Source organism: Streptomyces sp. NPDC104307 (assembly GCF_055584045.1).
On the sequence record NZ_JBVJMU010000018.1, the window covers coordinates 55370 to 110524 of the forward strand.

A 55155-nucleotide genomic window follows, 5' to 3' on the forward strand; every position below is an offset into this window, starting at 1 on the left:
CGGCGGAGGACCGGCCGTGGATCTGGCGGCTGCACCGGGAAGCGGATTCCTTCGCGGTGCTGGGACTTCTCGGAATCTTCTACCGACGCGGCGTCGCCTCGTCGCTCACCCAGATCGGTGACATGCGCCAGCTCGATTTCATTCGCTCGTTCGACCAGGTCATAAGGGAAACAGCGGCGGACCGGGATGCGGCGGAACTCCTGCCGAAAGCGGTCCGCAACTATTGCGCGATCATTTCCCATCACATGGGTTCGATCGAAAGGTTCGAGCCGGCCGTGGCGCGCGCCCTGAAAACGATGAGCGCCGGCGCACTGGGGCGAATGCCGCAGGATGTGCTGGACGCGGCCATCGACTCGATGGACGTCAAGCGGGCGACGCTGCTGCGCCGGCTGCGGCGGCGGTCCGCCGCGAAGGAGGTGGCGGCCGCGTGAGCAGCAGCCGGGAACGTACGACGCAGATCTTCTTCGCCTCCACCCTCTACGGCACGGCCACGCTCGCCGCCGCCCTGGACGCGGGGCTCTTCGAGGACGCCGGTCGCCGCGTCCTGCTCGTCTCAAACAACGCGGCGATCCCGGAGACGGCGACCGCCCTCGACGCGATGCCCGGGTTCGACGTGCTGCGCGGCCGGTTCGACGACGTCGTGTCGTGGAACGCGACGATCGCCCCGCACCACCCGGGCGCCTGGTCCCCGCGCCCGGACGACGTACCGCTGTGGGAACGGCATCTGCGGCTCGCCTGGGGACTGGGCGACGACGCCGTCGAGCTCGCCGTGGAGTCGATCCAGGTCGACCCGGCCATGGCGGTCGCCCAGATCTTCACCGGCGTACCGGTCGATGTGTACGCGGACGGGCTGATGAGCTACGGGCCGACCCGGAACAAGATCGACCCGCTGGTCGGCACCCGGGTGCGGCGGCTGCTCCACCTCGACCTGGTGCCGGGGCTGCGGCCGCTGCTGCTCACGGAGTTCGGCGTGGAGCCGGAGACCGTGCCGACCGACGCGTTCCTCAAGGTGCTCGGCGAACTGGGCGACGCGCCGGACGTCGCGGCGGGGGTGCCGTCCATCGAGGCGCCCGCGCTGCTGCTCGGCCAGTACCTCTCCGCGCTCGGCCTGATCAGCGCGGCCGAGGAGGAGGAGCTGCACCTGCGGATGATGCGCGGCGCGGTCCGGCTGGGCCACTCCCGGCTGGTCTTCAAACCGCACCCGACGGCCCCTGCGCAGTGGTCGCGCGGCATGGCGGCGGAGGCGGCGAGGCTCGGCGCGGAGCTGACCGTGCTGGACGCGGGGGTGCTCACCGCCCCGGTCCTGGCCGAGGTGCTGTACCGGCGGATGCGGCCCGCGCTGGTCGTCGGCTGCTTCTCGACGGCGCTGCTCACGGCGTCCGCGTTCTACGGGCTGCCGGTGGCCCGGGTCGGTACGGACACCCTGCTGGAGCGGCTGACGCCGTACGAGAACAGCAACCGGGTCCCGGTCACGCTGGTGGACGCGCTGGTGCCGGACCTGGAGGACCCCGACCCGGCCCCGGCTCCGGCAGTCCCCGCCGTGACGCCGGACGGGCTGAACGACCTGGCGGCGGACGGGCTGAACGACCTGGTGCGGGCGGTCGGCTTCGCCATGCAGCCGAAGATCTATCCGGGGCTCCGGCCGGTCGCGGAGCGGTATCTCGCCGCCCGTCCGGCGGCCGCGACCCGGCGCTACTTCAAGCGCAGGCGGCTGACCGCGCTCGCGCTGCCGGGCGGGGTGCCGCAGCAGTTCGGGTTCCTGCCGCGCAGTGCGGCGGTGCGCCGGGTGGCGCGGCGAGCGAAGGCGCTGCGGCCGGGCGCCAGGCGGTGAGGTCGCTTTAGGTACGGGTGAGGGGGCGGGGTGCCGGTCGGCGCCCCGCCCCCTCACCCGTACCGCCCGTCGTGGTGTCAGACGCGCACGCCCGCCTGGATCAGCCGGAGGTCCGCGGCGTTCGCCTCCGTGACCTTCCACAGTTCCTGCTGGCGTCCGTGCACATCGGCCACCGCCGCCGCGTGGTCGTCCAGCAGCCCGGCCGCCCGCTCCACCAGCCGCGCCCCGAGGTGCCGGTCGTGGACGGAGATGCCCCACTCGGGCCGCTCGATGTCGGCCAGGAAGTACGCCATCTTCGGGTGCGAGATCAGGCTGATGACCGGGGTGCCGCAGCCGAACGGGATCATGCCCGCGTGCCCGCGCATCCCGATGACCAGCTTCGTCCGGGCGTAGGTGTCCCGGATCGCGTCGTTGCCGAAGTCGTACATCGGGATCACCGGCAGCGCGATGCCGTGCTCGCGCCGCAGGTCGAACGCGATCCGCTCGTCGTCCAGCGAGTGGGCGACGCACTTCACCTCTGCGTACTTGCCGAGCCCCTGCACGGCGGTGGCCATCTCGGCGAGGAAGTGCCCGTAGTCGTGGCCGAAGCGGAGCCCGGCGCGGTCGTACGCGGCGTTGACGAGCACGGTGTTCTCGCGCTCCGCCGGATCGGTCCAGCCGTCCACCAGCTGCCGGGTGACGGTGGTCGGGCAGGGCTGGAAGCGGACCTTGTCGTGCAGCGAGGCGGGCAGCAGCTCGCGGACCTTCGCGATCGAGCCGTGGTTGCGGAGCCCGAAGAACGCGGAGCGCTCCACCAGCTTGCGCAGTGAGGAGAGGAACCGCTCCCGGCCGTGCCCGTACGCCTGGCCGTCGAAGGCGTTGAAGCCGACCGCGTACACCATGACGGGGACGTCGATCCGCTCCAGCAACGCGTCGGGGACGTTCCACTGCCAGCCGCTGTTGCCGTTCGGCGCGGTGTCCGGAATGAACAGGCCGCCACCGCCGATGACGAGACCGCGCCTCGCGTTGACCCGTTCCAGCGCGGCCTCGTCGAACAGCCGGTGGGCGTGGACGGAGTGCCAGCGGGCCGGCCCGGTGTCGCGGCCGAAGGCGAGGCGGACGCTTTCCGGGAGGAGCTTGTCCCCGGCGTTGCCCTGCCGGTCCATGTAGAAGGCGACATGCGCCAGTTGGTCTTCGGGCGCTCCCTCCGCGGGCGCCTCGGCGTCCCGGGTGCGCTGGTACATCAGCCGGTTTCCCCGGTGGGTGGGGTCGACGCCGAGCCCGTCGAGCGCGTACCGCGCCGCGCTCGTGTCGTCGCCGTGGATCCAGGCGATCTGGGCGAGCCGCGAGAAGGCGGTGGCGGCCCGGTTGGGGGCGGCGGCGGCCAGCAGGAGCTGGGCGCGGGCCTCCTCGTAGCGGGAGACGCTCATCAGCGCGTGGCCGAGCACCTCGTGCGGCCAGGCCTCGTCCACCGGGATCCGGACGGAGCCGAGGAGTTCGGCCGCCTCCTGGTACTCACCGGCGACGATGTGCGCGGTGGCGACCCGGCGGGCACTGTCGGGATCGGCGGTGCGGCGGACGTGCGGGGTGCCGTAGTGCACCAGCAGGTCGTGGTGCTTGGTGCCGGGCCGGGCCAGGTAGGCGGCGTGGAACTCGGCGTCGGACAGCTCGAACTCGCGCCAGCGGTCCTCGGCCTGTCCGTATCCCGCCTCGCCGCCCTGCCAGGGCTTGTGCCGGCCGGTGAAGTGCAGGATCGCGGTGGTGTCCGGCACCGGGAGGTCGCCGGAGAGCCGCCGCTTGACGAAGTTGTAGCGGGAGTCGAGCTGTACGAAGTCGCCGTCGAGCACGGCGTTCAGGATGCCCTGGTCGTGCTTGTCCAGCTCGTACGCGCCCGAGCGGCCGGTCTCGTCGATCCGGGCACAGAACGCGTCGCTCAGGTACTCGCGCTGGATGACCAACAGCCCGCTGTTGAGCTTGTGCTGACCGTAGAAGAACTGAGGTACGGCGGCGAGTCCCTCGCGCAGCCGAAGCAGTTCGTCCAGCGCGCCGAGGACCACCATGTCGGTGTCCAGCGTGATCACGGTGTCGTAGTCGCGCACCCGGAACACGTCCAGGATGAAGTAGGCCTTGCGCACGAGGTAGTTGTCCTGGTCGCCCTTGGCGTACGAGTCGTAGTGCGCGGCGTCGACCCGGCGGAACTCGACGCGCGGGTGCAGCTCCCGGATGCGGGCGACGGAGGCGGGGCGCAGCCCGTCGTGCAGCACGATGAAGTCCTCGCAGACGCCCGGGTTGGACAGGGCGAGGCTGCGCAGCAGGGTGAGGAAGCCGGGCAGGTAGTTCTCGTCCACGAAGCTCGCGAAGGCGACCCGGCGCTTGCCGGTGAGCGCGTTGGCGGGCGCGGGCACGTGGGGCACGGGCGCGGGGGGCGTGGTCGTCATCGCAGTGAGATCCTCGTATCGGTGACGCTCTGGGCGCGTTCCATGACCCACGCCTTTTCGCTGGTGTACTCGTGCACGGAGGTGATGGGCATCTTCATCGCGGCGGGCAGCCGGTAGGCCCCGCTCTCGTAGAAGTCGAAGCCGATCAGGTCCAGTCGCGGGCTGACGTCCAGGTGGTCCAGCAGCCAGAGCATGTTGAAGCCGCTGGTGGGGATGGACGGCCAGACGTCCGTACCGACCTTGCCGATGTCGCGCAGCGGCCAGCGCAGCGACTCGTCTCCCAGGTACCGCTGGGCGCCCGGCACCAGCCGGGTGCGCAGCGAGTACTTCCAGTCGCCCGCGAGCCCGCCGAACACCAGCCGGGTGTGCACCTGTTGGTCCCAGTTGAAGCCGTGTTTGTGGATGCTGGCGTGGATGTCGGTGCGGCTGCCGGTGGCGGCCGGGTCTATCCGGTACGAGTTGAAGCGGACGACCAGTTCGTACGCGTCGATCTCGGCGCCCAGCGAACCGGTGCCGACTCGCTGGGAGTTGGCGATCAGGCAGATCGACTTCCCCGCGATGTGGTTGCGGAACTCGCCGAGCGTGACCCACTCGACCCCGCCGAAGGTGGGGTCCGCCACCGGTCCGCGCATCCGGCTCCGGCGCTGTCCGGCGTAGAGCGCGATCAGCTCGGTGAGGTGGGCGGCGTCGCCGTTGGCGTTGCCGTCGCGGTTGCCGTTGGCGTCGCGGTTGCCGTTGGCGTCGCGCGGGGCGGTGCGCGCGGTGGCGCCGCTGCCCGGTGCGCCGCCGGCCTCCAGGGCGAGGCCCAGGTAGTGCGCCAGGGCCTCCTGGATCTCCGGTACCGGGGCGCCGGACCGGTCCTGGGCGAGCAGTGCGCCGATCAGCCGGGACCGCGCCCGGTTCCAGTTGCCGCCCGCGTGCAGGGCGAGGCCCTCGGCCCAGGTGTCGGTGACCGGTGCCCCGGCGAAGCCCGCCGCCTCCGGGCAGTCCCGTTCCAGCATCCGCAGCAGTTCACCCTGGCGCTCCGCCCCGGCGCGCAGCCCGGCCGTCCTCGCGGCGATCCCGAAGCCGTCGTCGTCGGTGAGCGCGAGGTAGCGCCCGTACGCCTCGACGGCGTCGGCCTCCGCGCCCATGGCCTCCAGGACCCGGGCCCGCAGCCGCCAGGCCGCGCGGGAGCGGGTGCGCTGGGTCAGCACGGTGTCCGCGACGAGGGCCGCGAGCTTCAGCTCGTCCTCGTAGCCGCAGTCCAGCGCCTTGTTGCCGACCGCGAGCAGCGGGTCCATCAGCCGGTCGCCGATGATCAGCGCGGAGGCGGGGCCGGTCCTGGCGGTGCGGCGCAGCAGGGGGGCCGGGGCGGCCTGGGCGGGTGTCTGCTCCATGGCGGCGTGGGTGGCCAGCAGGTTGCGCAGGGCCTCCGCGAGCGCCGTGCGCCGCCGGTCGAGACCGGCGACCAGCTTCCCGCTGTGCGCGGCGCAGGCGCGCAGACAGGTCTCCAGTTCCGTCGGACGGACGGCGGCGAGGGAGGACGTGCCGCCGTCGGTCGGTGCCGGTTCCTCCGCGTCACGCTGCCGTGGCCAACGGGTGCGGGCTTTCGTCATGGCGCTCCAAGCGTCTGCTGCCCGTGGGGGGAAGGGGCGTAGGGGGGAGGTACGGATGTTCCTCAACCGTTCGTGGTTCCGTGGCACGCTAGGAAACCTGAACGGCCGCCGGGTGAACTCACCCTGTCGGCGCGGAGAACGGCTTCCCTTGTCGTCCGGCCCCGGTGACCCGGCGGGGACCGGCACGTGAAGGGCGGCGGTCCATCAGGTGAACCGCCTTTTCCCGCAAGGGATTTCACGATGTTCGATGACATATTCGAGCCACCATGAGGACTCCGCCGCTTCTCCGATCGCCTCGCGCCGCGGCCGCCGCCCTGGCCGCCGTGCTCACCGTCGTCACCGTCTGCGTGGGCGACGCGGTGGCCGGCGGCTACCCGTTCGGCCCGCGCACGCGCAGCGTGAACGACCTGGGCAACCAGTTCGTACCGTTCCACGCCCATCTCTGGGACCTGCTGCACGGCAGCGGGGACGGCGGGCTGCTGCTGAACTGGCAGTCCGGCTTCGGCACCAGCTTCCTGCCCGATTTCGGTACGTATCTGAGCAGCCCGTTCGCCCTGCTCGTCGGGGTGTTCCCGAGGGACCGCGTCGACCTGGCCGTCTACGTGGTCACGCTGGTGAAGACGGGGGTGGCGGCGGCGGCGATGACGTGGCTGCTCACCGCGTTGCGCCGGGGGCGCGGCCGGGAGTGGGCGGCGGCCGTGCTCGGCGCCTCGTACGCGCTGTGCGGCTGGTCGGTCGCGGAGGCGGTGTACAACCCGATGTGGCTGGACGGGCTGATCGCCTTCCCGCTGCTGTGCCTGGCCGGTGAGTGGGCGCGGACCGCGCGGCGGCCGGTGCTGGGGACGCTCCTGGTGACGCTCGCCTGGGTGTCCAACTTCTACACCGCGTACATGGCCACGCTCGGGGCCGCGCTGGTTCTGGTGGTGCGGCTGCTGCTGGAGGACGGGGAGTCGCGGGAACGGGTGCGGGGGCTGGTGCGCGCGGCACGGACGGTGGTGCTCGGCATCGGTCTGGCCGCGCCGGTCCTGCTGCCGGTCTTCCTCGGCACCGAGCACGCCTACCCGGGCTGGACGCGGGAGTTCGCCCCGGCCGCCTGGCCCGATGTCGCGGCCCGGCTGCTGCCCGCCACGTACGGATTCTTCAGCCCGGCGGTCTTCCTGGGCACGGGCGCCCTGCTGCTCGCCTGCGTGCTCGCGTTCCACCGGGGCGTGCCGCGCGCCGAGCGGTGGGTGTGGCCGGGGCTGGTGGCGGCGGTCGCGCTGTCCATGCAGTGGGGGCCGACCCATCTGCTCTGGCACGCCTTCGCGACGCCGAACGGCAGCCCGTTCCGGCAGACGTTCGTCTTCTCCGGCATCGTGGTGATCGCCGCCTGGACGTCGGTCGCCCGGAGCTGGCCGGACCGGCGGGCGCTGCTGGCCGGCGGCGGGGTGCTGGTGCTGATCGCGGCGGCGGCCGCGCCCAGCGCGCTGGTCACCCGGTGGACGTATCCGCTGTTCGCGGCGGGCCTGGTGGCGGCGGTCTGCGCGCTCGCGCTGGTGCGCGGCGGCAGGTTCCTCGCGCTCGCGGCGCTGCTGCTGGTGGGGGCACAGGCCGGGCAGGCCGCCGCCACCACGGCGTACGCCGACCGGCAGCGGCTGAAGCAGCTCGACGACTACGCGCCCTGGGGCGAGCGCCAGCGCCTCCAGGCCGACGCGGTGGCGGGCGTCGACGGCTGGCCGCGCTACCGCACGGACCCGGGTCTGGAACAGAGCACCGCCAACGACCCGTTGACGGTCGGCGGCCAGGGCGGGGCGTACTACAGCAGCCATACGCCGGACGTGACGACCCGCACCTTCCTCGCGCTCGGCGGCGGTTTCACCTCACGCGGCCGGGCCCTGCAGAGCCTGGACAACCCGGTGACCGACGCGGTGTTCTCGGTCGGCGCCCGGGTGCACATGCCGCGCGACCCGCACCAGGTCTGGAACCGCCCCGACGACCGGCCGGTGACGGTGACCCGGCGGGACGTCCCGCCGCTGGTGACGGTACGGCCGTCCGCCGGGCCTGCCGCGCCTTTCGGGCGTTCGCCGTTCCGGAACCAGGAGGAGCTGCTCGGCGCGCCGGTGTACACGCTGCCGAAGACCGTGCTGCGAAGCGCGGACGGGGCGGCCGTCACGGACCGGAACGCCTACGCGTACGAGGTGCGGTCCGGCACGTACACCCTGAGCGCGAGCTGCCCGGCCGGCAGCGAGGTGTTCCTGTGGGCCCCCGATCTGTTCGGCACCGCGCGGCTGGGCGGTGCCGGTGAACCGGCCGATCTGCGGGGCGACCTGCCCGCCCGCCGGGCCGGGATGCTGCCGCTGGGGCCCGGTGCGGGCCGGATCGCAGTGACGTTGCGGGCGGAGCGGGACGGGACCGTGCCGCACGAGGCCGTCGGCTGCCTGGATCCGGGGCGCCTCGCCGCAACGGTGGCGGGGCTGCAGCGCACGGGGGCGACGCGGGTCACGGTCTCCGGCAGCGGGGTGCACGCCGAACTCCCGGCGGGCACCGAGGGGGTCGCCGTGCTGGCCGCGCCCCGGATCGCGGGCTGGAGCTGCGACGGGCGCCCGGCCGGCTCGTACCTCGGTCTCGTCGCGGTGCCGGTGGGCGGGGGCCGGACGACGGTGGACTGCTCGTTCCGGCCGCCGGGGCTCCGCGCCGGGACGCTCACCGGGGCGGCCGCGCTGGTGGCGCTGCTGGCCACGGCGTTCGGTCCGGCGGCGCTGACCCGGATACGGCGGCGGCACGCCCGCCGGTAGCCCCGGGGCCTCAGCGCCCCCCGTACCGCGCCTCGATGCCCGCGATGATGAGCCGAAGGCCGTCCTCGAAGCGTTCGTCGTAGTTGGCGAAGATCTCGGAGCCGGCCGCCGCGGCGAGCGGGTAGCGGGCCAGCCGCTCGGCGCGTTCGGCGACGTCGAAGCCCTCCCGCCGCTGGTCCGGCATCGGGCGCACGCCCTGTTCCTCGCTGACGAAGCCCATCGTGTAGGAGTACGCGGTGGTGCCCGCTCGGACCGCCTGCCACAGCTCGAAGCCCGCGTCGACCATGGTCCGCAGATGCCCTTCGAGCCCGTCGGCGTGGTCGGTGCCGGTGAACTGCGCGCCCCCGTAGACCTTCGCCCCGTCGCGGTAGCGCAGCAGGCCTCGGCGCAGTCCGCTGTTGTAGGCGACGAGCTGCTCCTGCCAGCCCTGCGGCGTCGGGCCCGGCAGGTCCTCCTCAAGCATCCGGCGGTACATCACGGTGGCCATCTCGTCGAGCAGTGCCTGCTTGTCCTTGAAGTGCCAGTAGAGCGCGGGCGCCTTGACGTCCAGCTCCCTGGCGATGGCGCGCAGGGTGAGCCCGTCCAGGCCCACCTCGTTCAGCAGCCGCAGCGCCGTGTCGGCCACCCGGGACCGGTCGATCTTCGTCGTACCCACCCGGTCAAGTTAACAGCCCCGCCTTGACAACTTAACAACGTTAAGCGCAGACTCCCGACATGGAACTTAACAGCGTTAAGGAAACTGAGGTGCTGATCGTCGGCGCCGGTCCGTGCGGTCTCGCCCTCGCCTGCGACCTGGCCCGCCGGGGCGTGCCCGCCCTCCTCGTGGAGCAGGCCCCCGCGCTCTTCCCCGGCTCGCGCGGCAAGGGAATCCAGCCCCGCACCCGGGAGGTCCTGGACGACCTCGGGGTGGGCGACGCGGTCCGCGAGCACGGCGGTCCGGCCCCGGTCGGGATGGTCTGGCAGAACGGCGAGCGGACGGACGAGCACCGGATGTTCCGGGTGGCGGCGCCGACGGAAGCCGAGCCGTACGGGGAACCGTGGCTGATGCCGCAGTGGCGGACCCAGGAGATCCTGCTGGCCCGGCTGCGGGAGCTGGGCGGCGACGTGGTGTTCGACACCGCGCTGACCGGCCTCGACCAGGACCCGGACGGGGTCACCGCCCAGTTGTCCACCGGCCCGGTCCGCGCCTCCTACCTGGTCGCGGCGGACGGCGGGCGCTCCACGGTGCGGCGGGCGCTGGGCATCGCGATGACCGGGGAGACGGTGGACCCGGCACCGATGCTGGTGGCCGACGTACGGGTCGCCGGGGACGCGCTCGACCGCCTCAACTGGCACATGATGAACACCGGCTCCGGGTTCATCGCGCTGTGCCCGCTGCCCGGCACCGAGGACTTCCAGCTGGCCGCCCAGTTCAAGGAGGGCGAGCCCGACACCTCTGCGGAGGGGGTGCGCGCGCTGGTCGCCGCACGCACACACCTGGAGGCGGCGGACGTCACCGAGGTGCGCTGGTCCTCCGACTTCCGGCCGCGCGCCGCCCTGGCCGACCGCTTCCGCGAGGGCCGGGTCTTCCTGGCGGGGGACGCGGCCCACGTCCACTCCCCGGCGGGCGGACAGGGGCTGAACACCAGCGTCCAGGACGCGTACAACCTCGGCTGGAAGCTCGGCCAGGTGCTCGGCCACGGCGCGTCCCCGGCCCTGCTGGACACGTACGAGCAGGAGCGCCGGCCGGTCGCCGCCGAGGTGCTCGGCCTGTCCACCCGGATCCACCGGGGCGAGCAGGAGCGCGGCGCGGCCGCCCAGCAACTCGGCGTCGGCTACCGGGGCGGCCCGCTCTCCTCGGGCCGCGCGGGCGTGCTGGAGGCCGGTGACCGCGCCCCGGACGGGCCCTGCGGCGACCGGCGGCTGTTCGACGTCTACCGGGGACCGCACTTCACGCTGCTGGCGGTCGGCACCGACGCGGAGCCGGACGGGTCCGCCGTTCCGGAAAGGGTCCTGGTACACCGTGTCGACGCGTACGAAGCGTACGGCGAAGGACTGTTCCTGGTCCGGCCGGACGGCTACATCGGCTGGGCGGGCGAGGACGTCACCGGGCTCGCCGGGTACCTGGCACCGCTGGGCCTTGACCTCAAGCGCGGTTGAGTTCCTACCTTCGGCGTCATGGACTACTCACATGACGACGAAGGTCTCGCCAGGCAGCCGATCGGCTACTGGAGCTGGGCCGCACACACCGCGACCGTGGGCCACATCCGGTCCGCCCTCGCCGAACACGGCCTGACGCAGCCCCGCTGGTGGGTGCTGAACCAACTGGCCGACGCGGACGAATCGGGCCGCCCCCGGGCGGAGGTGGTCACCCTGCTGCGCGGCTACCTCGACGTCGGGGACGGCATGGAACCCGAGGTCGACGCCCTGATCGAGCAGGCCCTGATCACCCAGGACGACGCCACCCGGCTGCGGCTGACCCCCGAGGGCGGCGAGCTGCGCACCCGGGCCCACGCACGCGTCGCGCGGGCGAGCGCGGAAATCCACGACGGCATCCCGCCCGAGGAGTTCGTCCGCACCATGAAGGTGCTCCAGCGCATGATCCACAACGTCGGCGGCAAGGCCTGGCACCACTGACGGCACCGAGCCGGTCCGGGCCGGACCCGCGCGTCCGGTCAGACGCTGCTGAGCGACAGCTTCGCGGCGAAGCCCAGGAACAGCACGCCCGCCGCCGAAGTGGCTCCCGCCGAGAGCCGCTTGCGGCGGCGGAACGCGGCCGACAGCCGGGTACCGCCGAAGATCAGCGCGGAGAGGTACAGGAAGCTGGCGACCTGGAGCAGCGTGCCCAGCAGCAGGAAGGAGAGCGCCGGATAGGCGTATCCCGGATCGACGAACTGCACGAAGAACGAGATCAGGAACAGGATGGCCTTCGGGTTGAACAGGCTGACCACCAGCGCCCGCCGGTACGGCCGCTCCATGGTGCCGATCGCCTCGGCCCCGTCCGCGGACTCGCCCGTCAGCTCGGCCACCCGCCGGTGCCGCTCACGCCACATGGACACCGCGGCCCGCAGCATCCCGAAGGCCAGCCAGGTCAGATAGCCCGCCCCGGCGAACTTCACCACGGCGAACAGCACGGGCGTCGTCTGCAGCAGCGACGACGCCCCCAGCGCGGACAGGGTCATCAGCACGGTGTCCCCGGTCCACACCCCGGCCGCGGCCACATAGCCGGTCCGCACCCCGCGCCGGGCGGCGACGGACAGCACGTAGAGCGAGTTCGGGCCCGGCAGCAGAACGATCAGCACGAGGCCGGCGAGATAGGTCGGAAGGTCAGTGACACCCAGCATGAAACGGAGTGTCGCACGCGGGTACGACACTCCGGATACGGGGTTCAGGTCCTGGGACGGAGCGCCCCGTCAATCCTCGTCGCCGTTGAGCAGACGGTCCACGGAGAGCTCCATCTCGAGCTTATCCAGGGCCACGGACAATCGGCGAGAGATCACCCTTGCGAGTGCTGTCGCGCCCAACGCTCCGGCCACTGACCGGTAACGATCAATCTCGATAACGCTTTCGCCGTCATGCACAGGATTCGGCAACCGGGCAGGGCGGGAATCCGTCCCATGAGATAACGGAGACCCAGGGGGCCGAGATGATACGCACCAGAAGGACCGTGCACGGCCGCGCGCACCGTCACAGCCGTGCCGCGGCGACGGCCGGCGCCGCCGTCGCCGTCCTCGCGCTGACCGCCGTGACCGCGGGGTGCGAACCGCAGGCCGCGGGCAGCACGCCGTCCGCCCCGTCACCCGCGCCGACGAGCGGCAGCCCCACCGACGACGCCAAGCCCGGCGCGGACGAGCCGGGGACGCCGACGCCGTCCGCGAGCACGGCGCCCGGCAAACCGGCGAGCACACCGCCGAAGCCCACGGCGACGCGCGCACCCGCACCCGACCCGCAGGGCAAGGTGCTGATGGCGAGCGGCGCGCAGGGCAAGCAGGTGCGCGAGCTCCAGGCCCGGCTGCGCCAGATCGGCCACTTCAACCGCACCCCCACCGGCTACTACGGAACCGTCACGGTCACCGCGGTGCAGTCGTTCCAGGGCAAGCGCGGACTGTCCCGCACCGGCAAGGCGGACACGCTCACCTGGCAGAAGCTGCTCGGCATGACCCACGAGCCGACGGCGGCGGAGCTGAACCCGCCGACCACCCGGCCGGTCGCGAAGCCGGACAAGCGGTGCATGAAGGGCCGGGTGATCTGCATCAGCAAGAACAGCCGGTCGCTGTCCTGGATGATCGACGGCAAGGTCATCTCGTCGATGGACGTGCGGTTCGGCTCGCAGTACACACCGACCCGCGAGGGCACCTTCTCCGTCTACTGGAAGTCCCGGCACCATGTGTCGACGCTCTACGACTCCCCGATGCCGTACGCGATGTTCTTCAGCGGCGGGCAGGCGGTGCACTACTCCTCGGACTTCGCGGCCCGCGGCTACAACGGCGCCTCGCACGGCTGCGTCAACGTCCGGGACGAGGGGAAGATCGCCTCGCTGTACGCCCAGGTCCGCAAGGGCGACAAGGTCGTCGTCTACAACTGAACGGCCTGAACGGTCTGAACGGGTGAGGGGCGCGGGCGGGACCGGGGGAACGTGTCCCGCCCGCGCCGTTGCGCCGAGCCGAAGGTACGGGGGGAACCCCGGCTCAGGACGCTGCCGATGACCAGTCGGCTCACTCTGTACTGCGTCCGCGTGCCGAAAAACGTCACACCCGGTGGCGGACGGGGTCAGCGGGCCTCGGCGGGCACCAACGGCGGCGAGGCACCGGCGTCCGTTCCGGGGTCCGCCGCGAGTTCCGCACCGGGGTCCGTCGCGGGTTCCGGTCCGGCGAACGCGGCCGACGGCTGCGGGGCCACGGGGGAGAAGCCGATCGACGGGAGGGAGCCGAAGCCGCCGGAGGTCGACCGGCCGTCGCCGTCCGAACCACCGCCGCTGCCGCTGTCGCCGCCGTCGTCGCCGTCCTGGCCGCTGCCACCGCTGCCACCACTGCCGCTGTTGTCGCCGTCGCCACCCTTGCCGTCGGCCGCGTCGAGCATCCGCTCGCAGAACCGGTCCAGGTTGCGGGCGCCCTTGGCCAGCGCTTCGAGGCGGCCTCTGCGGTCGTCGTCGAGCTTGCCGTCGCGGTAGTCGCGGCAGGCCTTCAGCGTCTTGGCGTACCAGGCGCCCGAGGTGTCGGGCGGCGAGGTACCGGGCTGCCCGGAGCCGTCGTGGTCACCGCCCGTGCCCTTGGTGCTGTCCGGGACGCCGCCGGCCGGGTCCTCGTGCGTTCCGGCGCCGGTCCCGCCGTCGGTGGCGGTTCCGGTGGGTCCTGGCCCCTCCGTGCCGCTGCCGCCGGGGCGGGCGGAGTCCCGGGCCTCCGGGGGCGAACTCTTCGGGCTCGGCGTGCCGGACGGCGACTCCGGCGTCCCGTCGTCGGTCGTGAGACCCGAGCCGAGCTCCTCGGGCGAGGCGGCGGCCGACACCGACGTCGCCGGACCGGGGGCATGCCGGCCGAAGGGTCCGGGCAGCACCCCGGTCCCGGCGGCCACCGCCACCCCGCCGATCGCGCAGCAGGCGAGGGAGGCGACCAGACCGAAGCGGACGGGCCGGCTCCAGCTCGGCGGCCGGGCGCCGGCACCGGCGCCCGACCCGTTGCCGGAACCGGCCCTGCCTATGTGCACGGGTGCGAGCATGCCGCCGCCCCCGTCCGGACCGGCGGCGGACCCGCGGCCGGAACGCGCGGACCCGGAGCGGGCACGGGCCGCGGAGCGCGGGGCGGCGCGGAAGGCGGCCAGGGCGGCGGCCTCACCGGGGAGTTCACCGGCGGCCGGGCGGGCGGACCGGGCCGCGGCATCCAGCGCGGCCGCGAGCCTGTCGGCATCCTGTCCCTGCTGGCCGTCGACGGGATCGACCGGTTCACGGCGGAGAAGTTTCTCCGCCGCTTCCTTGTCAAGCCATTCGTACTGCTCGTCGGCCATCACATGTCCTTCTGCGTCCAAAGACGCGAATGCGTCACACCGGCGGGCGCCACCAGGCCGGTGCGGGAGGGGCGCTGCGCGGGTACGGCGCCCAGTTCCGCCGTCCGTCCGGCCGCACTCCCGTGCGGTGCCTGTACGGGGGCCGGCCCGTCGGCCTGCCTGGGGACGCCGCCGTCCGTCCGGCCCTCCTCCGCGTGGCCCGGACCGCCGCCGTCCCCGTCCCTTTCCCCGTCCCCGGGATGCGCGGTGCCGTCCGGCACGTCCGCGCTGTCCGCCCGCAGCAGCTCGGCGAGCCGCTTCAGCCCGCGATGCGCGGCGGTCCGTACCGCACCCGGCCGCTTGCCCAGCGTCTGCGCCGCGCTCTTCGCGTCCAGCCCGACCACCACACGCAACACGACGGCCTCGGCCTGGTCCTGCGGCAGCTGGGCGATGAGCGACATGGTGCGCCCGGTGGACAGGGCCTCGATCGCCTCGGCCGCGGTGTCGGACTCGGCGGGCTTCTCGGACAGTTCGGCCTCGTCGCCGCCGGCCGAGGGGCGCCTGCCGCGCATCCGCAGATGGTCCAGGGCACGGTTACGCGCTATGCGCGCCGCCCATCCCCGGAACCGGTCCGCGTCCCCGCTGAACCGGTCGAGGTCGCGCGCTATCTGGAGCCAGGACTCGGACGCCACGTCCTCGGCGTCCGGCTCCCCCACCAGCGTCCTTATGTAGCCCAGCAACCGCGGCTGCACAGCGCGGTACACAGTCCGGAAGGCGTCCTCGTCCCCGTCCTGCGCCGCGAGCACCGCGGCGGTAAGCCCCGCGTCGTCCCCCAGCACTCCCTCAACCTGCCCTGCTGTCCTGAATCGCAGCTGGTCACCACTGCCGCGCCACCCTGCGCGAATCAGCACGCTACGTCCTTCGCGGGCATCACGTCCATGACTTGTACAACCCGCAACATTGTGCGGACGCGAAGCGGTGTGACAGAAATCGCGGTCCCGACGCTGAGATGAGTACGGGGTCGTTCCGCGGCCCCGCGGAAGACGACCGGGGCCTCTCCTGTGGGGGGTGGCGGCCCCGGTCGTCGTTCCGACACGTGGTCGCTTGACCAGGCGCTTTGTGGGCCGCCTACCTCCTTTGTGACCAACGGCGTGACCAACGCGCCGGCGAATCCTCTCGGGCGAGCGCGTTCTCGGACGCCAGGTCCCCCGGTGACCAGCACTTTCCAACGCTCACCCGACCCAGCGGCGTTCAGTCGTTGCGGGAGCCCAGGACAAACTCCTGACACCTTCCCTACGGCGCCGGAGGGAGTCCACGCGAAGATCGCGCCCGAAAGGGCAACCCGGGCGCCTCCGTCGCCGAGACGATCGCGAACGATCACCGGACAGCAGCCATTAGAGTGCTCAGCGTGAACACCGCGCCTCAGCAAACGGCCGTTTTCCGCCTGATCGTGACGGGCGGTGGCACCGGCGGTCACACGTACCCCGCTCTCACCGCGATCCGCACCTTGCAGGCACGCCTGGCGGCTTTCGGCCGCACCCTCGACGTCCTGTGGATCGGAACGGCCGAGGGCCTGGAGGCCCGGGTCGCCGGCGCGGAGGGCATCCCGTTCACCACCGTCGCCACGGGCAAGATCCGGCGTCACGCGAACCCTCTGAAGATGGTGTCTCCTGCCAACGTCCGGGACATGGCGCGCGTGCCGCTCGGGGTCGCCCAAGCACGCAGCGCTGTCTCCGCCTTCGGGCCGGACGTCGTGCTCGCCACGGGCGGTTACGTAGCCGTGCCGGCCGGGCTCGCCGCCAAGATGTGTCGGGTCCCTCTGGTCCTGCACGAGCAGACAGTCCGCCTCGGCCTCGCCAACCGGAAGCTCGCCGGCTCCGCCGCGCGGATCGCCGTGTCCTCGGAGTCGACCCTGCCGCTCCTGCCGGAGAGCGTCCGGTCGGCGGCGGTGGTCACCGGCAACCCCGTACGTCCGGAGGTCCTGACCGGCCACCCGGACAAGGCCGTGACCGCGCTCGGCCTCCACAGCTTCGACCGGCGGCTCCCGACGGTGTACGTCACCGGGGGCGCGCAGGGCTCGCAGCAGATCAACGACGTGGTCGGCGGCGAACTGCCGTGGCTGCTGGAGCGCGCCAACGTGGTGCACCAGTGCGGCCCGGCCCACCAGGAGGCGCTGTCCGCGCGCGCCGCAGGGCTTCCCGCCTCCCTCGCCGCCCGGTACCACCTCACGGCCTTCGTCGGACCGGAGTTGCCGGACGTCCTGGCCCTGGCCGATCTCGTGATCTCCCGCAGCGGCGCGGGCACCCTGGCCGAGCTGACCGCCCTGGGCAAGCCCGCCGTCTTCGTCCCGCTCGCCACGGCAGCCGGGAACGAACAGTCCCACAACGCCCGCCACCTGGAGGAGTCCGGGGCGGCGGTAGCGCTCCTCGGAGACGTCAATGGCCGGCACCTGCGCGAGGCGGTCGGACCGCTCCTCGACGAACCGGAGCTCCGGGCCACGATGGCCGCAGCGGCCAGGGCCCACGGTCGTCCGGACGCTGCGGAAAGGCTCGTGGACGTGATCCTTTCCGCAGCGTCCCGGTAACAGCGCGGCCCGCAGTGGGCTACGTGATCCGTCCACCGGTATGGAGCATGGTGCCGACTTCAATGAGCACAGCGCAGTCATGGAACGCGGCGTCGTCCTGGCCCATCGGGTCGGGCACGTCCCGGTCGGCCAGGTAGAGGCGCAGTTTGTTCTCGTTCTCCGGACCGCAGACGGCCCGGAGGGTGGCGAGAACGGAGGCGTCCATGGCGAGTACCGTGTCCGCCCACTCCAGCATGTCCAGGCTGATCTGCTGGGCGCGGTGGGCAGTAAGGTCGTAGCCCAGCCGCCGCGCGGCGTTGATCATGGCGGAATGGGCTGGCTGATCCTGCCATTTGCCGATCAGTCCGGCCGAGCGGACGGTCATATGTGGTCCGCCCCGTCGAGCGAGAGCAAGCTGGGCGAAGGGGCTACGGCAGTAGTTCCCCAGACACACGACGAGCAGATTCGACATTATGAGCCGCCTGTGGCCTTGAGTGCTTGTCCGAGGGTGGTCACCACTCGGTGGACGTCTGCCTCGGTGAGGTGCTGGTGGAAGGGCAGGCTCAGGACTTCCCGGCTGACCCGTTCGGTGGCGGGCAGGTCACGCGTCCAGCGTGCGAAGGCGGGCTGAAGGTGGTTGGGCGGGTAGTGAACGCCGACGCCGATGTTCCTTGCCCGTAGGTGGGCGAATACGCGGTCCCGGTGCGGTACGCGTACCTGACACAGGTGCGGCACCGTGTGGTCGAGGTCGACATCGACGAGCGTCACCCCCTCCAGCGCCTCCAGGGCATCGCTGTAGGTGCGCCACAAATGCCGCCGGGAGCGCACGGTGGCGTCAAAATGGTCGAACTGTGCGAGCCCGATGGCGGCGTTGATGGACGAGAGCTGATACCGCAGGCCGAAGCCTTCCACCCGGTAGCTGGTGGTCTCAGCGCGTTCACTCTGGGACTGCGTGACGCCCAGCATGCGAAGTCGGCGGACAGTGGCGGCCTCCTCGGGCGTACGGGGGACGACGGCCCCGCCCTGGCCACACGTCAGATTCTTGACCGGTCCGAAGGAAAGGCACGTCAAGGCCGTGTCGTCGGCGCCGACGTGTTGGGACCCGCAGTGAGAGCCGAAGGCATGGGCGGCATCCTCGATGACCACGATGCCCCGCTCCGCCAACTCCTCGTGAGTGGAACTGAGGTCGACGGCCCGGCCACCGAAGAGCACCGGCAGTACGGCGGCCGTGTCATCAGTGACTGCGCCCATGACGAGTCGCGGGGTGACGCACAACGTCGCCGGGTCTACGTCGATGAACCGCGGGGCAGCTCCTACAGCCCGGATGGCCTGCACAGTGGCGCAGAACGTCATGGACGGCACGATCACCTCGTCGCCAAGGCCGATGCCTGTGGCCAGCAGGGCACTGTGCAGGGCAGCGGTACCGGAACTGACGGCCACCACGTCGGGTACGCCGAGGTACACGGCGACCCGCCTCTCGAATTCGGCGGTGAGGTCAGTGTGTCCGTACTGGCCGGCCTCCAGGACTCGGGCGACAGACGCCGCTTCTCTTCCGTAGAGGTACGGGGATGCGTTGCGCCGGGCGTCGGGGATGGTCAGGCTCATGTGGTTACCCCGTTCATGGCGATGCGCTTCAGGTCGGCCGTCTCACCGACGGCCAACGTCTCGACGTAGTTGGTCAGGAACACCCCTGTCCGGTAGGCCAGGCGGTCATGGTCGACCGGGAGGCCGAACAGTCCGTTGACCATTTGGCCGACCAGGTCGGCTCCGGCCGCCTCGGTCAGCGGGAACCCGCCGGCGATCCGGACGTTCAGTTCGGTGATGGTGACCTGCCCGTCCGCCTGGACGAAACCTTGTACACAGCACAGGCCCTCGGCGCGTACAGCACGTAGGGCGGCCAGTACGAGATCGAGCACGATGGTGTCGCGGAAGGTGGTGGAGACTGCGGCGAGTCCGGCCTTCACCAGGTCCCGGCGGCGCAGGATCGCCGACGCTCGGCCGGTGCGGTCCACCAGGCAGTCTGCCGTGAACTCGGTTCCGTACAACCGCTCCTGCACCATGGCGTCAGGGATCACCTCGCTCAGCAGCAGGGCGTGCTCCTTCCTCTCGACGAAGTGGACGTGCTGGGCGCCGTGGCCGCGCCGGGGCTTTACCACCAACTGTGTGTTCCCGGGGACCCGGTCGAGGGTGTCGCCCCACCATGACCGAGGGGTTGGCACCCCCTGCTCGGTGAGCACACGATGAAAGGCTGCCTTGTCGATGCATGTGTGTACCGATGAAGGTTCGGGCAGCCACATACGCACACCGATCTCCTCCAGCCGAGAACTCATGCGCAGCAGCGGCGGAAGATCGTTCTCGATGGCGGGTACCACCGCGTCTACCGCCAGCGCCCGGCACAGCCCGGTCATGCGGGCCCGGTAGTCCTGGTCGTCAGCTGCCGGAATGACCTGAGGCACGACTTGTGGGAGCAGGAAGCCTGGGGCAAGAGGGTTGGCGTCGGCGGCGATGACTCGGTGGCCGAGGCGGGTAAGGCTCCGGGCCAGCCCAAAGCCGGGGTTGGCTCCCGTACCGGTGACCAGGATCCGGCGCGGTGCGATCGGGTCAGCAGGCACGGTCGCCCTCCAGAGGTGCGAGCGCGGGGCGGAAGGCCGGAGCGGTGCGCCGCAGACCGCCGCTCGCGAGCGGGGCCCACCGGTCGGGGTTGCGGCGGTACCACTCGGCGGTTTCAGCCAGCCCATCCTCCAGGCCGCGAGTCGGCCGGTATCCGAGTTGGTTGCGAGCCTTGGACCAGTCGATCGAGTAGCGGACGTCGTTCGAGGGTCGGTCGGGGATGTACGTGACCGCGTCCCACGTCGCGCCGCAGATGTTCAGCAGGTGGCCGGTCAGCTCCTTGCTGGACAGGTCAGTGCCTCCACCGAGGTTGTAGATCTCCCCCGGCTCCCCACCACGCAGCACCGCTTCGATCCCGGCACAGTGGTCTTCTACGTGCAGCCAGTTACGTACGTGCTGTCCCCGGTCGTGGAGAGTGACGGGCGCTCCTCGCAAGAGCCGGGTCACGAAGAGCGGGATGATCTTTTCCGGGTACTGGTAGGGCCCGTAGTTGTTGCTGCTGCGAGTTACACACAGCGGGAGCCCAAGGGTCTGGTGAGCACCCAGGGCTACCAGGTCGGCGGCCGCCTTCGACACCGCGTACGGGACCGAGGGGCGCATGGGTGAAGCCTCGGTCGCTGCTCCCTTCGGCAGCGGGCCGTAGACCTCGTCGGTCGAGACGTGGACGAATTTGGCAATGCCGTGTCGGTGAGCCGCGTCGACAAGCACCCGGGTACCGAGAACATTCGTGGAGAGAAAGCCGTCGGCCGCGTCATAGGAGCGATCGACGTGGGACTCGGCCGCGAAATGCACCACTGCTGTGGGACCGGACCCCATCAAGTTGTCGACGGCAGTCGCGTCTCGGATGTCACCGTGGACGAACCGGAGCTTGTCTGACAAGAACGCCATGCCCAGGTTCTCGATGTGACCGGCGTAGGTGAGGGCGTCGAGGACGGTCACACGGGCGACGTCCTCAGTCTGGATGATCCGCTTGACGAAGTGCGAGCCGATGAAGCCCGCACCTCCTGTGACGAGTACGTGTTTCATGCACGCCTCCCGGAAGAGTGGCGGCCCGGCACATCACGCAGGGAGCCGATGTCAGCAGGCCGTCGAGAGATGCCCGGAACGTCGCCGAGCTGCCCCCACGGTGGGCCGCACACCCCATCGAAGTCTGTATCCCCGATGTGGGCCCGATCTGTGCATCGGGTAGCTACGGTGCCGTACAGACACCAGAGTCGGGGGGTGTGCATGACGACTGAAGCGGTACGCCATCCCCTGACCTACGTGCGCCTGCAACGCGGGTGGAGCATGGAAAAGCTTGCCTATCACCTGAACCTGGCCGCGCAACGCCGCGGTCTTCGCATCGCTGCCGACCGCAGTCGCATCTACCGGTGGGAGCACAGGCGGGTAGGCGCCCCCAGCGACCTCTATCAAGAGCTGCTGGCCGACGTCCTGGGCATCGATCCCGCACGGTGGCGCGCCATGGCATGGCCATGGTGGCTCCCCGCCTACGATCGTCCATTCCCCTTCAGCCCAGCCGGCGTCCGCGCCGCCCACACGGAGTTATTGGTGGATCTCGACCAGCCTGACCGCCGTACCTTCCTCGCCCTCGCCGCCGGATCCTTAGTCGGAATGGCAACCGAATGGGCCCGCGTCGAACCCGAACGTCTGGCCGGGGCTCTGGCCGGGCGCCGCGTCGACGGAAGCTTGCTCACCTGGCTGGAGAGCAGCGTCGAACGTCTCCCCGGACTGGCGAACACATCCCCTCAGGAGTGTGCTGACCTCCTCGGCGCGGCGATGCGCGTCACCATCAACCTGCTCGACTCAGCCCGCTACGACGAACCCACCGGCCGCCGACTGCGTACCGTTCTGGCTCAGGCAGCCCAGAGCGCCGCCTGGCTCCACTTCGACCAAGGCCGCCACGCCTCGGCGCAACGCCACTGGCGCACCGCCCTGCACTCAGCCCACAGCGCGGACGACCGCGACCTCGGAGCCGGAGTCCTCTCCGACCTCGCCTACTCCGCCACCTGGCTCGGCCATCCCGGTGAGGCAGTCGAGATCCTCGCCCTGGCCCGTACCCGGACCCGCCACGCGACCGCCCGCTCCCTGCTGGACGTACGCCGAGCCCGCGCCCTCGCCGTCCTTAAGGACGACGTGGGCACCGCCCGCGCCCTCAACGACGCCGAACACCAACTGGAGCGCGGGCGGGCGCAATCCGCGCCCGCATGGGTGTCCTGGATGTCATCCGCCGACCTCACCGTTGACGCCGGGCGCTGCTGGCTGGACTTGGACGATCCGCGGCGAGCCACAGCCGCGTTGGAGGAGGGCCTGAGCATGCTGGTCCCCGAACGGGAGAGAACCCGCGCCATCATGCTCACCTACCGTGCCCACGCTGCGCTCGCCGCCCACGACGTCGAAGCCGCCGTGTCGGATACCAGAACAGCGCTGGACACCGCCCTGGGGACAGGCGCATCACGGTGCCTCGACCTGGTGCGCAGCACCCTGCGGGAGTCACTCGAACCCCACAAGGGCGAGATCGTCGTTCGCGACCTGCGCTCGTACGCACACCAGCGGCTGACGTCCGTACATGCGTGAACAGCCGGCCCGGACAACGGACAAGCTGGATTCATCGCATGACCAACGCGTGACCAACAGCGCTCAGGAACAGACAGGGACACCTGTGAACAGGCCGAGGCTTCCGGAAGCCACGAACCAGAACCTGGGCCGCAAACTTGCAGGTCATAGGCTCTTGGCGCGCCTGACCGGCCAGGGGTGGCGGCCCCGGTCGTCCTCTTTTCTGCTCAACGCTTGACCTGCCGTTATGTCATGCGTAGGTCACTCACACGGGCGGTGGCCGACCGCGGCCGGCAGTGCCGAGCCGGCAGCGCACGTCTCTTGCCCCCCGACGCGTGCGCGCCGCGAGGCCGCCGCGCGCAGCACGCGCTGTCCCTCGGCCGACACGTCCAGGACCTGACGGAGCCCGGCGCCCGCCGGGGCCGTGTCGGCGATCTCCGCCAGCATCTCCAGGATCCGGGCCTGGCGCGCGGTCTCCCCGGCCAGCAGCGGTCCCGCCCCTCGCGGGTCGCCCGCACGGCAGCGGGCCACCAGCTCCGCGGGGCCGGTGCGTTCGGCGTCGTGGCCGAGGTGGATCTCCAGGGCCAGCACCGAGCAGTCGTCGGCCCAGTCGCGCAGCCCGGCGCCCGCCCGGACCGAGGGGGCCTCGCCGAGCAGTTCGCGGATTCGCCGTACGGTCGCGTCCCCGCCCGGCAGGGCGTCCAGCGCCGCGCGTGCCTCGGCCAGCCGGTCCGGCCAGGCCGCCCCGTCCGCGCAGCCGGCCCAGAGGGGGCGGAGCGGATCGGGGTCCGCGCCGTCGGCGGTCTGCGGCAGGCAGCGGTCGAGGCAGGCGGCCCCGCTCGCGGTCAGGCCCCGCTCGTCGGCGGCGGCGATCAGTTCCAGCAGGCTCATCGGCAGTCTCCCGTCGGCCCTCCCCACGCCGGGACGCATGGGGACGCAGTGCTTCCTGTTACCGCGTTCAGCGCCGAATGGCCGAAAATCGTCACTGCGGGCGGCCGAAACCGCTTGCTGTCCGTAGGGCGTTGCTAAAGCCGGGCGTTGAGCGGAACCGGCCAATGACGGCCCGCTCCCCCTGCATCCTGGTCAGCTTGCGCACGAACAGGATCGCGAAGACCGCGGCCACGATGTCGAGCAGATCGGACACCATCACCATCGAGACGGCGTGCACGATGTCCTGCGGCAGCTCGGCCCGGTCGTAGCGCTGGGTGGCGATTCGGCCGAACACCATCGCGGCCACCCACGCGCCCCACCACAGGTTGACCGGGGCGTGGGAGACCTGGCGCCAGGTGCCGTCGGTGTTGGTCTGCGCGCTCGCGGTCCAGATGCCGCCCGCGATCCGGCGCGGCAGCCACAGCCCGGCGACCGGAACGAACCAGCCACCGATGGCCCAGCCGGGCCTCATCGGCTGAGCGCTCGCGTCGAAGATCTCGGCGTTCGCCCGGACCCGCCAGAACCACAGGAGGAAGCCGACGGCGGTGGCGACGGTGGCGAGGCCCTGAAGGACTCCGGCGGCCCCGTAGAGCGTGTCGGCGCGTTCGGCCTCCGCCTGGTCGATCGCCAGGAAGCCGCCGTAGGAGTCGCCGTCAAGACCGTTGTCGAGCAGCGAGCGGATGTTGAGGTCTGCGGCCACCGCCAGCAGGTCCGCCACGGCGGCCACCACCAGCAGGACAACAACGGCCTTCGCGAGCCCCTCGGGCGACCGCAACCCCTGCTGCGGAGCGGTGAAGGCCGGTGCGGACGAGCCCTGGGCCCTGGCCCGTCCGGCGGTCGGCTGGACGACGGGTGCGGCGGCCCGTCCGGCGGTCGGCTGGACGACGGGTGCGGCGGCCCGTCCGGCGGTCGGCGCGCAGAGCGCGCAGCGTCCGTCGGAGTCGGCCGACGGTCTGGTGCCACAGGTGGAGCACAGCATGGAGAAACCCCCCAGGGTTGTGGGCGCACGGAGATCCCGGGCGCTGACGAGAGCGGATGGCAGAGGCCGCGCGCTCCTCCCCAAGTGCGCGCGGCCTCCGGAACCTAGCTCCCGGCCACTTTCCTGTCCACACGGAATCCACAGGTGCTTCACCAGTTCGGCACTTCTGCCCCGGTTCGGTGCTCAGCCCTTGTCGATCTCCCCGGCCAGCTTCCGGAACCCGTCCCAGCTCAGCTTCGGCATCCCCGGGTCCCACAGCTTCTGGGAGGTCGCCCGCAAGGGCATCCGGATGCCCTTCGCGACCTGCGCCGCGGTCTGGGCGTTCGGCAGATCGCCCCAGACGGCGAACCGGCCGCCGAGGATCTGGCGGGAGTAGCGCGCCGGGACCGGGGTGGTGCCGCGCATGACGAGGGGGGTCCACTGCTCGTAGATCCGCTTGCCGGTGGGGTAGACGAAGTCGTTGGGCTGGCCGAGCACGTAGTAGAGGAACTCGTCGTTGAGATTCAGCATCTGGCGGCCCTCGCGCAGGTACTCGTCCGGCTGCCGGGCGCCGTACTCCTTGCCCGTCCAGTACTCGATCTCGATGTTCTTCTCCGCCTTGACGACGCTGTCGCGGAAGAGGCCGTCGTTCCATGCCTTGGGCTGCTTGCCGTGCGGGCGGACCACCGCCGCGCGGTCGTTGAGCCAGCCGGTGGCGAGGTCCGCGATCCCGGCCTTGGCCCCGTATTTCTTTACGGCCGCCGCCTGGAGCTGCGGGTAGGAGGCGGCCGGGTCCCGCGCCATCAGCGCGAGGTACTCGTCGGCGCCCAGGTGCCAGTACGTGCCGGGGAAGAGCTCCGTGTACTCACCGAGCAGTTCGTCGACGAGTTTCGCCGCGCCCGGCTTGGAGATGTCGAGCGACCCCTGCGAGGCCACGCCGGAGACATTGCGCAGCTGGAGATCGGGGTGGGCGCGCAGGACCGCGCCGAGGTGGCCCGGGGAGTCGATCTCCGGCACCACCTGGATGTGCAGCCGGCCGGCCAGGGCGACGATCTGCCGCACCTGCGCCTTGGTCAGATGCTCGGGCGACACGATCTCGGGGTGAGTGTCGGACTCGACGCGGAAGGCCTGGTCGTCGGAGAAGTGCAGGCCGAGCTGGTTGAGCTTGAGGTCGGCCATGTCGCGCAGCCGGTCCTCGATCCAGCCGACGCTGTAGAACTTGCGTGCGATGTCGAGGTTGAGCCCGCGCTGCGGGCGGTCGGGGCGGTCGCGTACCTCGCCCTCCGGCATGACGCCGTCGGCCCGCACCGACTGCTTGAGGGTGCGGGTCCCGTAGAAGACACCCGCCTGGCCGGGTCCGCTGATCGTGACGCGGCCGTCGTGGGTCTTGAGGGTGTACGACTCGGGCCCACCCTCGGCCGTCGGGGTGAGGGCCAGTTCCACATCGCCGGCCCGCGCCGCCGCCGCGCCCCGGTAGCCGATCTTGAGCTCGCCCGCGAGCAGCCGCCCCTCGTCGGCCAGCCCCTTGCTGCCGTCCGCGATCACCACCGCACTGCCCTTGCCCGGCCGCCAGCCGGGACCGTGGGCGGCGGTGTGCTCACGTACGGCGGGGATGGCGCGGGGCGTCTTGGACAGCGGGTAGCTGCGGGTCCGGGAGGGGGTGGGGGCGGCGGACGTGGCCCCGGGCGCGGTCTGGGAGCCGGACCCGCGTGCGGGGTCGGAGCTGTCGGGCCACAGGACGACGGTGAGCGTCACCGCAGCGGCCGCGGTGACGGCCGCTCCGGCCGCGAGGGCGCCGCGTGAGAGCGACATCGGTCAGAAACCTCCGTTTTTAGCGGGAAAAGGAGCAGAAGTAAGGAGATAGCCGGGCGTTCTCCTCACTATTTCGTACAGCAGCCATTCCGAAACTCTCCGGCCCGCTCTCCCGTCCGGGTGAAATTCGCACATCCGCCGGACGGCCGTTGCCCGGCCTCGATACCTTTGAGGCACATTCGTCTCTCCCTTCACCCTGCATCCACCTGGTCACTCCGATTCCTCTCCACTCCAGGTTCACAGATGCCGCTGATTCGAGGAGCCCACGCTGTCCAGGTCCAGCGAGTCCCACGCCGGCCTGCCGGAGCAACCGCACCGGCCCGTCCGGCGGACCGCCGTGCCCGTACAGAGCTGCGGGCAGGCCCCCGCCCGGCCCGGCCCGTACGCCTTCGGCCTGGGGCATTTCAACACCGCGCCCGCCGCCGACGTCGAGTCCGCCCTGCTGGACTGCTTCGGCAGCCACCGCTGGGCGCAGCGGCTGGCCGCCCACCGCCCCTACCCGGACCTGGACGCCCTGCTGGCCGCCGCTGACGAGGCGGGCTACGACCTCTCCCTCACCGAACGCGCCGAGGCGCTCGCCGCCGAGGTCTCCCCGGCGCTGGCGCCCGACGCGGCCCCCTCCGCGCACCTCGCGCTGGCCGCCGCGCACGCCGCGTACGAGTCGAAGTTCGGGCATGTCTTCGTCATCTGCCTCGACGGGGTCCTCCCGGCCGAGCACCCCGACCAGGTACTGGCGGGCATCCGGGCCAGGCTGGGCCACGATCCAGACCAGGAGCGGGTGGTGACGGCGGACGAAATGCGGCGACTCGCCCGGGGCCGCATCATCGGTCTGGTATCGAGTCAGTAACGGGTTATGGGCGGGTCCGGATGGCCCCTGCCCTGCGGACAGGCCTCGGCCCAGGGCCTTTCGTTTGGATCAGGCCGGATCAGGGAGCGGGGTGTGGTGCGTGTAGCTGCAAGGCGGAGGATTGAGGCAACGCGGAGCGTTGGTGATTGACGACAACGCCGCAGATGCGCGTGCCACACCCCGCGAGCCCGGCCTGATCCAAACGAAAGGCCCTAGCCCGTCCGTGCCTGATTGGTTGCCACTTTGATCACACCAGAGGCCCCGCCGCGAACGAACCGACAAACCGTCGCTACGATGGCCGGGGCCGGTGGACCGTACCCGGCCGGGTCAGACCGACAGTCAAGCCGGCCGACCCCAATCCCCGCTCCCGGAGGGTTCTTCCGTGCCGGCTGGAACGCTGTACCGCGGCCGGGAAGGCATGTGGTCCTGGGTGGCTCATCGAGTCACCGGTGTCCTCATTTTCTTCTTCCTGTTCGTACACGTCCTGGACACCGCTCTCGTCCGTGTCTCCCCCGAGGCCTACGACGAGGTCGTGGCCACGTACAAGACATGGCCCGTCGCGCTCCTCGAATACGGCCTCGTGGCCGCGATTCTCTTCCACGCGCTGAACGGTCTCCGCATCATCGCTGTGGACTTCTGGGCCAAGGGCCCGCGACTCCAGAAGCAGATGCTCTGGACCGTGCTGGGCATCTGGATCGTGCTCATGGTCGGGGCCCTGTACCCCGTCCTCGGCCACGCCGTCCGTTCCATCTTCGGGAGCTGAGGCCCATGTCCACCGAGACTTCCGCGATCGGCGCAGTCGAAGGCGTCAGCCTCTACGATGTCGACAATCCGGCCCCCGTGATCGAGCCCCCGCGTACGCGGACCGGCAAGACGCCCAAGGGGTCGCGCACCAATTTCGAGATGTACGCCTGGCTCTTCATGCGCCTGTCGGGCATCGTCCTGGTCGTCCTGGTCATCGGCCACCTGCTGATCCAGCTGGTGCTGGACGGCGGCGTGTCCAAGGTCGGCTTCGCCTTCGTGGCCGGCCGCTGGGCCTCGCCGTTCTGGCAGATGTGGGACCTGACGATGCTGTGGCTCGCCATGCTGCACGGCGCCAACGGTCTCCGTACGGTCATCAACGACTACGCCGAACGGGACAACACCCGCTTCTGGCTGAAGATGCTGCTGTACACCGCCACGGTGTTCACCGTCCTGCTGGGCACGCTGGTGATCTTCACCTTCGACCCGAACATCCGCTAGGCGCCGGGCCCGAAGGACCAGAGGTAAACCATGCAGATCCACAAGTACGACACCGTCATCGTCGGCGCCGGCGGCGCCGGCATGCGCGCGGCCATCGAGTCGACCAAGCGCAGCCGCACCGCCGTGCTGACCAAGCTCTATCCCACCCGCTCCCACACGGGCGCCGCGCAGGGCGGTATGGCCGCCGCGCTCGCCAACGTGGAGGAGGACAACTGGGAGTGGCACACCTTCGACACGATCAAGGGCGGCGACTACCTGGTCGACCAGGACGCCGCCGAGATCCTGGCGAAGGAGGCCATCGACGCCGTTCTCGACCTGGAGAAGATGGGCCTGCCGTTCGGCCGTACGCCCAAGGGCGAGATCGACCAGCGCCGGTTCGGCGGTCACACCCGCAACCACGGTGAGGCCCCGGTCCGCCGCGCCTGCTACTCGGGCGACCGCACCGGCCACATGATCCTCCAGACGCTGTACCAGAACTGCGTCAAGGAGGGCGTGGAGTTCTTCAACGAGTTCTACGTCCTGGACCAGCTGGTCGTCGAGGAGGACGGCGTCAAGAAGTCCGCCGGAGTCGTCGCCTACGAGCTGGCCACCGGCGAGATCCACGTCTTCCAGGCGAAGTCGGTCATCTACGCCTCGGGCGGCACCGGCAAGTTCTTCAAGGTGACGTCGAACGCGCACACCCTGACCGGTGACGGCCAGGCCGCCTGCTACCGCCGGGGTCTGCCGCTGGAGGACATGGAGTTCTTCCAGTTCCACCCGACGGGCATCTGGCGCATGGGCATCCTGCTGACGGAGGGCGCCCGCGGTGAGGGCGGCATCCTCCGCAACAAGGACGGCGAGCGCTTCATGGAGAAGTACGCGCCCGTCATGAAGGACCTGGCCTCGCGTGACGTCGTCTCGCGCTCCATCTACACGGAGATCCGCGAGGGCCGCGGCTGCGGTCCCGAGGGCGACCACGTCTACCTCGACCTGACGCACCTGCCGCCGGAGCAGCTGGACGCCAAGCTTCCGGACATCACCGAGTTCGCGCGTACGTACCTCGGCATCGAGCCCTACACGGACCCGATCCCGATCCAGCCGACCGCGCACTACGCCATGGGCGGCATCCCGACCAACGTCGAGGGCGAGGTGCTGGCCGACAACACCACCGTCGTCCCGGGCCTGTACGCCGCCGGCGAGGTCGCCTGTGTCTCCGTGCACGGCGCCAACCGCCTCGGCACCAACTCGCTGCTCGACATCAACGTCTTCGGACGCCGCTCCGGCATCGCCGCCGCCGAGTACTCCACGAAGCACGACTTCATCGCGCTTCCCGAGAACCCGGCACAGCAGGTCGTCGACCAGGTCGAGCGGCTGCGCAACTCCACCGGCACCGAGCGGGTCTCCACGATCCGTCTGGAGCTGCAGGAGTGCATGGACGCCAACGTGATGGTGTTCCGCACCGAGCAGACCATCAAGACGGCGGTCGACAAGATCGCGGAGCTGCGCAGGCGCTACCTCGACGTGTCCATCCAGGACAAGGGCAAGCGGTTCAACACGGACCTGCTGGAGGCCGTCGAGCTGGGCAACCTGCTCGACCTCGCCGAGGTCATGGCGACCTCGGCGCTGGCGCGCAAGGAGTCCCGCGGCGGTCACTACCGCGAGGACTACCCGACCCGCGACGACGTCAACTTCATGCGCCACACCATGGCGTACCGCGAGGTCGCCGACGACGGCACCGAGTCGATCCGGCTGGACTACAAGCCGGTCGTCCAGACCCGCTACCAGCCGATGGAGCGTAAGTACTGATGGCTACCCCCACGATGGAAAAGGCCGACAAGGTCCCCGAGCCCGAGGCCGGCTTCGCCGATTCCCCGTACATCACCGCCACCTTCCGGATCCGCCGGTTCAACCCGGAGGTCTCCGAGGAGTCCGAGTGGCAGGACTTCCAGATCGAGATCGACCCGAAGGAGCGTGTTCTCGACGCCCTTCACAAGATCAAGTGGGAGACCGACGGAACGCTGACGTTCCGCCGCTCCTGCGCGCACGGCATCTGCGGCTCGGACGCGATGCGGATCAACGGCAAGAACAGGCTCGCCTGCAAGACGCTGATCAAGGACCTGAACCCGGAGAAGCCGATCTCGGTCGAGGCCATCAAGGGCCTCACGGTCCTCAAGGACCTCGTGGTCGACATGGACCCGTTCTTCCAGGCCTACCGCGACGTCATGCCCTTCCTCATCACCAAGGGGAACGAGCCGACCCGCGAGCGTCTGCAGTCCCCGGAGGACCGCGAGCGCTTCGACGACACCACCAAGTGCATCCTGTGCGCCGCGTGCACGTCCTCGTGCCCGGTGTTCTGGAACGACGGGCAGTACTTCGGCCCGGCGGCGATCGTCAACGCGCACCGCTTCATCTTCGACTCGCGCGACGAGGGCGGCGAGCAGCGGCTGGAGATCCTCAACGACCGTGACGGGGTGTGGCGCTGCCGCACCACCTTCAACTGCACGGACGCCTGCCCGCGTGGCATCGAGGTCACCAAGGCGATCCAGGAGGTCAAGCGCGCGCTGATCACGCGTCGCTTCTGACCCGTAGGACGCAGGCAGCAGAGGGGCCCCGGCCCGCGCGGACACCGCGCGGACCGGGGCCCCTCTGCCATGCGCGCGGGCCCGTCAGTCCCAGGCGGCGCCGCCCCGGTCCTCGGCGACCACCATGATGCGCCGCAGCATGGCGTTGAGCAGCCGGCGTTCGTCCTTGCCGAGGACGCCGAGCAGCCGCTCCTCCTCGTTGCCGAGGACGTCCATCGCGCCGAGCCACGTCGAACGTCCCCGGTCCGTCAACTCCACGTCCACGCGCCGCCGGTCGGTGGTGGAGGGCGTCCGGCGGATGAATCCGCGACGCTCAAGGGCGTCCAGCCGGCCGGTGACGGAGGCGGGCGCGAGGTCGAGGTCGGCGGCGAGATCGGACGGCGCGGCCGTGCCGCCGCGCCCCGCGAGCTTGTGCAGGGTGTCGAACTCCTGGCGGTCCAGGTCGAAGTCGAGGAGGGACTGTTCGCGCACCCGGCGCAGATGGACGGAGAGCTTCTTCATCCTGGTCACCGCGCCCTCGACGTCCGGGTCGAGTTCGGGGAGCACCGGCTTCCACCGCTCCACGTGTCCGTCGGTCCAGTCGCGTCGCTCCATGGTCCACAGCCTACGCCGAACCCCAACTACCGTTCTTCGCCTCATATTTCGTTGACGAATACTTCGGAAACGAAATAGATTCCGCGCCATGTCTCATCCTCTGCGCACCCGCTCCTTCCGCCTGCTCTTCATCGGGCGCAGCCTCTCGATGCTCGGTGACGCGGCGATCCCCGCGGCCCTCACCCTCGCCGTCTACCTCGCCACCGGCTCGACCGGCGCACTCGCCCTGGTGCTCGGCTGCGCGATGGTGCCCAAGCTGCTCCTGCTGCCGCTCGGCGGCGTCGTGGGCGACCGCTTCAACGCCCGCACCGTCGCGCTCACCACCGATCTCGTACGGTGCGCGAGCCAGCTCTTCGTCGGCGCCGAACTCCTCTCCGGCGCACCGGCCCTGTGGCAGATCGCGGTGGCGGAGGCGATCGGCGGCGCCGCCGGGGCGTTCGCGATGCCGACCGTCTCGCCGCTGATCCGGGGCACCGTGGCGGAGTCCGGGCTGCTGCGCGCCAACTCCCTGATGGCGGTGGTCAGCAGCGCCACCCGGATCGGCGGCCCGGCCGTCGCCGGAGCGCTGGTCCTCACCGCGGGGCCCGGCTGGGCGTTCGTGCTGGACGGCGCCAGCTTCGCGGTCAGCGCGGCCCTGCTCTCCGCGATCGACGTCCGGCACGTCCCGGTCGCCCGCAGCTCCGTGCTCAGCGACCTCAAGGAGGGCTGGGGCGAGGTCCGCGGCCGCGACTGGTACTGGACGAGCCTGATCGCGCACTCCGTCTGGAACGGCGCGGCAGCCGTCCTGATGACGCTCGGCCCGGCGCTCTTCCTCCACCACCTGGGCGGCAGGGGCATGTGGCTCGCCTTCCTCCAGACCGGCGCCGTCGGACTACTGCTCGGCTCGCTGCTGGCCGGCCGGGCCCGCCCCCGCCGCCCGGTCCTGATCGCCAACCTGGGCCTCGCCCTGTACGCGCTGCCGCTCTGCCTGCTGGCCACCCACGCCCCTGCGCTCTTCGCCATCGCCGCGTACGGCCTCTCCCAGGCCGGGCTGGGCTACCTCAACCCGGTCTGGGAGACCGCCGTCCAGTCCGCCGTGCCGGCACACGCGCTGGCCCGGGTGACCTCGTACGACTGGCTGCTCTCGCTCGGGGCGATGCCGCTGGGGTACGCCCTCGCCCCGCTGGCGGCCTCGGCCTGGGGCGCCGAACTCCCGCTGGCCGCAGCCGGGATGGCGGTCGGGGCCGCCTGTCTGGCCACCGCCGCGGTACCGGGCGTACGACGCTTCACCGCGCCTGCGGAGAAGGTGACGCGCACCACCGGAGCATCGGCTTGAACCTGTTCAAAACCAGGTCTACAGTCCATGACAACAGCAATTGAACGCGTTCAAGGGAGGGTGGGGCATGGACCTCACTGTTGTCGCGTACGTCATCTACCTGCTCATCAGCGTCGCGCTCACCATCTGGGTGGCCCGCACGCTCAGCCGCAACGGCAAGGTGTTCCTCGCCGATGTGCTGCACGGGAACGAGAAACTCGCGGATGCCGTCAACCACCTGCTGGTGGTCGGCTTCTACCTGGTCAACCTGGGGTTCGTGACGCTCTATCTGAAGAACTCCGATGGGGTCACCGACGCCCGCGGCCTCTTCGACGCGCTCTCGGTGAAGGTCGGCGTCGTCCTGCTCGTCCTCGGGGTCATGCACCTCGGCAACGTCTACGTACTGAACAGGATCCGCCGCCGGGGAATGATGGAGCGCGAGCACACCCCGCCCGTGGCGCCGCAGGGGTGGACGCCTCCGGGCCCCGGGCCGTGGACCGCTCCCGCCGGCAAGGCGTGAGGGCGGGCCATGACAGCCCGGACAGCTGGGCGGCGGCCGTCCGTCAGCCGGCTCACCGTGCTCTACGACGCGCAGTGCTCGCTCTGCGTCCATCTGCGGCAGTGGCTGATGAGGCAGCGCCAGCTGGTCCCGCTGGACCTGGTCCCGGCCGGCTCCGCCGAGGCGCACCGCCGCTTCCCCGTTCTCGACCACTCCGGGACGCTGGAGGAGATCACGGTGATCGGTGACGGGGGCCAGGTCTACCGGTCCACGTCCGCGTGGATCGTCTGCCTCTGGGCGCTGGCCGAGCACCGGCCGAAGGCCCACTGGCTGACCACCCCGGCCGGCCGCCCCTTCGCCAGGGCGACCGTCCTCGCCGCCGCGAAGTACCGCTCGCTGACGGCGGCGCCCTGCGGGGCGGACGGGGGCGGAGTCGGGGAGTGCGCGGTGCGGGGGCCGGAGCCCGGCACGCGGTGATCCCGGATACCCTCGGGACCGTGGTGAAGGAAGAGAAGGACGTGAAGGAAGTCAAGGCTCCCAAGAGCGAGCAGACCCGCACACTCATCCTCGAAACCGCGCTCCGGCTCTTCCAGGAACGCGGTTACGACAAGACGACGATGCGGGCCATCGCCCAGGAGGCCGGGGTCTCCGTAGGGAACGCGTACTACTACTTCTCGTCCAAGGAACACCTCGTCCAGGGCTTCTACGACCGGATCGCCGCCGAGCACGAGGCGGCGGTCCAGCCGGTCCTGGCCGGCGACCAGGACCTCGCGGTACGCATTCGCGGGGTCCTCCTCGGCTGGCTGGACGTGGCGGAGCCGTACCACCGCTTCGCCGCCCAGTTCTTCAAGAACGCCGCCGATCCGGAGAGCCCGCTCAGCCCCTTCTCCGAGGACTCCGTCGCGGCACGGGACGCGGCGATCTCCATCCACCGGCGCTGCCTGGCGGGCGCGGACACCAAGGTCGATCCCGAACTGGCGGAGCTGCTGCCGCAGCTGATGTGGCTGAACCAGATGGGCCTGGTGCTGTACTGGGTCTACGACCGCACGGACAACGCCGACCGCAGCCGCCGCCTCGTGGAGCGCACCGCCCCGATCATCGCGCGGGCCATCGCGCTGTCCCGGTTCCGGGTGCTGCGGCCGCTCGTGCGCCAGGTCCACTCGGTGCTGGAGGAGTTCCTGCCGGGCGCGACGGGGCACATGACGGCGCACACGCCGGAGCGGCCGCCCCGTTGACGCCGGGGCGGCCGCTCATGTTCGTTCCGGCAGACGGTCCGTGACCGCCCGTCAGATCCAGCCGAGTTCCCACAGCCGCCAGATGCCGGTGCCGTCCGAGAGGTACTGCGAACCGGCCACGTCGGGCTTGGCGAGGACGTAGTCCTTCTTCTGCCACAGCGGGACGAGCGGCACGTCCTCGCCGACCAGCTTCTGGAGGTCCTTGAAGTCGGCCGAGGTGCGGCTGCGGTCGCTGAACTGCAGCGTGTCGCTGATCAGCTGGTCCATCTTCTTGCTGCTGTAGCCGTTGTGGAGGCTGGTGTCACGGCCCACGAGCGGCTGGCTGAAGGTGTCGGGGTCCGGGTAGTCCGGGAGCCAGCCGACGGTGTACATGTCGTACTTACCGGCCGCGTAGCCCTTCTGGAACGCCGTCCACTCCACGGACTTGATCGTCACCTTGAACAGCCCGTCCGCGTTCAGCTGACGCTGGATCTCCTTGCTCTCCGGCGTGTACGAGTCGCCGGTGCGGTAGGCGAAGGTGATCGGGAGCGGCAGTTGGACGCCCGCTTCCTGCAGCAGCTTCTTGGCGCGCTTGGGGTCGGGTGCCGGGTACTCGTCGAAGAACGGGGTGCTGTGCCCGATGTAGCCCTGCGGGATCAGCGAGTAGAGCGGCTCGACGGTGCCCTGGTAGACCTTGGTCACCAGCGGCGCGCGGTCGATGATCGACGCGATGGCCTGCCGGACCCGCTTGTCGGCGAGCGGCGAACCGGCGCGGACGTTGAAGACGAGGTTGCGGATCTCGGCGCTGTCCGCCTCCGTGACGCGCTGATCGGCGTCACCGGGATTCAGCTCCGCGAGCGCGGACGGCGGGAGCTGACGGTGCGTGACATCGACCTGCCCCGACTTCCAGGCCGCCAGGAGGTCTTCCGACTGCTTGTAGTAGTGCACGGTGACCGGTCCGCCGGTCTTCTTCAGCGCGCCCCGGTACTTGCTGTTCGGCACCAGTTCGGCCTTGGAGCCCGGCTCGTACGATTTGAGCACGTACGGCCCCGAGCCGCTGACCTTGCTGTCGGACCGCAGCTTGCTCTCCGAGTAGGCCTCCCGGTCGACGATCGAACCGGCCCCGGTGGCGAGCTTCTGCGGGAAGGTCGCGTCGCGCGAGGAAAGGTTGAACGTGATCATCCGGCCCTCGGTCGCCACGTTCTTGAGGGTCGGGAACAGCACCGAGGGGCCGACGTTCGTCTTGATCCTGAGCATGCGCTCGAAGGAGTACTTGACGTCCTCGGCGGTGATCTTCCGGCCGTTGGAGAACGACAGGTCGTCACGGAGCTTGCACTGGTACGTCTGGAGCTTCCCGCCGAGGAAGCCGCAGCTCTCGGCCGCGTCCGGCTCGGGGACGATCGCCCCGGACTTGAACGTCATGAGGGACTGGTAGACGTTGCTGTACATCGCCCACGAGCCGGCGTCGTACGCTCCCGCCGGGTCGAGCGAGGTCACTATGTCGGTCGTGCCGACGGAGACCGGATCCTCCTTCGCTCCGTCCGAAGGAAGCAACTGCCAGGCGCCGACGCCTGCGATGACCAAAACCGCGAGAATCGCGAGAATCCGTATTCGGATCGACCGCATTGCCGTGCTCTCCCTTAACAGCCCCACCTCGGTGTCGCGCTCAGATACGCAGATCACCGCACGTTCGCGCTCAGCCAATCACACGATTTTCACATCTGGAAGAGGAAATCAGGGATACATAGCCTTTTGTTCGTTACTTGAAACCTTCGACGATAGGTCGAATACAGAGGGTTGGCGACCGGTCACTGAATTCGCCTGCGGGCACGGCTTACGCCTGCTTGGAGGCGAGTTGGACGACGGTGATGTCCGAGGGGGCGCCGACCCGTACCGGCGGACCCCAGGCACCCGCGCCGCGCGTGACGTACAGCTGGGTGTCGCCGTAGCGTTCGAGACCGGCGACCGTAGGGTTGGACAGTTCCGCGATGTAGTTGCCCGGCCAGAGCTGGCCGCCGTGGGTGTGCCCGGAGAGCTGCAGGTCCACGCCGTGCGCGACGGCCTCGTCGATGAGGACGGGCTGGTGGGCCATGAGGACGGCGGCCCGTGAGCGGTCCCGGTCGTCCAGCGCGCGGCCGAAGTCCGGGCCCTGCCCCTCGCTCTCGCCCCCGATGTCATTGACCCCGGCCAGATCGAAGCCGTCGATCTCCACCCGGGCATTCTCCAGCGGGTGCATCCCCAATTCCCTTACGTGGTCCACCCATTGGGCCGCACCGGAGTAGTACTCGTGGTTGCCGGTGACAAAGAACGCGCCGTGCCGGGAGCGGAGGCGCGCGAGCGGCTCCGCGGCCGGACCGAGATCCGCGACCGATCCGTCGACCAGGTCCCCGATGACCGCGATCAGGTCGGGCTGGGTCCGGTTGACCGTGTCGACGATCCGCTGGGTGTGCGCCCGGCCCAGGATCGGTCCGAGGTGGATGTCGCTGACCACGGCGATCCGGAAACCGTGCGCGGAGCGGGGCAGCCGGGCGAGCGGGATGGTGACGCGCTTGACCCTCGGGCCGCGCAGCACCCCGTACGTGCCGTACCCGACCGTGCCGAGCCCGGCGACGGCCGCGGCACCCCCGACGGCCCGCGCGACGAAGAGCCGGCGCGAGGCGAAAGCGGCGGAGGCGGAGGCGGGCTGCGGGGAGGGAGGCGCGGCTGTCCTGGTGGCGGGGGCGGCTCCGGCGCGCTCGGGCTCCGATGCCTGCCCGGTCTCCGGTGCCCGCCCGGTCTCCGGTGCCCGCCCGGTCTCCGGCGTGTGCGCCGGCTCGGCCCCGGCCGTCGCCGCCCGGCGCCCGAGCAACCGGCGCAGGAGCGGCCGTACCGCCTCGCCGACCAGCAGGGCCAGCGTCAGGTAGAGCAGCGCGGCCAGCCACAGGTAGCCCGGCCAGGCCAGCACCCGCTGGAGCCAGAACGGCGCACCCGAACGGCCGGAGACCAGGGCGGCGACGCTCAGCAGCGGGAGTACGTACGCCGCCACCGTGCCCGCCCGGCGCAGCCGGCTGCCCGCAGCGGTCGTGTCACCGACGAAGCGGCGCCACACATAACGGTGCACGGCGACGAGCAGCGCGAGGGCCACGATCGCCAGCAGAGCGAATCCCATGACTGCCACGTGCACTGCCCCGCCCTGTTTGTCCGTATCCGGTCCGTACGAGGTACCGAGTCGCTACGCGGACCGGTCGCGCGACGCCCTGACGCCACGGAACCCGATCACGCCAACCGCCGTCCCCAGGAGAAAGGACGTGATGGCGAGCAGCAGATGCACCCAGAAGTACGCAGTAGGGTCACCCGCGTCGTCGAAGGCGAGACCGCTGCCGTCCTTCCACAGGTTTTTGACGAAAGTGACCCAGATCACCCAAGACCAGACGCCGAACGCCGTGAGGAACCAGGAAACGGGGCGTGTGAGCTTCATGGAGTGTCGGTGTCCTTCGCTGCGGCAGGGTGGTCCCTGCCAGTATGTGACTGGCACCCGACTGACCAGCCAAGGGGGTCGACGGAATCCTCCCCTTCCTGGCTGTCTTCCGCCTTCTTGCGCCAGCCGAGCATCACGCGCGCTTCAACGGGGATCAGCTTCCGCGTCTCGGGGTCGCGTCCCGGGCCGACGGATACGCCTTCGAGGAACAGCGCCAGAAATTCGCGCCGCTTGACCACGTCCCACTCGGCCCACGGCGCTCCGGAGCCCGTCGGCTGTTCGGCGTCAGCGGCGAACCACTCGGATGGGATGCTGACCGAGTCAGCGGTTCGGGCGTCGAGTTGCACGATGCGTTGTTCACACGCCGCCTCATACGCCCGGTATTGCTGCATGGTCGCACGCCATGTGGCGAGTTCGACTGCTCCTCGGTAGAGCCCCGCCTTGCGGTCCGCTTGAAGCTCTGTGATGGACGCCCGCACGTGTTCGAGGTGTGCGGCTGTCTCCTCCCGTTCCGCCTGGACTCCGGCCAGATCTTGCTGTGCCGCGAAACGCCTTGCCGCGGCTTCGACCCAGTCGCGGTCTTCCTCCTTGCCCATGTCGGCGCGAACCAGGCGGGCCCACACACGTTCGGCGACGTACTCATCCGCGTCCTTGCGTTTGATGGAGAGTCCGCCGTGACCCTTCGGGTTGGCGCACATGTAGTAGTCCTGTCCACCATTGTTTTTGCTCTGCCCCATAGAGCCGTCGCACAGTCCGCAGCGCGTGAACCGCCATCCGCTGAGGAGGGTTGGCACCGTTTCCCCTCCGGGCTTCCTGTTGGTGGGGGTGCGGGCTCGCCGTAGCTCTTGCAGCTCAAGCCACATGCCACCGCTGATGATGCCCGTGTGCGGGGTGACGGGCGCTCCTGTGGTGTCGCGCTGAATCACGTTGATGTGATGCTTCCCGCGCGGGACACGCTCACTGGCGAATCCGCCGATGGCAGGGTGATTCAGGATCCACGCGACTGTCTGCGCGCGCCAGCGGATGGGGCTGTCGTCGCCTGCGACGCGCCGTTTCCTGATGGACTCCAACCGCTTCGGGGTTGCCCGTCGTTGGGCGAGTCCGGGCGCCGGCACTCCGTCGGCGTCAAGCTCGGTGGCGATGGCGTTGTCCGACGTGCCCTCGAAAGACATCTTCACCATGCGTTCCACGGTGGCGACGTGGTCGGGATTGCCTGCGTCCGGTTCGAGAACCGAGATCACGAGGTTGTCCACTTGCCTGCGTACGGCGTGCATGCCGTAGGGGGCACTTGAGGAGTGACGCCCACCGACGGCCGAGATCTCGCCTTTGGCTCCCTTGAGTCGTTCGGCCTTGATGTCGCTGTCCTGCTTTGCGAGTGCTGCGATCAGCGCGAAGATCGCGACGCCGATGGGGATGCTTGTGTCCAGGAAGGGTTCTTGTACGGAGACGAAGCGGACTCCGTACCTCTTGAGCTGCTTGTCGATCTCCAACGCGTCGTGGGCGCCCCTCCGTGTGAGGCGCGACAGTTCGTTGACGACGACTACGTCGACTTCGCCCGCGCGTACGGCGGCCATCAAGTCGTCGAACCCTGGCCGTACCGCCTTGGGGTCCCAGCCGGATCGGCCAATGTCCTTGAACCGGCGCACGACTCGCCACCCGCGCGAGTCCGACAGCGCCTCGCCCTTGTGAAGCTGATCCTCGGGAGACGCTTCGGAGGAGTCGAGACGCGCTTTGGACTGCCGTGCATACAACGCTACGCGTACGGTGTCTAGCTTCTGGGGGTCCACGGGGGACAGGAAAGGGGTCACGCCACCATGCTGCTTGCTGTCATGGGCTCTGACCTGCACTCTCTGAAGGTTCCCTCGCAAGGGTTAATTACGCATGGAAAGTGATCCAGATGAACCAGCTCCACACCCCGAACGCGAGCAGGAACCAGGAGACGGGGCGGCTGAGCTTCATGGACTCAGAGTCTCCGGCTCGCCGGGACCGGCTCGCCCGGGGTGGGCTGTCCTGGCGGTACGCACGGCGGGTCATACCGTCGGTGCCTATTTTCACATCAACTGCATGTACGTTTTCGACCGTGTCAGCTCTCAAAAAGACCGCGCTGGCGGTCACCTCTGCCGCTCTGCTGTCCACTTTCGCCGTAGTCAGCCCTGCCTCGGCGGCCGCCAAGGACACCACCGACGACGCGCCGAAGCCGCCTGCGGGCATGTCGCAGCTCGGTGGCGAACAGCTCGGCCTGTCAGGCACCCAGGTGAATCTCGGCCCCGGGGCACCGGTCCTGCCCAAGGACCTGACCGGCAGATCGTGGATGGTCTCGGACGCCGAGAGCGGTGAGGTGCTCGCCTCGCACAACCCGCACTGGCGGCTGCCTCCGGCCTCCACCCTGAAGATGCTGTTCGCGGACACCGTGATGCCGGCGCCGGCCCTGCAGCCGAAGACCCGGAAGTACACGGTGAAGGACGAGGACCTCGCGGACATGGGCGAGGGCAGCAGCCTGGTGGGGGTGAAGGAGGACCTCAGCTACACGGTGCACGACCTGTGGCTCGGCGTCTTCCTGCGTTCGGGCAACGACGCGGTGCACGTGCTGTCCGCGATGTACGGCGGCGTTCCGAAGACCGTCGACGACATGAACAGCCACGCCGAGGAGCTGCAGGCCCTGGACACCAACGTCGTGTCGCCCGATGGATACGACTCTCCCAAACAGGTGTCCAGTGCGTACGACCTGACCCTGTTCGCCCGCAGTGGGCTGCAGAACGCGGACTTCCGCGAGTACTGCTCGACCGGCACGGCGGAGTTCCCGGGCAAGAAGGAGAAGGGCGAGAAGCGGGAGGAGTTCGGCATCCAGAACACCAACCGGCTGCTCACCGGCGCCGACGGCGTCACCCCGTACAAGGGCATCGCGGGCGTCAAGAACGGCTACACGACGCACGCGGGCAACACCTTCACGGGTGTCGCCGAGCGCGACGGCAAGGTGCTGCTCGTCACCGTCATGCACCCGTCGTCCGACGAGACGCACGCCGTCTACAAGGAGGCGGCGAACCTGCTCGACTGGGGCTTCAGCGCGAGCGGCAAGGTCACACCGGTCGGAGAGCTGGTTCCCCCGAAGTCCGAGGTGCCCGACAGTGGTACGGGCAAGGGCGCGGAGGGCGACGGACCCGCCGCCAAGCCCCAGCACGGCGCGGCGAAGACCACGAAGGCCGCCGCCACGAGCGGTTCCGGCGGGGTCGGGACCGCGCTGGGCATCGTCGGCGGGGCGCTGGTGCTCGTCGCCGGGGCCGTGTACCTGGTCAACCGGCGCTGGCCGCTGCCGGACCTGGTGCGCCGCCGTCCCCGGCCCTGACCCGGCCGGCCCTGACCCGTCCGGCCCTGCCCTGGCCGGTCCTGACCCGGCCGCCCGGGGCGACGCCGCCCCGGGTTCGCTGCGCCCGGGTGCTCCCGCCCGGGGCCTCGCCGCCGGCGGCCGGGGCGCCCGAGGCCTGTGCGGCGCCCGGGGTGTCCGAGGCATCCGGGGCCGCGTCGCCCTCCACGGGCTGCGGCTCCTCCGCGTCCTTGCTCGGCGTCGCCGTCCAGGCGGCGCAGAACAGCAGCAGCTTCGCGGTGAAGTTGATCCACAGCAGCAGGGCGATCGGCACACCGAACGCGCCGTACATGCTCTTCGACGCGACGCCCTTCATATAGCTGCCGAGCAACAGCTTCAGCAGCTCGAAGCCGACCGCGCCAACCAACGAGGCGACCACCAGACGGCGTCGCGGCGGCTCGACGCCGGGCAGCAGCGTCAGCAGGTAGAGCAGCAGCAGGAAATCGGCGCACACCGCCACCGCCAGTGCCGCGATCCGCAGCAGCACACCGCCCGCGCCGTCTTCCGGGATGTTGAGCAGATCAGCGACCCAGCCGACCGCGACGGAACCGACCGAGGAGATCGCCAGGGTCACCAGGGCCGCCCCGCCCAGGCCGAACAGCACCCCGGCGTCCTTGAGCTTGCGGATGACCGGATTGCCCTCGTCCAGATCGTCCATCCCCCAGACCGCGCGCAGGCAGTCCCGCATCGAGCCGATCCAGCCGATGCCGGTGAAGAGCAGCAGCGCACCGGCCACCAGCCCGACCGTGCCCGCGTGCGCCACCAGATTGTCGATGCCCAGCTGGTCGGAGATGCCGGGGACCTGCTCGGCGACCTTGTCCTCGATCTTGTCGAGCTGACTGTCGGAGAGCAGCGCGGCGCCGATCGCCGCGGCGACCGCGATCAGCGGGAAGAGCGCCAGGAAGCTGATGAACGTGATCGCCGCGGCGAGCCGCGCCCAGTGGACCCGTACCAGCGTTTCGTAACTGCGCCAGACGTGCGTCTCCATCAGCCGGGAGACGAGCGGACCGATGACGGGGAGTTTTTTCAGCCAGTCCATGAAGTACGACTACCCTCCCCGCCACCGAAAACCGGCGTCCGGTCGGCCGCGTAGGAGATGGCACCCTTTCAATCACCCATTTCGGTGAGTGTTGTAACAAATCCCTCAAAGGTGTTTTCTCGGGCGATACGGTCACCCTCATGTCTGTCGACACCGTGTCCCTGACCGGCTGGGGCCGCACCGCCCCGACGACCGCGCTGCGCTTCCGCCCCGGTAGTTACGAGGAGGCGGCGGCGACGGTACGCGGCTGCGGGCCCCGTGGCTCGATCGCCAGAGGGCTGGGCCGGGCGCACGGCGATTCGGCGCAGAACGCGGGGGGTTCCGTCCTCGACATGACGGCGCTGGACCGCCTCCTCGCCTTCGACGCCGGGACGGGTGAGGTGGTGTGCGAGGCGGGTGTGAGCCTGCACCGGCTGCTGGAGGTGCTGCTTCCGCTCGGCTGGTTCCTGCCGGTGACGCCCGGCAGCCGGTACATCACGGTGGGCGGCGCGATCGGCTCCGACGTCCACGGCGACAACCACCGCGCCGCGGGCTCCTTCTCCCGCCACGTCGTGCGGTTCGAACTGCTCACCGCCGACGGCGGGATCCGTACGGTCCGGCCCGGCACCCCGCTCTTCGACGCGACCACCGGCGGCATGGGCCTGACCGGGGTGATCCTTTCGGCCACGCTCCGGTTCCACCCCGTCGCGACGTCCCTGATGTCGGTCGACACCGAACGGGCCGCCGATCTGGACGACCTGATGACCCGCCTCGCCATGGCCGGCGACCGCTACCGCTACGCGTCCGCCCGGGTCGACCTGACCTCACGCGGCCGGGCGACGGGCCGGGGCGTACTGACCAGCGGGGAGCACGCCCCCTTGGACGCGCTCCCGGCGCACGCCCAGCGCAGACCGCTCTCCTTCCGCACCGCCCGACAACTCCCCGCCACCCCCGGGCCGGTACCGGGTCTCGTCTCGGATCTCGTCCCGGATCTCGTCCCGGGTCTCTTCCCCGGCGGGCTGCTCGGCCGCGTCTCGGCTGCCGCTCTGGCCGAACTCCGCCACCGCCGGGCGCCCCGGTCCCGCACCGGCGAGCTGCGGCGGATCTCCGACTTCCTCCACCCGCTGGACGCCGGGCCGCACTGGAGCCCGGTCCTGGGGCGCGGGGGTCTCGTGCACTACGAGTTCGCCGTCGGCCACGGACAGGAGGAGACGCTGCACCGGATCGTCCGGCAGCTCTCGCGGCGGCGCCGCGCACCGTTCCCCGGCGTACTCCGGCGGTTCGGTGCGGGCGATCCCGGCTGGCTGTCGTTTCCGGTGCCCGGCTGGGCGCTCTCCCTCGACCTGCCGGCCGCCCTGCCGGGGCTGGCCCGCTTCCTCGACGGCCTGGACGAGGAGGTGGCTGCCGCGGGCGGCCGGGTCTGCCTGACGAACGACTCCCGGATCCGCCCGGACGTGCTGGCCGCGATGTACCCGCGACTGGGCGATTTCCGTTCACTGCGTGCCGAGTTGGACCCGGACGGCGCGTTCAGATCGGACCTCTCGCGCCGACTCTCGCTCTGACCGACGCGCGCCCGCGGCTCTCTGTTTCCCCGCTTTCCCCTTCCCCCGCCTTCTCCCCCTCCCCCAAGGAGCGTTTCCGTGAAGGATGCATTCGGTGCCCCGCAGTCCTTGCTCGTCCTAGGCGGCACATCGGAGATCGGGCTCGCCACCGCACGCCGCCTGATCGCCTGCCGCACCCGCACGGTCTGGCTCGCCGGGCGCCCCTCCCCCGCCCTGGAGGCGGCGGCGACCGAGCTGCGCGGGCGCGGCGCGTATGTCCGTACCGTCGACTTCGACGCGCTGGACACCGAGTCGCACGAGACCACCCTCGGCAAGATCTTCACCGAGGGCGACATCGACATGGTGCTCCTGGCCTTCGGTATCCCTGGCGACCAGGAACGTGACGAGGAGGAGCCGCTCTCGGCGGTCCGGGTCGCTCAGACGAACTACACGGGAGCCGTCTCCGCCGGGCTGGTGTGCGCGGGCGCACTCCAGGCGCAGGGGCACGGCTCGCTGGTGGTGCTGTCGTCGGTGGCCGGGGAGCGCGCCCGGCGCGCGGACTTCATCTACGGGTCGAGCAAGGCGGGTCTGGACGCGTTCGCCCAGGGGCTCGGGGACGCGCTGCACGGCACGGGCGTGCACGTGATGGTCGTACGCCCCGGTCCCGTGCGGTCGGCCGGTACGGCGGCCGAGGTGCCGCTCGCGACGATCCCGTTCACCCGGACGCCCCTGGTGACCACGCCCGACGCGGTCGCGGCCGCGATCGTGACGGGTCTGCGCCGCCGCTCGGAGACGGTGTGGGTGCCGGGGGCGCTGCGGGCGGTGATGTCGGCGCTGCGTCATGTGCCGCGCCCGCTGTTCCGGCGGCTGCCGGTCTGATCCGGGGGCTGCCGGTCTGATCCGGGGGCTGCCGGTCTGATCCGGCCGGCCCCGGGGTATCGGCTGAGCCGGACCCGGGTTGTCAGCCAGGCCGGCCCCGGGCTATCGGCTCAGGGGTGGAGCGAGGGCGCGTCCACGGAGCTGCCGCTCTGCGTGGGGAGGGCGGGCGCGCCGCCACCGCCCGCGAACGGGAACTCGTTGATCTTGCGCCAGACGCTGTCCGGGCCCTGCTCGTACAGCGCGAAGGAACCGCAGGTCCAGGCGGCCTCGTAGTCGCTCAGCTCCGCGTACGCCCGGTCCATCGCCTCTTCGGAGATGCCGTGCGCCACGGTCACGTGCGGGTGGTACGGGAACTGGAGCTCGCGCACCAGCGGCCCCGACGCGTCCCGGACCCGCTTCTGCAGCCAGGAGCAGGCAGAGGCGCCCTCGACGACCTGGACGAAGACGACCGGCGAGAGCGGGCGGAAGGTGCCCGTTCCGGACAGCCGCATCGGGAAGGGGCGGCCACCGGACGCGATCCCGGCGAGGTGCGCCTCGATCGCGGGCAGGCGGGCCGCCTCCGCCTCGGTCGGCGGAAGGAGGGTGACGTGGGTGGGAATGCCATGTGCGGCAGGGTCCCCGAAGCTCGCGCGCCGCTGCTGGAGCAGGCTGCCGTAGGGCTCCGGGACCGCGATCGAAACGCCGAGCGTTACGGTCCCCACGTCGTTCTCCTCAATCCTTGATGGTCTATTTTCAGCCACTGACGGCCACAAGCTTTACGCCGCCAGTGTGCCGCCTGTGGAGGTGGTACCGCCAGGGTCCTTGGACTCAGTGCTTCGCGGGCAGAAGACCCATGCGGTCGTAGGTCCGCGCCAGGGTCTCGGCGGCGACGGCCCTGGCCTTCTCCGCTCCCTTGGCCAGGATGGAGTCCAGCGTCTCGGTGTCGTCGAGATATTCCTGGGTGCGGGTGCGGAACGGTGTGACGAAATCGACCATGACCTCCGCGAGGTCGGTCTTCAGCGCACCGTAGCCCTTGCCCTCGTACTTCTGCTCCAGGTCGGCGACGGACGTGTCGGTGAGCGTCGAGTAGATGGACAGCAGATTGCTGACGCCCGGCTTCTCCGCCGGGTCGAAGCGGATCACCGTGTCGGTGTCGGTGATGGCGCTCTTCACCTTCTTGGCGGTGACCTTCGGTTCGTCGAGGAGGTTGATCAGGCCCTTGGGGTTCGCGGTCGACTTGCTCATCTTCGCGGACGGGTCCTGGAGGTCGTAGATCTTCCCCGTCTCCTTGAGGATGTACGGGTCCGGCACGGTGAACGTGTCGCCGTAGCTGCCGTTGAACCGCTCCGCGAGGTTGCGGGTCAGCTCCAGGTGCTGGCGCTGGTCCTCACCCACCGGGACCTGGTCGGCCTGGTAGAGCAGGATGTCCGCGACCATCAGCATCGGATAGGTGAAGAGCCCGACCGTCGTGCGGTCGGTGCCCTGCTTGCCGGACTTGTCCTTGAACTGCGTCATCCGGGCCGCCTCACCGAACCCGGCCAGACAGTTCATGACCCAGCCGAGCTGGGCGTGCTCGGGAACATGGCTCTGGACGAAGAGCGTGCAGCGGTCCGGGTCGACCCCGGCGGCGAGCAGCTGGGCGACGGCGAGCCGGGTGTTGGCGCGCAGTGCCGCAGGTTCCTGCGGGACGGTGATCGCGTGCAGGTCGACGACCATGTAAAAGGCGTCGTGGGACTCCTGCAGGGCCACCCACTGGCGGACCGCGCCGAGGTAGTTGCCGAGGTGGAACGAGCCTGCGGTGGGCTGGATTCCGGAGAGCACACGGGGACGTTCAGAGGCCATAGAAATCATTGTCTCAGGTACGGAACCGATCTCGGGCAGCCGGTGTATGAAAGGTGTGAGGACGCAGGAGGGGGCTCTGCAGCCGGGCCGGAAGGGGGGCCGCGCCATCGATGACGAGGGTGCGGGCCGCGCTTTCGCGCCCGCCGGGGGGCGGAAGGACGGGGCGCCGGCCGGGCCGGTCTCCGAGGCGGCGGTGATCGCGCGGGTGCGCTCGGGCGAGGCCGAGGCGTACGCGGAGCTGGTGCGCGCGCATACGGGCGCCGCGCTGCGTGCCGCGGTCGCCTTCGGCGCCGGGGCGGAGGCAGAGGATGTGGTGCAGTCCGCGTTCTTCAAGGCCTACCGCTCGCTGGGGAGTTTCCGCGAGGACGCGGCGTTCCGGCCGTGGCTGTTGCGGATCGTCGTGAATGAGACCAGGAACACAGTCCGCTCGGCCGGCCGGCTGCGCGCGGTGGCCGGCCGCGAGGCAGGGCTGCGGGAGGCCGATCCGCTGATACCGGAAGCGACGGATCCGGCGGCGGCCGCACTGGCCCAGGAGCGGCGGACGCTGCTGATAGCGGCGCTGGACGGGCTGGGCGAGAAGCAGCGCCAGGTCGTCACCTGCCGCTATCTGCTGGAGATGGACGAGGCGGAGACGGCCCGGACGCTGGACTGGCCGAGGGGCACGGTGAAGTCCCGGCTGAACCGCGCGCTCAAGAAGCTGGAGAAGAGCCTCGGGGCGCTGGGCCCGCACGGCCCCTTCGCCCCGCCGGGCGCGGCGGACAGGCCCGGCGAGGTCGATACGCACGAGGTGGGCCCGGCGGTGCCGGCACAGCCGACGGAAGGGGGTGACGGGAAGCGTGAAGGACGCCGGGGATGAGGGTGAGCCGGAGCCGCAGAACGGCCGGGCACGGCTGCGGGCCGAACTTCTGGCGCTGGGGCGCGGTCTGGAGGTTCCGGAGGGCGACGGGCTGACGATGGCGGAGCGGGTGCTGGCACGGATCGTCGCCGAAGGGGTGCCCGCTCCCGCCGCCCCGGACCGGCGGGAGCGGGCCCGGGTGTGGGTCCGCCACCGCGCCCGGCTGCTGGCGGCCGCGCTGTCGGGGCTCCTGGTCGTGCTGGTGCTGACGCCCCCGGTGCGGGCCGCGGTCATGGACTGGTTCGACTTCGGCGGGGTCGAGGTGCGGTACGACCCGTCGGGGCCCGCCGCCGGACGGGCGGGTGAGCCGGTGCCGGGGTGCGCCGCCGAGCCGGTGGCACCGGCGCGGGCGGGCGAGCTGGCCGGTTTCGGCCCGCTGGTGCCGAAGGAGCTGGGCGCGCCGGACGCGGTCTCGCTGACCCGGCTGCCGGAGGGCCGCTCCATGATCACGCTGTGCTGGCGTGAGGACGGCCGGACGGTCCGGCTGGACGAGTTCGCGTCGGCCCTCGATCCCTACTTCACCAAACAGGTGCGTGAGCAGCCGGAGTGGCTGAAGGTGGCCGACGGGCGAGGCGGCGAGGTGGACGGCCTCTGGTTCGCGCGTCCGCATCTGCTGAGCTTCACCATGATCGCCCCGGACGGCACGCGGTGGAAGCAGTCGCAGCGGACGGCCGGGCCGACGCTGCTGTGGGTCGGGGACGGGCGGGTGACGCTGCGGCTGGAAGGCGTGTCATCGCCGGACCGCGCACGGGAGATCGCCGACTCCACGCATTGATTTTCGGGCCATTGATTTTCGGGGAGCCCGATTCGGGACCGATTCGGGGGCTGCAAAGGGGAACCCACGGGCGCCGAGCGGTGTATCAGAGGTGACGCGGTGCGGACGAGCCGCACCGGCGGGAACGATCAAGACGACTGGGGAACATCATGCGGCTATTAATGGGCCGGATCTCACGAGGGGCGGCCGTGCTGGCGGCCCTGCTGACGGCAGTGCTCGGGCTCGGCCTGGTCCTGGCGCCGAGCGCGTCGGCAGGCGGTCCGACGAGCATGCTGGTCACGTCGCCCGACACCGGGCACACCACCGCACTGGCCGTCACCGACAAGCGCTTCGACGAGCTGGCCCGACTGCTCGGTCCGTCCGTCCAGGGGGACACGGGGCGCCCCCCGAGCCTGGACGAGTCGGTGGGCACGAGGCAGATCAACATCACCTGGATGACCCTCGACGTCACACCGGCCAGGATCGACCGCGTCTTCCCCGGCGACGATCCGGAGACCGTATGGATACACACGGCAACGGAGATGCCCACGACCTATCGCGGGTACTGGCACCGGGCGGCGAAGCCCAAGGAGTTGCTCGCGCTCTTCACCGATCTCGAACTGCTTGGGAAGCGGAGCAACAAGTCGGGTTACACGGCGCTGTTCCCCCAGCAGTGGGAGGACACCGCCGCCTACCCGGCCCAGGACGCCGGAGACACGGCGACAGCCCCTTCATCCGCCTCCTCCTCCACTTCCTCCTCCGCCTCCGGTGGCCACGGTCCGTCCGAGCCCGATGGCTGGTGGTGGGCGATCCCCGGACTGGCTGCGGGCGGGGCACTCGTGCTGGGCGGCCAGTGGTGGACGCGGCGGCGGGAGGGCGGGCCGGGAGCGGGTGGCCTGGGCGGAGGGGCTGCCGGGACCGGGCCGCGTCAGCAGCTGCTCGATCTCTGACATCGCGGCCGCTTGCACGGAAGGTGGACAGCGTGATCAGCCAGGGACGACCCACCGAAGCGATGCGGATAGACATCGACGACAGCAGGCACAAGTTCCCCGGCAGGAAAGGACGGCAATGATTCTGGAGCTGCTGCCGGAGGTGGGGGTTTCCACACTCAGGCTGGGCCTGTCACCCGATGAGGCGGTCCGGGCCGCACGCGACCTGGGGTTCGCCCCGTCCGGCCCGGACTACGGCGACACGCCGGGACAGGTGCTCTGCGAGCACGAACGGTCCCAGACGGATTTCAACCTCGGTTTCACCAAGGGCGCGCTGACCGACATCCACGTGTCCCGGTTCCGGGTCGAGAGCGCGGACGTCACGCTCGTCCTCGACGGCCTCGATGTCTTCCGTACCCCCAGTGACCTCCTGCTGGAGCGGCTTGAGGAGCGGGGGCACACGGTCGAACAGAACGATGACGGGGTCGACACGCTCCCCGACCTCAAGGTGATCCTCTCGAACGAGAGCAGCTTCGAGTATCCGGTGGACGAGGAGGGGGACCCCCTCTTTTTCGACTACGTCCTGGTCACCTCGGTGGACTTCCGGGGACCGCGCGGGGACTGACCTCGTCGCCCCCGCCGGTCGCCCTCGGCCCGGCGAGGGCACGGGCGCGCCGTGAAGTGTGGGTTTCGTCGTGGGGGATCCGACCGACGATACAAAGTGGGCACACCAACCCGATCCGCACGACGAACGGAGATCCCGTGTCGACCACGGAAGACGCTATCGCCTCCGCCGATGCGCACAGCGCACACAACTACCATCCGCTGCCCGTCGTCGTCGCGACGGCGGAGGGTGCCTGGATGACCGATGTCGAGGGGCGGCGCTATCTCGACATGCTCGCGGGCTACTCCGCGCTCAACTTCGGCCACGGAAACCGCCGTCTGATCGACGCGGCCAAGGCGCAGCTGGAGCGGGTGACCCTGACTTCGCGGGCCTTCCACCACGACCGCTTCGCGGATTTCTGTACGCAGCTGGCCGAGTTGTGCGGCATGGAGATGGTGCTGCCGATGAACACCGGGGCGGAGGCCGTGGAGACCGCGGTGAAGACCGCCCGCAAGTGGGGCTACCGGGTCAAGGGCGTCCCGGACGGCATGGCCAAGATCATCGTCGCCTCGGACAACTTCCACGGCCGGACGACGACGGTCATCAGCTTCTCCACGGACCACGAGGCCCGTGCGGACTTCGGCCCGTACACGCCGGGGTTCGAGATCGTGCCGTACGGGGACCTGACCGCGCTGCGGGCCGCGATGACGGAGAACACCGTGGCGGTGCTGCTGGAGCCGATCCAGGGCGAGGCGGGGGTGCTGGTGCCGCCGCCCGGCTACCTCCCCGGGGTGCGGGAGCTGACCCGGGAGCGGAATGTGCTGTTCATCGCGGACGAGATCCAGTCGGGTCTGGGCCGGACCGGGAAGACGTTCGCGTGCGAGCACGAGGGCGTCGTGCCGGACATGTACGTGCTCGGCAAGGCGCTGGGCGGCGGCGTCGTGCCGGTGTCGGCCGTGGTGTCGTCTGCCGCGGTGCTGGGGGTGTACCGGCCCGGGGAGCACGGTTCGACGTTCGGCGGCAATCCGCTGGCGTGCGCGGTGGCGCTGGAGGTCATCGCGATGCTGCGGACCGGTGAGTTCCAGCAGCGGGCGACGGAGTTGGGCGACCACCTCCATCAGGAGCTGGGGCTGCTGGTGGGCGGGGGTGCGGTGGAGACGGTGCGGGGGCGCGGGCTCTGGGCGGGTGTCGACATCGCCCCCGGACACGGCACGGGCCGGGAGATCTCCGAGAAACTGATGGACCGCCGGGTGCTGGTGAAGGACACCCATGGTTCGACGATCCGGATCGCGCCACCGCTGGTGATCAGCAAGGAGGACCTGGACTGGGGCCTGGAGCAGCTCCGCGAAGTCCTGCGCGGCTGACGGGCTGCCGTCCGGTGCCCGGGGCGGGGGCGTAGCTGGTGTGTCCCCGTCCGGTGCCGGGGGCGGGGCCAGGGCGTCCCATCCGATGCCGGGGGGCGGAGCCGGTGTGTCCCCGTCCGGTGCCCGGGGGCGGTCGGAGCCATGGCGTCTCCGTCCGGCCGCCCCAGTAGAGTCCCCGTGTGCTTCTGGGGATGATCTGCGCGCTCGGTTCAGCGGTCTGCTTCGGCACGGCCTCCGTCCTTCAGGCCGTCGCCGCGCGGGCCGCGGCCGAGCCCGGGGCCGGGGCGGGGGTCGATCCGGCGCTGCTGCTGCGGGCGGTACGGCAGTGGCGTTACGTCGCCGGGCTCGCCCTCGACGGCCTCGGCTTCGTGCTCCAGATCATCGCCCTGCGCTCGCTGCCCATTTACGCGGTCGGCGCGGCGCTGGCCGCGAGTCTCGCCGTCACCGCCGTCGTCGCCGCCCGACTGCTCCAGGTGCGGCTGAGCTCCACCGAGTGGACGGCCGTCGCCGTGGTCTGCGCGGGCCTGGGCATGCTGGGGCTCGCCTCCGGCGGCGAGGGCCACCTGTCCGGCTCGGACGCGCTGCGCTGGTCGATGCTCGGGATCGCGGTCGCCGTCCTGCTCATCGGTACGGCGGCGGGCCGGCTGCCCGAGCGGGCCCGCGCACTGGTCCTGGGGCTCGGCGCGGGCTGCGGATTCGGCGTGGTGGAGGTCGCCGTCCGGCTCATCGACGACGTGTCACCGGCCGCCCTGCTGACCAACCCGGCCACGTACGCGCTGCTGGTGGGCGGCGGCTCGGCGTTCCTGCTGCTCACCTCGGCGCTGCAACGGGGCTCGGTGACGGCGGCGACCGCCGGAATGGTCCTGGGCGAGACGATCGGGCCCGCCCTGGTCGGCGTCATCTGGCTCGGTGACCGTACTCGCGAGGGCCTCGGCTGGCTGGCGATCACCGGCTTCGCGGTGGCCGTCGCGGGCGCCCTGGCCCTGGCCCGCTTCGGCGAGGCCCCGGCGGAGGACGACGCGAAGGGCGACGCGCCTGCGGTGAGCCCGAGGTAGGTCCAGGTAGGGACACGGCGGGGCCGGGGCCCCGCTTCCCCAGCTGCTTGTCCACGGCCTGCCCGGCTTCCGGTGCTCCCGGGCAGAGGCACTCCTGGCCTGCGGCTTCTTCGAGCGCCCCTGCCCTTCTGCCTCTGCCCCTCCGCCGCTGCCCTTCCACCCCTGCCCCTCTACCGCGCGAGTGTGTCCAGGGCTTCTGCGACCGGGAGGGGATCCAAGGGGCCGACGTGTGACGCTCCGGGAAAATCGTGCACCCGGAAGCGGTTTCCGGGGGTGAACGCGTCAGCTTCCGCGATCATTCGGTCCTGGAGCGCGGTGGCGATCGTCCGGTCCTTGCCGAAACGCAGGTAGGTGCGGGGAACGCGTCCCCAGCTACCGGCCCGGCCGACCGCTCGGGCCGCATACGCGGCGACGGGCTCGTCGGTCTGCATCCCGGCCAGGATCCGGCGGAAGTCGGCGTCGGGGTAGTCCGCACAGATCATCTCCTTCAGGAGGGCCAGCGCATGGCTGTCACCGGTCCGGAAGTTGAGTCGTAGGACACCGAGCCGGTCCGGGTCGCCCACGGTCAGCTCGACCGGGCTGACGGCGTTCGCGTTCTCGGGCGCCGCCGTGCACGCGTCCGCGGAGGGCATGGCCCGGCTGGGGCAGAAGGCCGCCATATAGCAGATGTGGTGCAGCAGATGCGGGACGGCGTCAGCGACCCGGCTGACCGATACGCCACCCAGACTGTGCCCGACCAGCACCACCGGGCCGTTCCGTGCCGCCCGCCGGACGATGCCTGTGACGCGCGCCTCGTAGTCGTCCAGCCCGAGACCCTTGAGCGGGGACGGCTCGGCCGCCATCGCCTTGAGGTCCTGTCGCTGGTACGCCTCCGGCACGAAAGCCTCCGCGCCGTGCTGAGGCTGGTCCACCATGACAACGCGGTGACCGCGCAGTGTCAGCTCACGCGCGATGGGAATCCAGAAGGCGCCCGCGCTGTGCGTACCGTGCACCAGCACGTAGGTGGCGGGCCCACGACGCGGGCCCGCTGCGGCCGGCGAGGTCCCCAGCCCGGTGGCCAGTGCCGCGCCCCCGACCGCGAGTCCCAGCCCCCGCAGTGCCGTCCGCCGGGTGGTGCCTGTTCGTTCTTCGTTCGTCGCTTTCGTCATGAGCAAGACGCTACGAAGGGGCCGTCCGGCCCACCAGCGGCCCAGCAACACCACGAGGGTGCGCCCAACACCCCCTCCCGAACACCGGTTCCGCCCGGTTCGTGTTCTCGGCACATGGATGGGCCCCCGGAGTTGTCCGGGGGCCCATCCATGCGACGAGATCGGTGTGTCAGAGGCCGCGGTGGCTCTGGTAGTAGCCGCCGAGCTGCTCGTGGTAACCGGCATCACCGACGTGCTTGTCCTTGTCGAACTCCGGGGAGCCCTTGATCTGGTTCTTGGTGAGATCGACGTAGATCTTTCGCTCCGCCTGGTCGATCGTCTTCACGGTGCCGGCCGGCAGCAGCACATGCTTGCCGAAGATCCAGACACCGGTGTCGACCACGAGATATGCGGAGTTGACGTCGTCCGAATGCTTGTCGACCTTTCCGATGCTTCCGTCGGTGGCCTCGACCTTGTAGCCGATCAGGTCGGTACCCTCAGCGTGACCGGCAGTCGGTGCGTAGCCCCAGATGCTCTCGCTCATATGCGTCTCCTCATTAGAAATGCTTTGCGGTCCGCGATCGAAAACCATCGCAATCCGCAATGGCCTCACCCAAATTCGGTGACGCGCTCTCAGAACGGCGCCTGCCCCTCGGATCGGATTCCAATCATGTCTGGCTGATCGGTACGCGACGTGGGGCGCGAACGACGAGGGAGCCACGGTAGAGGTGCAGATCAGCGAGACACAGCCCAGACACACCAGGGCATTAGCAGACAGAGAGGGCGCTGCGTCTCAGGTGGAGGCTGCCTGAGGGACCGACTCACCGCCCCCCTCACCTCCCGTCCTCAATTATTTCAGGAGAGTCGTGTGTGAGGTCGAATCCGCAGGGCACACGTTCCGACAGGACAGCATCCTGGCAGCTGACCATTCAGAATCCAGCCAGGCTGAACCTGTCCGATGTGCGGCGAGGCTGCCGCACCGCAGATTTCGTACACGCCAATAGAATTAACGATAGGAACTGACATGATTCTTCTGGGGCTTATTCTGCTCATTGTCGGCCTGCTCACCAGCCTGGGACTGCTGACGACCATCGGCGGTATTCTCATAGTGGTCGGCGCCATCCTGTGGATCCTCGGCTCGACCGGGCGCGCGGTCGGCGGACGGAAGCACTACTTCTAGGACGGGCCCTTGAGCGCCCAGTGCCCCTCCCGGCACCCATGAGCGTTGGGGCACGGGGCCACCAGGTCAACCCTGGTGGCCCCGTGCCCCAACGCTTCACTTATGCCATCGCCTGACTGCCCGCAGGACCCATCGCCCTCGCCCTCAGGGCCCCGGGGAAACGGCGGGATCCTCGGGCCACGCGTGCACCGCCTTCACGACGATGGGCGGCGACGGGGTACCCGCCGGCCCTACCGGGGTGCGTCGCCCGTCCTGTTCGAGCACTTCCGCAGCGCTGAGAGCCGCGTCGATACCGTTCTCGTAGTCGACGATGTGCGCCCACTCCCCGTCCGCGTCGATCGTGGGGCAGCCCCCGATCTCCTCACGCCCCGACCACGTGAGGTGCAGGATCGAGTAGCGAGCGGGTGTATCGCGGTGGCGGCAGAGCACGTCATCGTTCGACCACCGATGCGCGATCACCTCCAGCGCCGCCCGGAAGAACGGATGCGCGGGGTGCACCTCGGTCCTGAGCTCGCGCGACAGCGCCGTGTGGTCAAGGCCGCAGCCCTCGGCCATGTCACACCAGTCGTCACCGAGCCCCGCGACCCCGCTCGTATCTTTCGTCTCATCCATCGGCGCCCGCCTCCACGTCGTAGGCCTGGTCAGACGCTGCCGAACTCTCCGGCCTTCACGCCCGCCACGAAGGCAGCGAACGAACCGACAGGCACGTTCAGAGCAGGGCCGCTCACGTTCTTCGAGTCACGGACCGGGACAACGCCACGTGCAGCGGCGAGGTTCACGGCGACCTCGACGCAGTTGCCGCCGTTGTTGCTGTAGGAGGACGTGAACCACTGGGGGAGAACGGTCGTGGTCATCTTCACGAGATTCCTTTCCTCACCGCTCGGCCAAAGCCCCACCATGCGGCGCACAGTGGGG

The 55155-nt window shown here is 70.5% G+C and carries 52 protein-coding genes and 1 pseudogene (1 of these 53 running past the window's edge); 27 read left to right on the plus strand and 26 right to left on the minus strand.

Annotated features, from left to right (window positions below; all coding sequences use genetic code 11):
• Positions 1-431, plus strand: the 3' portion of a protein-coding gene (locus ACZ601_RS32350) for a glycosyltransferase family 2 protein (protein WP_440576665.1). The gene continues 550 nt to the left of window position 1, outside the view; 431 of the gene's 981 nt are visible here — the last part of the coding sequence; its start codon lies off the left edge, out of view; its stop codon occupies positions 429-431.
• Positions 428-1831 carry a polysialyltransferase family glycosyltransferase gene (locus ACZ601_RS32355; RefSeq protein WP_469544662.1) on the plus strand — a complete coding sequence of 468 codons (1404 nt, stop codon included), beginning with the start codon at positions 428-430 and terminating at the stop codon, positions 1829-1831. Before ACZ601_RS32350 ends, ACZ601_RS32355 begins: the two co-directional genes overlap by 4 nt.
• Positions 1832-1908: 77 nt before the next feature.
• Here the strand turns inward: ACZ601_RS32355 and ACZ601_RS32360 are convergent, their stop codons facing one another.
• Together ACZ601_RS32360 and ACZ601_RS32365 are read right to left on the minus strand one after the other, a co-directional pair.
• Complete coding sequence (locus ACZ601_RS32360; protein ID WP_469544663.1) at positions 1909-4248, minus strand: glycosyltransferase; 2340 nt, start codon at positions 4246-4248, stop codon at positions 1909-1911.
• Positions 4245-5846 carry a MalT transcriptional regulator family protein gene (locus ACZ601_RS32365; protein WP_469544665.1) on the minus strand — a complete coding sequence of 534 codons (1602 nt, stop codon included), beginning with the start codon at positions 5844-5846 and terminating at the stop codon, positions 4245-4247. Before ACZ601_RS32365 ends, ACZ601_RS32360 begins: the two co-directional genes overlap by 4 nt.
• 266 nt (positions 5847-6112) lie before the next feature.
• Here ACZ601_RS32365 and ACZ601_RS32370 point away from each other — a divergent pair, with 266 nt between their 5' ends.
• Positions 6113-8620, plus strand: a complete 2508-nt coding sequence (locus ACZ601_RS32370; protein ID WP_469544667.1) for a YfhO family protein — start codon at positions 6113-6115, stop codon at positions 8618-8620.
• A gap of 10 nt (positions 8621-8630) precedes the next feature.
• On the opposite strand, the gene ACZ601_RS32375 is transcribed toward ACZ601_RS32370, so the two are convergent.
• On the minus strand, positions 8631-9275 hold the full coding sequence (locus tag ACZ601_RS32375) for a TetR/AcrR family transcriptional regulator C-terminal domain-containing protein (protein WP_469544669.1): 645 nt from the start codon (positions 9273-9275) through the stop codon (positions 8631-8633).
• Between the two features lie 59 nt (positions 9276-9334).
• On the opposite strand from ACZ601_RS32375, the gene ACZ601_RS32380 reads away from it, so the two are divergent.
• Positions 9335-10759, plus strand: a complete 1425-nt coding sequence (locus ACZ601_RS32380) for an FAD-dependent monooxygenase (RefSeq protein WP_469544671.1) — start codon at positions 9335-9337, stop codon at positions 10757-10759.
• Between the two features lie 18 nt (positions 10760-10777).
• On the plus strand, positions 10778-11236 hold the full coding sequence (locus ACZ601_RS32385) for a MarR family winged helix-turn-helix transcriptional regulator (protein WP_440576658.1): 459 nt from the start codon (positions 10778-10780) through the stop codon (positions 11234-11236).
• Between the two features lie 38 nt (positions 11237-11274).
• On the opposite strand, the gene leuE is transcribed toward ACZ601_RS32385, so the two are convergent.
• Entirely contained in the window at positions 11275-11943 is a 669-nt protein-coding gene (gene leuE / locus ACZ601_RS32390; protein WP_440576657.1) for a leucine efflux protein LeuE, read from the minus strand.
• A 302-nt stretch (positions 11944-12245) separates the two neighbouring features.
• Between leuE and ACZ601_RS32395 the strand changes: the two genes are divergently transcribed.
• Positions 12246-13184, plus strand: a complete 939-nt coding sequence (locus ACZ601_RS32395; protein ID WP_469544674.1) for a L,D-transpeptidase family protein — start codon at positions 12246-12248, stop codon at positions 13182-13184.
• 185 nt (positions 13185-13369) lie between these two features.
• Here the strand turns inward: ACZ601_RS32395 and ACZ601_RS32400 are convergent, their stop codons facing one another.
• Together ACZ601_RS32400 and ACZ601_RS32405 are read right to left on the minus strand one after the other, a co-directional pair.
• Complete coding sequence (locus ACZ601_RS32400; RefSeq protein ID WP_469544676.1) at positions 13370-14599, minus strand: hypothetical protein; 1230 nt, start codon at positions 14597-14599, stop codon at positions 13370-13372.
• Positions 14599-15417 (minus strand): RNA polymerase sigma factor, encoded by an 819-nt coding sequence (locus tag ACZ601_RS32405; protein WP_469544834.1) that lies wholly within the window; start codon positions 15415-15417, stop codon positions 14599-14601. Before ACZ601_RS32405 ends, ACZ601_RS32400 begins: the two co-directional genes overlap by 1 nt.
• Positions 15418-15986: 569 nt before the next feature.
• Between ACZ601_RS32405 and ACZ601_RS32410 the strand changes: the two genes are divergently transcribed.
• Positions 15987-17162 (plus strand): UDP-N-acetylglucosamine--N-acetylmuramyl-(pentapeptide) pyrophosphoryl-undecaprenol N-acetylglucosamine transferase, encoded by a 1176-nt coding sequence (locus ACZ601_RS32410; protein WP_469544677.1) that lies wholly within the window; start codon positions 15987-15989, stop codon positions 17160-17162.
• Between the two features lie 19 nt (positions 17163-17181).
• On the opposite strand, the gene ACZ601_RS32415 is transcribed toward ACZ601_RS32410, so the two are convergent.
• The 4 genes from ACZ601_RS32415 to ACZ601_RS32430 are packed head-to-tail and all read right to left on the minus strand — an operon-like array spanning position 17182 to position 20777.
• Positions 17182-17613, minus strand: coding sequence for an arsenate reductase/protein-tyrosine-phosphatase family protein (locus ACZ601_RS32415; protein ID WP_469544680.1), 432 nt, complete (start codon positions 17611-17613; stop codon positions 17182-17184).
• On the minus strand, positions 17613-18746 hold the full coding sequence (locus ACZ601_RS32420; protein ID WP_469544682.1) for a DegT/DnrJ/EryC1/StrS family aminotransferase: 1134 nt from the start codon (positions 18744-18746) through the stop codon (positions 17613-17615). Before ACZ601_RS32420 ends, ACZ601_RS32415 begins: the two co-directional genes overlap by 1 nt.
• Positions 18743-19753, minus strand: coding sequence for an ATP-grasp domain-containing protein (locus tag ACZ601_RS32425; RefSeq protein ID WP_469544684.1), 1011 nt, complete (start codon positions 19751-19753; stop codon positions 18743-18745). The genes ACZ601_RS32420 and ACZ601_RS32425 overlap by 4 nt, the downstream gene beginning before the upstream one ends.
• On the minus strand, positions 19743-20777 hold the full coding sequence (locus ACZ601_RS32430) for a dTDP-glucose 4,6-dehydratase (RefSeq protein ID WP_469544686.1): 1035 nt from the start codon (positions 20775-20777) through the stop codon (positions 19743-19745). Before ACZ601_RS32430 ends, ACZ601_RS32425 begins: the two co-directional genes overlap by 11 nt.
• A 201-nt stretch (positions 20778-20978) precedes the next feature.
• On the opposite strand from ACZ601_RS32430, the gene ACZ601_RS32435 reads away from it, so the two are divergent.
• Positions 20979-22325, plus strand: a complete 1347-nt coding sequence (locus ACZ601_RS32435; protein ID WP_469544688.1) for a hypothetical protein — start codon at positions 20979-20981, stop codon at positions 22323-22325.
• Positions 22326-22565: 240 nt separating this feature from the next.
• Here ACZ601_RS32435 and ACZ601_RS32440 read toward each other — a convergent pair whose 3' ends face one another.
• From ACZ601_RS32440 to ACZ601_RS32450, 3 genes are all read right to left on the minus strand, one after another.
• Entirely contained in the window at positions 22566-23195 is a 630-nt protein-coding gene (locus ACZ601_RS32440) for a hypothetical protein (protein ID WP_469544690.1), read from the minus strand.
• 91 nt (positions 23196-23286) lie between these two features.
• The gene (locus tag ACZ601_RS32445) at positions 23287-24213 is read right to left on the minus strand and encodes a DUF4328 domain-containing protein (protein WP_469544692.1); all 927 of its coding nucleotides are present in this window, start codon (positions 24211-24213) and stop codon (positions 23287-23289) included.
• Between the two features lie 183 nt (positions 24214-24396).
• Positions 24397-26004 carry a beta-N-acetylhexosaminidase gene (locus tag ACZ601_RS32450; protein WP_469544694.1) on the minus strand — a complete coding sequence of 536 codons (1608 nt, stop codon included), beginning with the start codon at positions 26002-26004 and terminating at the stop codon, positions 24397-24399.
• A 337-nt stretch (positions 26005-26341) separates the two neighbouring features.
• Between ACZ601_RS32450 and ACZ601_RS32455 the strand changes: the two genes are divergently transcribed.
• From ACZ601_RS32455 to ACZ601_RS32475, 5 genes are all read left to right on the plus strand, one after another.
• Positions 26342-26851 carry a 2-oxo-4-hydroxy-4-carboxy-5-ureidoimidazoline decarboxylase gene (locus ACZ601_RS32455; protein WP_469544696.1) on the plus strand — a complete coding sequence of 170 codons (510 nt, stop codon included), beginning with the start codon at positions 26342-26344 and terminating at the stop codon, positions 26849-26851.
• A gap of 382 nt (positions 26852-27233) precedes the next feature.
• Entirely contained in the window at positions 27234-27614 is a 381-nt protein-coding gene (gene sdhC / locus ACZ601_RS32460) for a succinate dehydrogenase, cytochrome b556 subunit (protein WP_073732547.1), read from the plus strand.
• Positions 27615-27619: 5 nt separating this feature from the next.
• Positions 27620-28093, plus strand: coding sequence for a succinate dehydrogenase hydrophobic membrane anchor subunit (locus ACZ601_RS32465; protein WP_390086495.1), 474 nt, complete (start codon positions 27620-27622; stop codon positions 28091-28093).
• A 30-nt stretch (positions 28094-28123) separates the two neighbouring features.
• Positions 28124-29878, plus strand: a complete 1755-nt coding sequence (gene sdhA, locus ACZ601_RS32470) for a succinate dehydrogenase flavoprotein subunit (RefSeq protein WP_469544699.1) — start codon at positions 28124-28126, stop codon at positions 29876-29878.
• Entirely contained in the window at positions 29878-30654 is a 777-nt protein-coding gene (locus ACZ601_RS32475) for a succinate dehydrogenase iron-sulfur subunit (RefSeq protein WP_469544700.1), read from the plus strand. The genes sdhA and ACZ601_RS32475 overlap by 1 nt, the downstream gene beginning before the upstream one ends.
• Positions 30655-30738: 84 nt before the next feature.
• Here the strand turns inward: ACZ601_RS32475 and ACZ601_RS32480 are convergent, their stop codons facing one another.
• Complete coding sequence (locus ACZ601_RS32480) at positions 30739-31248, minus strand: MarR family winged helix-turn-helix transcriptional regulator (protein ID WP_440579304.1); 510 nt, start codon at positions 31246-31248, stop codon at positions 30739-30741.
• A gap of 88 nt (positions 31249-31336) precedes the next feature.
• Here ACZ601_RS32480 and ACZ601_RS32485 point away from each other — a divergent pair, with 88 nt between their 5' ends.
• The 4 genes from ACZ601_RS32485 (at position 31337) to ACZ601_RS32500 (ending at position 34276) form a co-directional block, all read left to right on the plus strand.
• Complete coding sequence (locus tag ACZ601_RS32485; protein ID WP_469544703.1) at positions 31337-32563, plus strand: MFS transporter; 1227 nt, start codon at positions 31337-31339, stop codon at positions 32561-32563.
• Between the two features lie 67 nt (positions 32564-32630).
• Positions 32631-33062 (plus strand): hypothetical protein, encoded by a 432-nt coding sequence (locus ACZ601_RS32490; RefSeq protein ID WP_469544705.1) that lies wholly within the window; start codon positions 32631-32633, stop codon positions 33060-33062.
• Positions 33063-33071: 9 nt separating this feature from the next.
• The gene (locus tag ACZ601_RS32495) at positions 33072-33518 is read left to right on the plus strand and encodes a thiol-disulfide oxidoreductase DCC family protein (RefSeq protein WP_469544706.1); all 447 of its coding nucleotides are present in this window, start codon (positions 33072-33074) and stop codon (positions 33516-33518) included.
• Between the two features lie 20 nt (positions 33519-33538).
• Positions 33539-34276: a TetR/AcrR family transcriptional regulator gene (locus ACZ601_RS32500; RefSeq protein ID WP_469544708.1), complete on the plus strand. Its 738-nt coding sequence runs from the start codon at positions 33539-33541 to the stop codon at positions 34274-34276.
• 51 nt (positions 34277-34327) lie between these two features.
• Here the strand turns inward: ACZ601_RS32500 and ACZ601_RS32505 are convergent, their stop codons facing one another.
• The 5 genes and pseudogenes from ACZ601_RS32505 to ACZ601_RS32525 form a co-directional block, all read right to left on the minus strand.
• On the minus strand, positions 34328-35881 hold the full coding sequence (locus ACZ601_RS32505) for an ABC transporter substrate-binding protein (RefSeq protein WP_469544710.1): 1554 nt from the start codon (positions 35879-35881) through the stop codon (positions 34328-34330).
• A gap of 208 nt (positions 35882-36089) precedes the next feature.
• Positions 36090-37403, minus strand: a complete 1314-nt coding sequence (locus tag ACZ601_RS32510; RefSeq protein ID WP_469544712.1) for a metallophosphoesterase — start codon at positions 37401-37403, stop codon at positions 36090-36092.
• A 63-nt stretch (positions 37404-37466) separates the two neighbouring features.
• Complete coding sequence (locus tag ACZ601_RS32515; RefSeq protein WP_469544714.1) at positions 37467-37712, minus strand: SCO4848 family membrane protein; 246 nt, start codon at positions 37710-37712, stop codon at positions 37467-37469.
• Entirely contained in the window at positions 37709-39499 is a 1791-nt protein-coding gene (locus ACZ601_RS32520) for a recombinase family protein (RefSeq protein ID WP_469544716.1), read from the minus strand. Before ACZ601_RS32520 ends, ACZ601_RS32515 begins: the two co-directional genes overlap by 4 nt.
• 97 nt (positions 39500-39596) lie before the next feature.
• Positions 39597-39671 (minus strand): annotated as a pseudogene (locus tag ACZ601_RS32525) (SCO4848 family membrane protein); the annotation flags it as partial.
• Between the two features lie 121 nt (positions 39672-39792).
• Between ACZ601_RS32525 and ACZ601_RS32530 the strand changes: the two are divergent.
• On the plus strand, positions 39793-41055 hold the full coding sequence (locus ACZ601_RS32530) for a D-alanyl-D-alanine carboxypeptidase family protein (RefSeq protein ID WP_469544717.1): 1263 nt from the start codon (positions 39793-39795) through the stop codon (positions 41053-41055).
• Here ACZ601_RS32530 and ACZ601_RS32535 read toward each other — a convergent pair.
• The gene (locus ACZ601_RS32535; protein WP_469544719.1) at positions 41003-42112 is read right to left on the minus strand and encodes a YihY/virulence factor BrkB family protein; all 1110 of its coding nucleotides are present in this window, start codon (positions 42110-42112) and stop codon (positions 41003-41005) included. The two genes, ACZ601_RS32530 and ACZ601_RS32535, sit on opposite strands and share 53 nt — an antisense overlap.
• A 140-nt stretch (positions 42113-42252) precedes the next feature.
• Between ACZ601_RS32535 and ACZ601_RS32540 the strand changes: the two genes are divergently transcribed.
• Positions 42253-43653, plus strand: a complete 1401-nt coding sequence (locus ACZ601_RS32540; RefSeq protein ID WP_469544721.1) for an FAD-binding oxidoreductase — start codon at positions 42253-42255, stop codon at positions 43651-43653.
• A gap of 78 nt (positions 43654-43731) precedes the next feature.
• Complete coding sequence (locus ACZ601_RS32545; RefSeq protein ID WP_440575262.1) at positions 43732-44511, plus strand: decaprenylphospho-beta-D-erythro-pentofuranosid-2-ulose 2-reductase; 780 nt, start codon at positions 43732-43734, stop codon at positions 44509-44511.
• A 110-nt stretch (positions 44512-44621) separates the two neighbouring features.
• Here the strand turns inward: ACZ601_RS32545 and ACZ601_RS32550 are convergent, their stop codons facing one another.
• Both ACZ601_RS32550 and trpS read right to left on the minus strand, forming a co-directional pair.
• Complete coding sequence (locus ACZ601_RS32550) at positions 44622-45212, minus strand: 2'-5' RNA ligase family protein (RefSeq protein WP_469544723.1); 591 nt, start codon at positions 45210-45212, stop codon at positions 44622-44624.
• Between the two features lie 106 nt (positions 45213-45318).
• The gene (trpS, locus tag ACZ601_RS32555; RefSeq protein ID WP_311303655.1) at positions 45319-46332 is read right to left on the minus strand and encodes a tryptophan--tRNA ligase; all 1014 of its coding nucleotides are present in this window, start codon (positions 46330-46332) and stop codon (positions 45319-45321) included.
• 46 nt (positions 46333-46378) lie between these two features.
• Here trpS and ACZ601_RS32560 point away from each other — a divergent pair, with 46 nt between their 5' ends.
• From ACZ601_RS32560 to ACZ601_RS32585, 6 genes are all read left to right on the plus strand, one after another.
• Positions 46379-47188 (plus strand): RNA polymerase sigma factor, encoded by an 810-nt coding sequence (locus ACZ601_RS32560; protein ID WP_469544724.1) that lies wholly within the window; start codon positions 46379-46381, stop codon positions 47186-47188.
• Entirely contained in the window at positions 47157-48002 is an 846-nt protein-coding gene (locus tag ACZ601_RS32565) for a hypothetical protein (RefSeq protein ID WP_469544725.1), read from the plus strand. Before ACZ601_RS32560 ends, ACZ601_RS32565 begins: the two co-directional genes overlap by 32 nt.
• Positions 48003-48163: 161 nt before the next feature.
• Positions 48164-48931: a hypothetical protein gene (locus tag ACZ601_RS32570; protein WP_469544727.1), complete on the plus strand. Its 768-nt coding sequence runs from the start codon at positions 48164-48166 to the stop codon at positions 48929-48931.
• 118 nt (positions 48932-49049) lie between these two features.
• On the plus strand, positions 49050-49535 hold the full coding sequence (locus ACZ601_RS32575) for a hypothetical protein (protein WP_469544729.1): 486 nt from the start codon (positions 49050-49052) through the stop codon (positions 49533-49535).
• A 137-nt stretch (positions 49536-49672) separates the two neighbouring features.
• Positions 49673-50878 (plus strand): ornithine--oxo-acid transaminase, encoded by a 1206-nt coding sequence (gene rocD / locus ACZ601_RS32580; protein ID WP_469544731.1) that lies wholly within the window; start codon positions 49673-49675, stop codon positions 50876-50878.
• A gap of 191 nt (positions 50879-51069) precedes the next feature.
• Positions 51070-51933 carry a DMT family protein gene (locus ACZ601_RS32585; RefSeq protein WP_469544836.1) on the plus strand — a complete coding sequence of 288 codons (864 nt, stop codon included), beginning with the start codon at positions 51070-51072 and terminating at the stop codon, positions 51931-51933.
• A gap of 170 nt (positions 51934-52103) precedes the next feature.
• Here ACZ601_RS32585 and ACZ601_RS32590 read toward each other — a convergent pair whose 3' ends face one another.
• Together ACZ601_RS32590 and ACZ601_RS32595 are read right to left on the minus strand one after the other, a co-directional pair.
• The gene (locus ACZ601_RS32590; protein WP_469544732.1) at positions 52104-53087 is read right to left on the minus strand and encodes an alpha/beta hydrolase; all 984 of its coding nucleotides are present in this window, start codon (positions 53085-53087) and stop codon (positions 52104-52106) included.
• 163 nt (positions 53088-53250) lie between these two features.
• A complete protein-coding gene (locus ACZ601_RS32595; protein WP_469544735.1) occupies positions 53251-53604 on the minus strand; it encodes a PRC-barrel domain-containing protein in 354 nt (117 codons plus the stop codon).
• A 480-nt stretch (positions 53605-54084) separates the two neighbouring features.
• Between ACZ601_RS32595 and ACZ601_RS32600 the strand changes: the two genes are divergently transcribed.
• Positions 54085-54240 carry a DUF6131 family protein gene (locus tag ACZ601_RS32600; protein ID WP_311303664.1) on the plus strand — a complete coding sequence of 52 codons (156 nt, stop codon included), beginning with the start codon at positions 54085-54087 and terminating at the stop codon, positions 54238-54240.
• Positions 54241-54384: 144 nt separating this feature from the next.
• Here ACZ601_RS32600 and ACZ601_RS32605 read toward each other — a convergent pair whose 3' ends face one another.
• Both ACZ601_RS32605 and ACZ601_RS32610 read right to left on the minus strand, forming a co-directional pair.
• Entirely contained in the window at positions 54385-54852 is a 468-nt protein-coding gene (locus ACZ601_RS32605) for a hypothetical protein (RefSeq protein WP_469544737.1), read from the minus strand.
• A gap of 29 nt (positions 54853-54881) precedes the next feature.
• Positions 54882-55094 (minus strand): DUF397 domain-containing protein, encoded by a 213-nt coding sequence (locus ACZ601_RS32610; RefSeq protein ID WP_469544739.1) that lies wholly within the window; start codon positions 55092-55094, stop codon positions 54882-54884.
• Positions 55095-55155: the final 61 nt, after the last annotated feature.

Excerpts from the sequence above, each read along its gene's own strand:
- ACZ601_RS32380 (WP_469544671.1), top strand. The coding sequence starts at position 9,335 with ATGGAACTTAACAGCGTTAAGGAAACTGAGGTGCTGATCGTCGGCGCC.
- ACZ601_RS32490 (WP_469544705.1), top strand. The coding sequence starts at position 32,631 with ATGGACCTCACTGTTGTCGCGTACGTCATCTACCTGCTCATCAGCGTC.
- ACZ601_RS32465 (WP_390086495.1), top strand. The coding sequence starts at position 27,620 with ATGTCCACCGAGACTTCCGCGATCGGCGCAGTCGAAGGCGTCAGCCTC.
- ACZ601_RS32610 (WP_469544739.1), bottom strand. The coding sequence starts at position 55,094 with ATGACCACGACCGTTCTCCCCCAGTGGTTCACGTCCTCCTACAGCAAC.
- ACZ601_RS32395 (WP_469544674.1), top strand. The coding sequence starts at position 12,246 with ATGATACGCACCAGAAGGACCGTGCACGGCCGCGCGCACCGTCACAGC.
- ACZ601_RS32585 (WP_469544836.1), top strand. The coding sequence starts at position 51,070 with ATGATCTGCGCGCTCGGTTCAGCGGTCTGCTTCGGCACGGCCTCCGTC.
- ACZ601_RS32575 (WP_469544729.1), top strand. The coding sequence starts at position 49,050 with ATGATTCTGGAGCTGCTGCCGGAGGTGGGGGTTTCCACACTCAGGCTG.
- ACZ601_RS32570 (WP_469544727.1), top strand. The coding sequence starts at position 48,164 with ATGGGCCGGATCTCACGAGGGGCGGCCGTGCTGGCGGCCCTGCTGACG.
- ACZ601_RS32535 (WP_469544719.1), bottom strand. The coding sequence starts at position 42,112 with ATGGACTGGCTGAAAAAACTCCCCGTCATCGGTCCGCTCGTCTCCCGG.
- ACZ601_RS32430 (WP_469544686.1), bottom strand. The coding sequence starts at position 20,777 with ATGAAACACGTACTCGTCACAGGAGGTGCGGGCTTCATCGGCTCGCAC.
- ACZ601_RS32505 (WP_469544710.1), bottom strand. The coding sequence starts at position 35,881 with ATGCGGTCGATCCGAATACGGATTCTCGCGATTCTCGCGGTTTTGGTC.
- ACZ601_RS32495 (WP_469544706.1), top strand. The coding sequence starts at position 33,072 with ATGACAGCCCGGACAGCTGGGCGGCGGCCGTCCGTCAGCCGGCTCACC.
- ACZ601_RS32510 (WP_469544712.1), bottom strand. The coding sequence starts at position 37,403 with ATGGGATTCGCTCTGCTGGCGATCGTGGCCCTCGCGCTGCTCGTCGCC.
- ACZ601_RS32450 (WP_469544694.1), bottom strand. The coding sequence starts at position 26,004 with ATGTCGCTCTCACGCGGCGCCCTCGCGGCCGGAGCGGCCGTCACCGCG.
- ACZ601_RS32605 (WP_469544737.1), bottom strand. The coding sequence starts at position 54,852 with ATGGATGAGACGAAAGATACGAGCGGGGTCGCGGGGCTCGGTGACGAC.
- ACZ601_RS32365 (WP_469544665.1), bottom strand. The coding sequence starts at position 5,846 with ATGACGAAAGCCCGCACCCGTTGGCCACGGCAGCGTGACGCGGAGGAA.
- ACZ601_RS32370 (WP_469544667.1), top strand. The coding sequence starts at position 6,113 with ATGAGGACTCCGCCGCTTCTCCGATCGCCTCGCGCCGCGGCCGCCGCC.
- ACZ601_RS32400 (WP_469544676.1), bottom strand. The coding sequence starts at position 14,599 with ATGGCCGACGAGCAGTACGAATGGCTTGACAAGGAAGCGGCGGAGAAA.
- ACZ601_RS32435 (WP_469544688.1), top strand. The coding sequence starts at position 20,979 with ATGACGACTGAAGCGGTACGCCATCCCCTGACCTACGTGCGCCTGCAA.
- ACZ601_RS32440 (WP_469544690.1), bottom strand. The coding sequence starts at position 23,195 with ATGAGCCTGCTGGAACTGATCGCCGCCGCCGACGAGCGGGGCCTGACC.
- ACZ601_RS32415 (WP_469544680.1), bottom strand. The coding sequence starts at position 17,613 with ATGTCGAATCTGCTCGTCGTGTGTCTGGGGAACTACTGCCGTAGCCCC.
- ACZ601_RS32485 (WP_469544703.1), top strand. The coding sequence starts at position 31,337 with ATGTCTCATCCTCTGCGCACCCGCTCCTTCCGCCTGCTCTTCATCGGG.
- ACZ601_RS32480 (WP_440579304.1), bottom strand. The coding sequence starts at position 31,248 with ATGGAGCGACGCGACTGGACCGACGGACACGTGGAGCGGTGGAAGCCG.
- ACZ601_RS32385 (WP_440576658.1), top strand. The coding sequence starts at position 10,778 with ATGGACTACTCACATGACGACGAAGGTCTCGCCAGGCAGCCGATCGGC.
- trpS (WP_311303655.1), bottom strand. The coding sequence starts at position 46,332 with ATGGCCTCTGAACGTCCCCGTGTGCTCTCCGGAATCCAGCCCACCGCA.
- leuE (WP_440576657.1), bottom strand. The coding sequence starts at position 11,943 with ATGCTGGGTGTCACTGACCTTCCGACCTATCTCGCCGGCCTCGTGCTG.
- ACZ601_RS32420 (WP_469544682.1), bottom strand. The coding sequence starts at position 18,746 with ATGAGCCTGACCATCCCCGACGCCCGGCGCAACGCATCCCCGTACCTC.
- ACZ601_RS32595 (WP_469544735.1), bottom strand. The coding sequence starts at position 53,604 with ATGAGCGAGAGCATCTGGGGCTACGCACCGACTGCCGGTCACGCTGAG.
- ACZ601_RS32515 (WP_469544714.1), bottom strand. The coding sequence starts at position 37,712 with ATGAAGCTCACACGCCCCGTTTCCTGGTTCCTCACGGCGTTCGGCGTC.
- ACZ601_RS32360 (WP_469544663.1), bottom strand. The coding sequence starts at position 4,248 with ATGACGACCACGCCCCCCGCGCCCGTGCCCCACGTGCCCGCGCCCGCC.
- ACZ601_RS32560 (WP_469544724.1), top strand. The coding sequence starts at position 46,379 with ATGAAAGGTGTGAGGACGCAGGAGGGGGCTCTGCAGCCGGGCCGGAAG.
- ACZ601_RS32540 (WP_469544721.1), top strand. The coding sequence starts at position 42,253 with ATGTCTGTCGACACCGTGTCCCTGACCGGCTGGGGCCGCACCGCCCCG.
- ACZ601_RS32475 (WP_469544700.1), top strand. The coding sequence starts at position 29,878 with ATGGCTACCCCCACGATGGAAAAGGCCGACAAGGTCCCCGAGCCCGAG.
- ACZ601_RS32600 (WP_311303664.1), top strand. The coding sequence starts at position 54,085 with ATGATTCTTCTGGGGCTTATTCTGCTCATTGTCGGCCTGCTCACCAGC.
- sdhA (WP_469544699.1), top strand. The coding sequence starts at position 28,124 with ATGCAGATCCACAAGTACGACACCGTCATCGTCGGCGCCGGCGGCGCC.
- ACZ601_RS32445 (WP_469544692.1), bottom strand. The coding sequence starts at position 24,213 with ATGCTGTGCTCCACCTGTGGCACCAGACCGTCGGCCGACTCCGACGGA.